Source organism: Achromobacter pulmonis (genome assembly GCF_002885955.2).
Lineage (GTDB): Bacteria > Pseudomonadota > Gammaproteobacteria > Burkholderiales > Burkholderiaceae_B > Achromobacter > Achromobacter pulmonis_A.
Window position 1 is genome coordinate 465299 of sequence record NZ_POQS01000003.1, and the last position, 52275, is coordinate 517573.

A 52275-nucleotide genomic window follows, 5' to 3' on the forward strand; every position below is an offset into this window, starting at 1 on the left:
GCGCTCGCCGTCCAGGCGCTGCGCGGCCTCCAGTTCGATGGGCTGGAAGCGCAGCGTCTGCCCTGGCGCGGCCTGCGCCAGGATGGGCAGGTCCACCGTGGCGATCTGCGCGATCTTGGGATAGCCGCCGGTGGTCTGGCGGTCGGCCATGAGGATGATGGCCTCGCCGCCCGAGGGCACCTGCACGGTGCCGAAGCAGGCGGCCTCCGACAGCATCTGGCGCGGCTCGCTCATGGACAGCGCGGGGCCCAGCAGCCGGTAGCCCATGCGGTCGGATTGCGGGCTGATGCGGAATTCGGCCTCGGCGAAGGCCCGGCGGGACGCTTGCGAGAACTCGTGCCAGTGCATGCCCGGCAAAAAGCGCACGGCGCTGCGGCGCGGCGCGCCCAGCGCGGACGGCAGGTACACGCGCAGCTGCCACAGCGCATCCTGCAACGCGTCCATGTCGCGTCCGCCGTCCAGCGGCTTGCGCAGCGGCAGCTGGTCGCCCCTGGCCAGCGCGCGGCCGTGAAAGCCGCCGAAGCCGCTGCGCAGATAAGTGCTTTCGCTGCCCATGACCGGCTCCAGCGCGAAGCCGCCATGCACCGCCAGATAGCCGCGCACGCCCACGGCCGGGCGGGCGCCGAAGGCCAGCGTGTCGCCGGCCTGCGCGACCAGCGGGCGGTGCACCGGCAGGTCGCGGCCATTGAGCGTGGCGCCCAGGTCGGCGCCGGCCAGCGCGAAGCAGGCCGGCGCGTCGAACCGCAGGGTCGGGCCGGTCAGCGTCATTTCCAGGGTGGCCGGGTCGCCGGCGTTGCCGGCCAGCGCGTTGGCCAGCCGGTGGGCGCGCTCGTCCATGGCGCCGGCGGCCGGAATGCCCTGGTGCTGGTAGCCCTCGCGGCCGCGGTCCTGGAAGCTCGACAGCATGCCGGGCTTGATGACGGTCAGGCTCATCGTCCGGCCTCCCGGATGCGGTCGAACTCGTCGGGGCCGATGGGCACGAAGCGCACGGAATCGCCGGGCTGCAGCAGGGCGGCCGGCTCGCGGGCCGGGTCGAACATGGTCAGCGGCGTGGCGCCGATGATGTTCCAGCCGCCGGGCAGGCGGTTCGGGTAGATCACGGTCTGGCGGTTGGCCACCGCCACCGCGCCCATCGGCACGGCGGTGCGCGGCGAGGGACGGCGGGGAATGTTCAGTTTTTCGTCGTGCACGCCCAGGTAGGCGTGGCCGGGCGCGAACCCCAGCATGAACACCATGCTGCGCGGCTGGCTGTGCAGCGCGATCACGTCTTCGGGCGTGAGGCCGGCGGCGCGCGCCACGTCGTCCAGGTCGGGGCCGTGTTCGCCGCCGTAGCAGACGGGAATGTCGACTTCGCGCCCGCCCGAGGCGTCGACGCTTATGCCGGCCTCCAGCAACTGGCCGATGCGCTCGGCCAGCTGGGCGTACGAGGGGTTGCCCCGGGCGTCAGGCCGGTAATGCACCGCCACCGCGACGAAGGAGGGCACCACGTCGGTCACGCCGGGCAGCCGCGCCTCGCGCAGCCGGACGGCCGCGGCCAGACAGGTGCGGCCGATCGACGCATCGATGCGGTCGCCGAAGGAAACGATCAGGCAGCGGTCGCCCTGGGGCAGGATGCGCCAGGCGGTTTCGGCCGAAGAAGGGGGTTCTGATAGTACGTTCAACGACACGAAACCTGTAGGAACGGATTACTTGGCGAACAACGAATCCATGTTCTTGAACGCCTTGAACTCCAGCGCGTTGCCCGACGGGTCCAGGAAGAACATGGTGGCCTGCTCGCCGACCTCGCCCTTGAAGCGGATGTAGGGCTCGATGACGAATTCGGTGCCCGCGTCGGTCAGGCGCTTGGCCATGGCTTCCCATTGTTCCATGGAAAGCACGGCGCCGAAATGGCGTACCGGCACATTATGCGAGTCTACGGCGCTGGTGGCATGGTGGCCGCATTCGCCGGGCGCGAGGTGGGCCACGATCTGGTGGCCGTAGAAGTTGAAATCGACCCATTCGGGCGAGCTGCGGCCTTCGGGACAGCCCAGTTTTTCGCCATAGAAGGCGCGGGCTTCGGCCAGGTCGCGGACCGGGAAGGCCAGATGGAACGGCGGCAGTTGGGTTTGAGCGGTCATGTGGGGCTCCGGAAGCGGTGAGGAAGAATTGCCAGGGCCTATTTTATTGATTGTTTTTTTGATCCAAAAACGATATTTTTTGTGCCTTAGCATCGAAAAAATCGATTGTGATCAAAGAGTTCAAGACCTTTATCGCGGTGGCCCGGGACGGCACTTTCACCGGCGCGGGGGCGCAGCTGGGCCTGACCCAGTCGGCGGTCAGCGCCCAGATCAAGCGCCTGGAGGAATACCTGGGCGTGACGCTGTTCGATCGCAGCGCGCGGGCGGCGGCGCTCAACGCCCACGGCCGCGAGATGCTGCCGCAGGCCGAGGAGCTCGTGGCCATGGCCGAGCGCATGGTGACCACGGCCGGCGCCGGCCACGTCAGCGGATCGCTGCGCATCGGCGCCATCGCCTCGGTGCAGCAGGACCTGCTGGTGCGCGCGCTGGGACGGTTTCGGGCCGTCTATCCCGACGTGCGCGTGCGGGTGGTGCCGGGCGTGTCGCTGGCGCTGCTGGGCCAGGTGGACGCGGGCGAGGTGGACATGGCCATGCTGATCCGCCCGCCCTTCGCCCTGCCGCCGGAGCTGGGCTGGCAGCCGCTGATGCGCGAGCCGGTCATGCTGGCCGTGCCCGCGGCCCTGCCGGACGCGCCGTGGCGCGAGCTGCTGGCGAGCCAGCCCTTCATCCGCTACGACCGGGCCTCGTTCGGCGGCCGGGCCGTGGACGTGTTCCTGAAGAAGCACCGCATCACGGTGCATGACGCCGTGGAGCTGGACGAAGTCGACGCCATCGCCAACATGGTGCGCCACGGCCTGGGCGTGGCGCTTCTGCCGCGCCTGCGGCGGCTGGACATGACCGGCCTGCGGCTGCTGCCGCTGGGCGAGACGCCGCTATGGCGCGAGATCGGCCTGATCGGCCGCCTGCCGTTCGAAGCCGGCGGGGTGCGCGAGAAGATGGCGGAGTGCCTGGCGAGCGCCGCCAACGAGGCGCCGCCGGCCGACGGATTACGCGCGTTTCACAACCTGTCGCAACGCACCGTGATGGGATGATCGCGCAGCGTCGTCATCACGATGTCGTCGACCTGGCCGTCGACGTCGGTGATGACGTAGCCGATCTGGCCCTTGGTCTGCAGGGTCTGGCTGACGATGTTCAGGCCGTGCTGCGCCATCAGGTTGTCGAGCGTGCCGAGCGCGCCCGGGGCGTTGCGGTGCACATGCAGGATGCGCGTGCCGCCGGCCGGCTCCAGGTAGGGCAGTTCGGGGAAGTTGACCGCGCCCTTGGTGGTGCCCGCCTGCAGGAAGCGCACCAGTTTTTCGGCGACTTCGCGGCCGATGTTTTCCTGGGATTCCTGCGTGCTGCCGCCGATGTGCGGGGTCAGGATGACGTTGGGCATCCCGATCAGCGGGCTGGCCAGCGGTTCGTCCGGACCCTTGGGCTCGGTGGGGAACACGTCCAGCGCCGCGCCGGCCAGGTGGCCGGACTTGAGGGCCTCGTGCAGGGCCTGGATGTCGACCACCGTGCCGCGCGAGGCGTTGATCAGGATTGCGCCGCGCCGCATGCGCGCGATGGTCTGCGCATTCATGATTTTTTCGGTCGACTTGCCGCCCGGCACATGCAGCGTGACGACGTCGGACTGCTCCAGCAGCTCGTCGAGCGAGCCGGCGGGGCGGGCGTTGCCCAGCGGCAGCTTGGCCTCGACGTCGTGGTAGACGACGCGCATGCCCAGGCTTTCGGCCAGCGTGCTGATCTGCGAGCCGATGTTGCCGTAGCCCACGATGCCCAGGGTCTTGCCGCGGGTCTCGAAGGCGCCGGCGGCGCTCTTGTCCCAGTGGCCCAGGTGCACGCGCGCGTTTTTCTCGGGGATGCGGCGCAGCAGCAGGATGGCTTCGCCCAGCACCAGCTCGGCGACCGAGCGGGTGTTGGAGAAGGGCGCGTTGAACACCGGCACCCCGCGCTGCATGGCGGCGTCCAGGTCGACCTGGTTGGTGCCGATGCAGAAGCAGCCCACGACGCGCAGGTCGGGGTTGTCGGACAGCAGGCCGGCGTCCAGGTGCGTGCGAGAACGGATCCCCGCCACCTGCGCGCCGCGCAGGGCGTCGCGCAGTTGCGCCGGCGGCAGTGCCGCGGCATGCGTGACGATGTCGGTGTAGCCGGCGGCCTCGAAGACGGCGCGGGCGCTGGGATGGATGTTCTCGAACAGGACGATTTGTGCCATGACTGCCTGGGGAGTAGGGGTGGAACGAATGCGTTTCACCTATTGTGGCGCATTTTTGCTGCGGTGCAAGGAGTAGCCACAGGCACGTTGTGGCTGCTCCCGTCCCCCCCGGCCAGGACGCTAGCGGTAGGCCTGGAACACCTGGGCGCCGCCGCGCTTGTCGACCAGCAGCACGTCGTGCGGCGTCTTGCGTCCGCCGTACTCGGGGCCGTCCATGCCGGGCGAGCCCAGCGGCATGCCCGGGGCGGCCAGGCCGGCCGCCTCGGGCTTTTCCAGCAGCAGCCGGCGCACGTCGCTGGCGGGCACGTGGCCTTCGATGGCGTAGCCGCCCACGGCGGCCGTGTGGCAGGAGCCGTAGTCGGCCATGCCGGCGTTACGGCGGATGGGGCCGGTGTCCTGCACGTCGTGCGCGATCACCTCGAAGCCGTTGTCGCGCATGTGCTTGACCCAGTCTTCGCAACAGCCGCAGGTGGGGGTCTTCCACACTTCGACCTTGGTGGGGGCCTCGGCGTAGGCGTAGGCGGGCACGCTCAGGACGGCGGCAAGCGCCAGGCGGCGCGCAAGTCGGGAAACGTTCATGATGCTCCGTACGGAAATGTGAACATGGGGCTCAGAACCAGAACCGCACGCCCGCGATGACGGCGGTCTGCGACCGGCTGGCGCCGGCCTCGGACGCGTAGCTGGCGGTCTGGCCGAACTTACGTTCGAAGGATACGCCAATATAGGGCGCGAACTCGCGCGTGATTTCGTAGCGCAGCCGCAGCGACAGCGCGCCTTCGGCCAGGCCCGAGCCGATGCCGCGGTCCGGGTCGTCCTTGCCGTAGAAGCTGGCTTCCAGCTCCGGCGTGAAGATCAGGCGCTGCGTCAGCAGCAGGTCGTATTCGGCCTTGAGCGCCAAAGCGCTGCGGCCGGACGAGCCCACGTAGCCGGTGGCGTCCAGTTCGATGTTGTAGGGCAGCAGGCCCTCGATGCCGATGGCGGCCCAGTTGCGCTTGGGGCCCGTGCCGATGTCGCGGCGCGCGCCCAGCTGCAGGTCCCAGAAGGGCGAGACGGCATGGCTCCAGAAGGCCTCGACCTTGCCGCTCGATCCGCCGCCGTTCTCGGCCTCGCCCTCGCTCTTGATGAGCAGGCGGTCGGTGGCCGAGCCGAACCAGAAGCGTCCGTCCCATTCCCGGGCGTACTCGCCGTCGCGGTTGCGGGACACGCCGAACTTGTCGAACAGGACCTGCCATGTCGCGGTGCTGTCCATCATGTGCGCATGGATGCCGTAGCTGTCGTAGCCGCGCTCGCCGGCGCCGTCGCTGGAAGGCAGGCTGCCGACCGGCGGCGCGGCCGGGGCGTCGCCCATCGAACCGTGGTCCATGCCGGGCATGGAACCGTGGTCCATCGGCGCGGGCGCGGGCGCGCCGCCGTGGTTCATCGAGCCGTGATCCATGCCGGGCATGGAGCCGTGATCCATCGCGGCGGGCTGGGCCCATGCCGCGGGGGCGGCAAGCGCTGCGGCCAGCGCGCAGGCGCGCAGGCCGCGGGTGTGGCGATTCATCGGTTTCATCGTCGTTTACTCCACCACGACCGCTCTGAACATGCCGGCCTCCATGTGATACAGCAGGTGGCAGTGGTAGGCCCAGTTGCCGCGCGCATCGGCGCTGACGCGGTAGCTCAGCCGCTGCGCCGGGTTGAGGGAAATGGTGTGCTTGCGCACCTGGAAAGCGCCGTCGGGCGATTCCAGGTCGCTCCACAGCCCGTGCAGGTGGATGGGGTGCGTCATCATCGTGTCGTTGACCAGCACGAAGCGCACGCGCTCGCCGTAGCGCAGCACGATGGGCTTGGCGTCCGTGTACTTCACGCCGTTGAACGACCACATGTAGCGTTCCATGGTGCCGGTCAGGTGCAGCTCGATCTCGCGCGACGGCGGCCGGTTGTCCGGCGGCTCGCGCATGGAGCGCAGGTCGGCGTAGGTCAGCACGCGCCGGCCGTTGTCGCGCAGGCCCACGCCGGGATCGTCCAGCCGGGTCGAGACCACGTCGGGCAGCATCGAATTGCTCACGCCGCGCTCGGTGGGATAGGGGTGCTTGACCTCGATCATGCCGCCCTGGCCGGCGCCGGAACCGTGGCCGCCGTGGTCCATGCCCGGCATCGCGCCGTGGCCGCCCGCGCCGCTGCCGCCGCCCATGTCGTGGCCGCCGCCGCCCATGTCGTGCGCCATGCCCATGTCCATCATGCCCAGCAGCTGCACCCGGTCCAGCTCCGGAATCTCGGCCTGCATGCCGGCGCGCGGCGCCAGCGTGGCGCGCGCGTAGCCCGAACGGTCCATGGCCTGCGAGAAGATGGTGTAGGCGCGTTCGTCCCGCGGCTCGACGATGACGTCGTAGGTTTCGGCCACGCCGATGCGGAACTCGTCCACGTCCACCGGCCGCACGTCCTGGCCGTCGGCCGCGACCACCGTCATCTTCAGCCCCGGGATGCGGACGTCGAAGTAAGTCATCGCCGAACCGTTGATGAAGCGCAGGCGGATGCGCTCGCCCGGCTTGAACAGGCCGGTCCAGTTGCCGGCCGGCGTCACGCCGTTGGTCAGGAAGGTGTAGGTGGCGCCGGACACGTCGGCCAGGTCCGACGGATTCATGCGCATCTGCTCCCACATCAGCCGCTCCGACAGCGCCGGGCCCCAGCCCTTGTCGCGGGCCTCGGCGCGCAGGCTTTCGACGCTGGGCTGGATGCGGTTGTAGTAGTCCGGCATGATCTTCAGCTTGTTGAACAGCCGCATCGGATCTTCGTCCGTCCAGTCCGACAGCAGCACCGTGTAGTCGCGGTCGGAGGCGATCGGATCGGGCCGGCGCGGATCGATCACGATGGCGCCGTACAGGCCGGTCTGCTCCTGGAAGCCGGAGTGGCTGTGATACCAGTATGTGCCGCTCTGGCGCACCTGGAAGCGGTAGGTGAAGGTCTGGCCGGGGTCGATGCCGGGAAAGCTCAGGCCGGGCACGCCGTCCATTTCGGTGGGCAGCAATATGCCATGCCAGTGGATCGAGGTCTGTTCGCGCAGGCGGTTGGTGACGTGCAGGGTCACCGTGTCGCCTTCGCGCCAGCGCAGCAGCGGCGCCGGCACCTGGCCGTTGACGGTGGTGCCGACGCGCGCCGCGCCGGTGAAGTTGACCGGGGTTTCGCCGATCTCCAGGTGGAACTCGGTGCCGCGCAGCTGCGCGGCCGCCGCCGGGGCGGGGGTGGCCAGCGCCGCGCGCCAGTTGCCCAGCGCGGCCAGCGCGCCGCCGCCGGCCAGGCCCTGGACGAAACGGCGGCGGGAAAAAGGATGCGAATTCGTCATGGCCTACAGCACCGATACCGCGCCCTTCATGCCGGCGCTGTAGTGGCCGGGCTCCAGGCAGCCGAAAGACACCGTGCCGGCCTTGTCGAAGCGCCACACGATCTGGCCGCTCTTGCCGCCTTCCAGCGACACGGCGTTGGCCTCTTCGTGGCGCATGCCGGGGTCTTTCATCATCATGTCGTAGTGCGCCTTCAGGTCGGCGTCGGAGCCCAGCACCAGCTCGTGGCGGATGCGGCCGGAGTTGCGCACGTTCAGGCGCACGGTCTCGCCGGCCTTGACCTCGATGCGGGCCGGCGTGAAGCGCATGGCGTCGGACATGTCCACGTCGATGCTGCGGGTGACCTTGGCCGGATCGCCCGGCTTGCCGATGGGGGCGGAGGCGGCCGGCATGGCATGGCCGCCGTGGCCGCCGGCGGCATATGCGGCGCCCGCGCTGAGGGTCAGGGTCAGGGCCAGGATGGCGGCCCGGTGAGTACGGAGCAGAGTGCCTTTCACGCGTATCCTTGGTAGTGGGGACGGTGATGGCACTGTAGGAAAACGGCGGTGACCCGACTCTGTCGCCTTGATTACATTTTTGTAATGTTGGCCGCGGCATGCCCCACGGGGCCGCGCAGCGTGATGCCGATGACGGTGCCGCGCTCGTCCGAGGCGGCGTCCACTTCGCCGCCGTGCATGCGGGCGATGGCGCGCACGATCGCCAGGCCCAGCCCGTGGCCTTCGCTGCGCGGCGCGCGCGACTGCCCGGAGCGGAAGAAGCGGTCGAAGATGCGCGGCAGGTCGGCGGCGGGGATGGCCGGGCCGGGGTTGCGCACCTCGACCCGCGCGCCGGCCGCCGACACCGAGCACGCCAGCACGATTTCGCCGCCGGCCGGGCAGGCCTTGATGGCGTTGGAGATCAGATTGGCCAGGGCCCGCCGCACCAGCCCCGGGTTGGCGGCGACGATGGCGTCGCCGGCGCAGCGCAGGTGCACGCCGTGCGCTTCCAGCATCGCTTCGTAGTATTCCGCCACGCGCCGCGCTTCGGCGGCCAGCGACACCGGCGCCAGGTCGGCCGCGCGCTCGCCGCGGTCGGCGCGCGCCAGGAACAGCATGTCGTTGACCAGGGTCTTCAGGTCTTCCAGTTCTTCCAGGTTGGATTCCAGCGCGTCGCGCAGCTCGCCCGCCTCGCGCGGCGAGGACAGCATGACCTGCGTGCCGTTGATGAGCGTGGCCAGCGGCGTGCGCAGCTCGTGCGCCACGTCGGCGTTGAAACCTTCCATCTGCTGGTAGGCCTCCTGCAGCCGTTCCAGGGTGCGGTTGAAGGAGCGCACCAGCTCGTGCAGTTCGCGGTCGGTGTCTTTCAGCGGCAGGCGGCGCGACAGATTGTCGGGCTGGATGCGGGCCGCCTGTTCGGACAGCCGGCGCGCCGGCGCCATGCTGCGGCGCACGGCCCAGGCCGCCAGCACCACGGTGGCGCCCACCCACAGCGCGCAGATCAGCACCAGCGCGGTGCCGTAGGCGTACAGGAACTGCGCGCTGGTGCGCGTGCTGACGGCCACGGTCAGCTGCGCGCCGGGCAGGATGCGGTCGTTGATGTCCACGCGCAGGCCGCGCATGCGTCCGCCATCCGGGGCCTGCAGCACCACCTGCCCGTCGGGCCGCGTTTCCAGCGTCTGCGGCGCGGCGCCGCCATAGACCACCTTGCCGCCGGCCTCCATGATCCAGATGCCCAGCTGGCCCTGGCCCGCGCGCATTTCGTCGAAGGCGGCGGCCAGGTCGGACAGGCCGCTGGCGCTGTTCTGCATGTCGATCAGATGGTTGATCAGCTCCAGCTTGCCGCTGACTTCGGTGATCTCCTGGCGTTCGACTTCGCGCTTGAGCGCCCAGAACAGCGTGGCGCCGGCCAGGCTGGAGACCAGTAGCGCGATGGCGCCCAGCAGCAGCGTCAGGCGCGCCTGCATCGAGCGCATGCGCAGCGGCCTCATGCGTGGCGCGATTCCAGCACGTAGCCCATGCCGCGCACCGTGTGCAGCAGTTTGGTGTCGTAGGGATCGTCCAGTTTGCCGCGCAGCCGCCGCACCGCCACGTCGATGACGTTGGTGTCGCTGTCGAAGTTCATGTCCCAGACCTGTTCGGCCAGCGTGGTGCGCGACAGCACCTGGCCCTGGCGGCGCATCAGCAGCGCCAGCAGGCTGAATTCCTTGGCCGTCAGGTCCAGCCGCCGTCCGGCCCGCTGGGCGCGGCGCCGGGCCAGATCCAGTTCCAGGTCGGCCAGGCGCAGCACGGTGGGTTCCTGCGAGCGGCCGCGGCGCAGCAGCGCCTGCACGCGCGCCAGCAGTTCGGAGAAGGCGAAGGGCTTGATCAGGTAGTCGTCGGCGCCGCCTTCGAGGCCGCGGACCCGGTCCTCGACCGCGTCGCGCGCCGTCAGCATCAGGATGGGGGTGTCCTTCTGCGCGCGCACGGCGGCCAGGATGCCGAAGCCGTCCACGCCGGGCAGCATCACGTCCAGCACGATCAGGTCGTAGGCGCCTTCCAGCGCCAGGTGCAGGCCGTTGACGCCGTCGCGGGCCAGGTCTACGACGTGGCTTTGCTCCGACAGCCCCTTCTTGAGGTAGTCGGCCAGTTTGGTTTCGTCTTCGATGACCAGGATGCGCATGGCCCGAAATGTACCACCGGCGAGGCCGGCCAGGCGCAGTTGGCGTAGCGGTCAGGCTTCGACGGCCACGCGGTCCGGCGGGAAGCGCAGCGCGAACACGCTGCCCTTGCCCTGTTCGCTGCTGATCAGCAGTTCGGCGTCGTGGCGCATGGCGATGTGCTTGGTGATCGCCAGGCCCAGGCCGGTGCCGCCGACGGCGCGCGAACGGCCGCGGTCCACGCGGTAGAAGCGCTCGGTCAGGCGCGGCAGATGGCGCGCCGGAATGCCGATGCCGGTGTCCTGCACGCTGTAGCGCGCGCCGCCGTCTTCCTCGCGTTCCCAGCGCACGGTGATGGCGCCGCCGTCCGGCGTGTAGCGCACGGCGTTGGTCAGCAGGTTGGACAGGGCCGAGGCCAGCTCGGTTTCCGCGCCCAGCACGTCCAGCGTTTCGTCCACGTGCCATTGCAGCACGTGGCGTCCGCCGGACAGGGCCTCGATCTGCTGGCGCGCCTTCTGCAGCAGGGTGCCGATGTTGACCGCGCGCGGCTCGGTGCCGGGCGAGGATTCCAGCGTGGACAGGGTCAGCAGGTCTTCGACGATGGCCTGCATGCGCTGGGCCTGCTCGTGCATCATGTCGACGTACTGTTCGCGCTGTTCGGCCGGCAGGGCCTCGGCGGGCAGGTCGCGCAGCGTTTCCAGAAAGCCCGCCAGCACCGTCAGCGGCGTGCGCAGTTCGTGCGAGACGTTGGCCACGAAATCGCGGCGCGTGGTTTCCAGGCGCTCGATCTGGGTGACGTCGCGGGTGATCAGCAGGCGCTGGTTGCTGGCGTAGGCCGTGAGCTGCATCATCATCAGCCGCTCCTGGCCGTTCTGGCCCAGGCGCACCAGGATGGGATCGGGCCACGAGGCGCGGTGCGCGTATTCGACGAATTCGGGCGCGCGCAGCAGGTTCAGCAGATTGTGGCCGCGGTCGGCCGGCAGGCGCAGGCCCAGGTGCTGGCGCGCCATGCGGTTGCACCAGTCGATCTGGAAATCTTCATTGAGCGTGACCGCGCCGTCGGGCAGCGCCTGGGCCGCGGCCAGCATGCCGTGCATGGTGTTGCGGGTTTCGGCCAGCTCGCGGGCGCGGGCCCGGGTGTAGCGGTACAGCGGCGCGAGGATGTCGTCCCACGGGCCGACCGAGGCGGGCGGGGCGGAGTCGGGGTTGTTGGCCCAGCGCGAAACCAGGTGCAGGCGCCAGCTGCGCCAGACCAGCATGGCGCACAGCGCCGCGCTGAACAGAATCCAGCCCGCCGGGTTGCCGATAAGCCATTGGGCGATAAACGCCGCGATCGCCCACAGGGCGATCAGGAAAAGGGTGCGCAGCCAGATCATCGTGCGGGAGTTTTACCGCGTCGGAAGCTGGGCAGTAAACCGGTAGCCGCTGCCGCGCACGGTTTCCACGTGCGCGTCGTGCCCGCTGGGTTCGAGCGCCTTGCGCAGGCGGCGGATGTGCACGTCGACCGTGCGTTCTTCCACGAACACGTGGTCGCCCCAGACCTGGTCCAGCAGTTGCGAGCGCGAGAACACGCGCTCGGGATGGGTCATGAAGAAATGCAGCAGGCGGAATTCGGTGGGGCCGATCTGCAGCGATTGGCTGTTGCCCGAGAGGCGGTGGGTGACCGGGTCGAGCTTGAGGCCGCCCACGTCGATCACGTCGTCGGTGAGCTGGGGCGCGCGGCGGCGCAGCACCGCCTTGATGCGGGCCATCAGCTCCTTGGGCGAGAAGGGCTTGGTGATGTAGTCGTCGGCGCCGGCTTCCAGGCCGTCGACCTTGTCCTGCTCGGAACCCTTGGCCGTCAGCATGATGACCGGCACCGCGCGGGTGCGCTCATCGTTGCGCAGCTTGCGCGCCATGGCCAGGCCCGAGGTGCCGGGCAGCATCCAGTCGAGCAGGATCAGGTCGGGGAGTTCGGCGCGGATCAGCGTCTGGGCCTGGTCGGCGTCGAAGGCACGCAGCACTTTGTGACCGGCGAAGGACAGGTTGACGGCGATCAGTTCCTGGATGGCGGGTTCGTCTTCGACGACGAGGATAGTGCTGGACATGGCGGATTGGGCACACTTCTGAGCGCCGGCGCGGCGCGAACATTGCGATAGTATGGCCGCAATATTTCAGGTATGTGACGAGCGCCGGCTGTCGGACCATTCCGAAGCCATTCCGCCTGCCGATCCGGCCGGCCCGGAAGGCGGAATCGGGGGCCAATAGGCTACCATTGGACGATATATCGGGAATTCACCATGCAAAACCCCTCCGAATCGCAACATTCCGCGGATTCCGCCTCGCCCTCCACCCATTTCGGCTTCCAATCGGTGCCGGAAAGCGAAAAAGCCCGCAAGGTGGCCGAAGTCTTCCATTCGGTCGCCCAGCGCTACGACGTCATGAACGATTTCATGTCGGCGGGCCTGCACCGGGTCTGGAAGGCCTTCACCATCGGCCGCGCCGCCATCCGGCCCGGCATGAAGGTGCTGGACATCGCCGGCGGCACCGGCGACCTGGCCAAGGCCTTCGCCAAGCGCGCCGGCCCCACGGGCGAGGTCTGGCTCACCGACATCAACGATTCCATGCTGCGGGTGGGCCGCGACCGCCTGACCGACGCCGGCCTGCTGGTGCCCGCGGCCGTGTGCGACGCCGAGCGCCTGCCGTTTCCCTCGGGCTATTTCGACCGCGTCAGCGTGGCCTTCGGCCTGCGCAACATGACCCACAAGGACCGCGCCCTGGCCGAAATGACCCGGGTGCTCAAGCCGGGCGGCAAGCTGCTGGTGCTGGAATTCTCCCGCATCGCCAAGCCGCTGGCGCCGGCCTACGACTGGTATTCCTTCAATGTGCTGCCCTGGCTGGGCAAGACCATCGCCAAGGACGAGGCCAGCTACCGCTACCTGGCCGAATCGATCCGCATGCATCCCGACCAGGAAACCCTGGCCGACATGCTGCGCACGGCCGGCCTGGAACGGGTGCAGTACTTCAACCTGACGGCCGGCATCGCCGCCTTGCACGAAGGCGTGCGGCTGGGCTGATCTCCCCCTGCCGCCCAGCGATTTCCGCCCGGTTTGCGGAACTTGTAGGGCGGCGTCTTGTCCGTTATTCTTACGGTATTCAGATTGTTGTAAGAAAAGTCGTGACCCAAGCTCCGCAACCTGCGGAGATTCCTGCTGCTCGGGGCGGCGGGGGGCGCGAGTACGAGGAGCAATGTCCATGTCCAAATTCTGTCTTTCGCGGTTTGTCGCGGCGGCGCTCATCGCCGTTTCAGGCGCGGCGCTGGTGACGGCGTCGTTCGACGCCGAAGCCCGCCGTGCCGGCGGCGGCGGGAGCTTCGGCCGTCAGTCCACCAACGTGACCCAGCAGCGCCAGGCCACCACGCCGCCGACGGCCACCAACAATACGGCCGGCGCCACCTCCGCGCCCAGCGCGGCCACCGCCGGCGCGGCCACGGCCGGCGCCGCGGGCGCGGCCGCCAAGAGCGGCGCGTCGCGCTGGCTCGGCCCCATCGCCGGCATCGCCGCCGGCCTGGGCATCGCCGCGCTGCTCTCCAGCATGGGCCTGTCCGGCGCCTTCGCCGAGTTTCTGTCGTCGGCGCTGCTGATCGCCCTGGTGGTCTTCGCCATCATGTTCATCGTCCGCCGCCTGCGCGGCGCCGCGCCCCGCGCCGCCACGCAGGGCGCGTTTGGCGGCTCCCATAACAACAATGCGGCCAACGGCCAGCAGCAACCGATGTGGCGCGAATCGCTGCAGCCGGCCCCCGCTCCGGCGGCGGCTCCTGCCGCGGCCGCCGCGCCGGCCGTCCTGCCCAAGGCGGGCGACGACAACAACTGGTTCGTGCCGGGCGACTTCGACACGCCCAACTTCCTCAAGCAGGCCAAGGAGCAGTTCGTGCGCATCCAGGCCGTCTGGGACAGCGGCAGCACCGACCGCCTGCGCGAGTTCCTGACCGACGACCTGATCACCGAGCTCAAGCCGCAGCTGGCCGAGCGCGGCGCGGCGCCCAACAAGACCGAAGTCGTGCTGCTCAACGCCGAGCTGCTGGGCATCGAGACCGTGTCCGACGGCCACCTGGCCAGCGTGCGCTTCTCCGGCATGCTGCGCGAGACCCCGGGCGCCGAGGCCTTCCGCTTCGAGGAAGTCTGGAACCTCTTCAAGCCGCAGACTGGCGGCTGGCTGCTGGCCGGCATTCAGCAGATCCCGGTGGACTACGCCAGCTGAGGCGGCGCGCCCGCCCTCCGTTGGGGATGCCGCAAGGCATCCGCTTGAACCGGCCCCTTCAGGGGCCGGTTTTCCATGTGCCTGCGCAAAACACGCTCCCATCTAACCCGTTACACTCCCGATTTACCCATCAAATCCAGCAACCCGCCCGTCGGGCCGTTGCACACCGTCATGCTGCCTTTTTCGTTTCTGCCCACTCCTACGCGGTTGGCCGTCAGCGCGCTCAATACCTTGTTGCGGCGTGAGGACTGGGCGCGCGACCGCCTGGCGCGGCATGCCGGCAAGACGGTGCGCTTCGCGCTGGGCGGCTTCAGCCTGGGCCTGACGATCGCCAGCGACGGGCTGGCCTCGCAGGCCGATCCGGCGGTGGTGCCCGACGTGACGCTGACGGTGGCGCCCGAGAAACTGCCGCTGCCGCGCCTGGGCGCCGGGCGCGACGCGCCGGATTTCGCCGAGGCCACCCATATCTCGGGCGACGCCGCCCTGGCCCAGGTGGTGGCCGACCTGTCCAAGCAGCTGCGCTGGGACCCCGAGGACGCGCTGGCCCGGGTGGTGGGCGACATCGCGGCGCTGCGCATCGTGGGCGGCGCCCGCGCCGTGGCCGAGGGCGCGCGCACGGCCGGCCAGCGCCTGGCCGGCAACGTGTCCGAATACCTGTCCGAGGAAAGCGGCGTGCTGGCGGGCCGGCCGGCGCTGGAGCAATGGCGCCTGGACCTGGCCGAACTCAACGACCGCGCCGAGTCGCTGGCCCGCTCGGCGGCGGCGCTGCAAACCCGCCTGGCCGCGGCCGGCGCAAAGCGGGGCGCCTGATCCATGTTTCCGCTGCTGCGCCTCATCCGCATCATCCTGGTTTCGCTGCGCTACGGCCTGGACGAACTGGTCCTGTCCAGTTTGAACCATCCGCTGGCCACCTGCCTGCTGCGCGTCGTCCGCCTGGGCACCCGCCCGCGCAAGCCGCGCGGCCTGCGGCTGCGGCTGGCGCTGGAGTCGCTGGGCCCCATTTTCGTGAAGTTCGGGCAGGTGCTGTCCACCCGCCGCGACCTGATCCCCGCGGACATCGCCAACGAACTGGCCCTGCTGCAGGACCGCGTGCCGCCGTTCCCGTCGGCGCAGGCGGCCGCCTGCATCGAGGCGGCCCTGGGCGCGCCGCCCGACAAGCTGTTCGCGCAGTTCGACGTGGACCCGGTGGCCTCGGCCTCGATCGCCCAGGTGCACTTCGCCGTGCTGCACGACGGCCGCGAGGTCGCCGTGAAGGTGCTGCGCCCGGGCATGCTGGACATCATCGAGAAAGACCTGTCGCTGCTGAAGGTGGTGGCCCGCATCATCGAGCGCCTGGGCGCCGACGGCCGCCGCCTGAAGCCGCGCGAAGTCGTGGCCGAATTCGACAAGTACCTGCACGACGAACTGGACCTGGTGCGCGAGGCGTCCAACTGCAGCCAGCTGCGGCGCAATTTCGGCCCGGAGTCCGGGCGCGGCGACATGCTGATCGTGCCCGAGGTGATCTGGGAATACACCGCGTCCACGGTGTTCACCATGCAGCGCATGTACGGCATGCCGGTGGGGCAGGTCGACCGCATGCGCGAGGCCGGCATCGACATCCCGACCCTGGCGCGCACCGGCGTCGAGATCTTCTTCACGCAGGTGTTCACCGACGGCTTCTTCCACGCCGACATGCACCCGGGCAACATCTACGTGTCCGACCGTCCCGAGACGCTGGGCAGCTACATCGCGCTGGACTTCGGCATCGTCGGTTCGCTGTCGGAGTTCGACAAGAACTACCTGGCGCAGAACTTCCTGGCCTTCTTCCACCGCGATTACCGCCGCGTGGCGCAGCTGCACATCGAGTCGGGCTGGGTGCCGCCCGATACGCGCGAGGAAGAACTCGAAGGCGCCGTGCGCGCCGTTTGCGAGCCGTATTTCGACCGTCCTCTGTCCGAGATTTCACTGGGACAGGTGCTGTTGAGGCTCTTTCAAACCTCGCGTCGGTTTAACGTAGAGATCCAGCCGCAGCTGGTCCTGTTGCAAAAGACCCTGCTGAACGTCGAAGGCCTGGGGCGGCAGCTGGACCCCAACCTGGATCTCTGGAAAACCGCCAAACCCTACCTCGAACGCTGGATGCGTCAGCGCGTCGGGATCAAGGGCTTGAGGCAAAGCCTGGAAAAAGAGGCGGCGCAGTGGTCGCAAATGCTGCCCGCCTTGCCCAGGCTGCTCCATGACCAGTTGAGCCGTCCCAATGTTTCGCCGGCGTTGCTGGCCGAAATGGCTCAGTTGCGGCGGGCGCAGGAGCAGAACAACCGGCTGGTTGCAGCGCTGGTTGGCGTCGTCGCACTGGCAGTCGGAGTCGCGATATGGGCATTGACCCGGTAGGCGCAGCAATGTTTTAGACGCCTACTGTCATGTTTCATTCATGAAGCGGTCATCATAGCTTCGCGGGAAACGGCGAAAAATAGCACTGCGGCGCAAGACCGCAGTGCGTGCCGCGCGGTGCGTGCCATTCATCAATTTTCATAGCCCCATCAGCGGGATCAATACAAGGGCAGAACATGCTTTATCCTGAACTCTTCAAGACCATGGAAGCCGTGCGCTGGAACATGGCGCATGACATCCCCTGGGGCGACTTCGATCGCAGCAAGCTGTCGGACGAGCAGGCGCACACCATCAAGATGAACGCCATCACGGAATGGGCCGCGCTGCCGGCCACCGAGATGTTCCTGCGCGACAACCGCGGCGACAGCGACTTCTGCGCCTTCATGTCGGTCTGGTTCTTCGAAGAGCAGAAGCACTCCCTGGTGCTGATCGAATACCTGCGCCGCTTCCGTCCCGACCTGGTGCCCACCGAGGAAGAACTGCACAACGTGCGCTTCGAATTCGACCGGGCCCCCGAACTCGAAACCCTGATGCTGCATTTCTGCGGCGAGGTCCGCCTGAACCACTGGTATCGCCGCGCCGCCGAATGGCACACCGAGCCGGTCATCAAGGCCATCTACAAGACCGTGGCCCAGGACGAGGCCCGCCACGCGGGCGCCTACCTGCAATACATGCGCCGCGCGCTGCACGACCGCGGCCAGAGCACCAGCGAACAGGCGCGCCTGGCGTTCTCCAAGATCGGCGTGTTGATGGCCTCGGCCGGCCGCACGCAGCAGGCGCTGCACCCGACCAACCTGCACGTGAACAAGGACCTGTTCCCCAACGACACGGTGCAGTCGCGCCTGCCGGAGCCGGGCTGGCTCGAACACTGGCTGGACTCGCAGATCCGCTTCGACGGCGTGTGGGAACAGAAGGTCGCCACCCGCATCCTGCATATCCTCTCCAAGCTGATGGACCGCAGCTTCGAGACGGTCAAGGACCTGAACCGCTACCGCAAGGAAATGGCGGCCCTGGTCGTGCCCAAGGAAAAGCAGATCATCCAGCCCGTCTGAGGCCGGGGGGCGGCTGTACAATCGCCGCATGCCAGCCGCCCGTTTCGAATCCAAGGTCCTGTCCCGCGACGCCTGCGTCGCCGCCATCGCCGCCGGCCGCTATCCGCGGCCGCTGGTGTTCACCAACGGCGTGTTCGACATTCTGCACCGGGGCCATGCAACCTACCTCGACCAGGCCGCCCAGCTGGGCGCGACGCTGGTGGTGGCGGTCAACACCGACGAGTCGGTGCGCCGCCTGGGCAAGGGCGCCGAGCGCCCGCTCAACCGCATGGAAGACCGCGCCGCGCTGCTGGCCGCGCTGGGCTGCGTGACGCTGGTCACCTCCTTCCACGAAGACACGCCCGAAGCCCTGATCGCGCAGCTCAAGCCCGACCTGATCGTCAAGGGCGGCGACTACGACATGGAAACGCTGCCCGAGACCGCCCTGGTCAAGACCTGGGGCGGCCGCGCCGTGGCGATCCCGTTCGAATTCGAGCGCTCGACGACCGCGCTGGTGCGCAAGATCGCGGCCGAGGTTCAGCGGTAAGCGGCGGGCCCCGGCCCCATTCCTTTCATTGAGCGTCGCGCAGCAACCGGTTGATCGCTTCCAGGTCGGCCTCGCCCAGGATGCCGCTGACGGCTTTCAGGCGCAGGCTGGACAGCACCGTGCTGTAGCGGGCCAGCGCCAGGTCGCGCTGGGTGGCGTAGAGCTGCTGCTGGGCGTTGAGCACGTCCAGGTTGATGCGCACGCCGACCTCGTAGCCGGTGCGGTTGGCCTCGACGGCGGCGCGGCTGGATTTCTCGCCGGCCTCCAGGGCCTCGATGCGCGCCAGGCCGCTGGTGACGCCGGTGTAGTACTGGCGCGCGGCCTGCACGGCCTGGCGGCGCGCCGCCTCGTAGTCGTGGCGCGCCTTCTGTTCCAGCTGCACTTTCTCGGTCACCTGCGAGGAAACCCCGCCGCCCGAGTAAAGCGGAATCGACAGCACCACGCCGACGGTGTTGTCGATGGGCTTGCCGGGCGCGGCGTTGCGCATGACGGCGTCGCTGGCGCTGCCGCTGGTGGCGCGCAGATTCAGGGTGGGATAGTGGCCGCTCTTGGCGATCTGGATCTCGCGTCCGGCGATGCGGGTCAGCAGCTGGGCGCGCAGGACTTCCAGGCTGGAGGCCTCGGCCTGGTTGCTCCACTCGTTCATGCGGGCCGGCTGCGGGGCCGGCAGCTGCACGCCGTAGGGCAGTTCGGCCAGCGCGCCCGGGGCGGTGCCGATGATCTTGGCCAGTTCCTCGCGCCGCACTTCCAGGTCGTTCTGCAGGCGTAGTTCCTGGGCCACGACCAGATCGTAGCGGGCCTGGGCCTCGTAGGTGTCGGTGATGGTGGCGTTGCCCAGCTCGAAATTGCGCTTGGCCGATTCCAGCTGCCCGGCGACGGCGGCTTTTTCGGCCTCGGTGGCCGTCAGCGTGTCCTGGGCGTAGAGCACGTTGAAGTAGGCGTCGGCCACGCGCAGCAGCAGGTCCTGGTAGGCCTGCTGCAACTGCACCTCGACGTCGGCGACGATGAGCTTGGATTGTTCGTAGTTCTGCCAGCGGCCCCAGTCGAACAGGGGCTGGGTCAGGGACAGGTCCCATACGCCGCGCCCGCCGCTATAGGCCACGCCCAGGCCGCGGGTGCTGCGGGTTTCCTGGTAGGCGCCGCCGGCCTCGGCGGAAATCAGGGGCAGCAGCAGGGAGCGCGCCTGCGGCTCTTTCTCCAGGCCGGCGCGGTAGTTGGCGCGCGCCGCGGCGTAGATCGGGTCGTTGCCCAGCGCCGCCTGCCAGACCTGCATCAGGTTCTGGGCGCGCGCCAGCGACGGGCCGACGCTTGCGGCGCAGGTAAATACCAGTAAAGCCGTAAGCAATCGGACGCGCATGATCTTTCAGTGATGAGCAGGGCCGCGCGGAAAGCCGCCCGTCCCGCCGTCGTGGGGGCGCCGGGCGGCGGGGTCGGGATTCAGAACTTGAACTGGGAGACCGTGACGCCGCGCAGCGGCTTGATGACCGTTTCGAACAGGTTCACCGTTTCGAAGCTGGCCGCGGTGGTGCGGGTGATGCGACAGGCGGTCATGATGGGCGCCTGGCCCACCACGACGACCAGGCGGCCGCCGACGCGCAGCTGGTACTTCAGGGCGTCCGGCACGGTCGGCACGGAGCCGGTGACGAGGATGGCGTCGTATTCGGTGGAGCCCCAGCCGTTGCGGGCGTCGCCGGTTTCGACCTTGACGTTGGTGACGTTGTTCATCTGCAGGTTCTGCTGCGCGAAGGTCACCAGGCGGCTGTCGATCTCGACCGAGGTGACCTGCTGCGCCAGGTAGCCCAGCAGGGCGGCCTGGTAGCCGGAGCCGGTGCCGATTTCCAGCACGCAGTCGGACTTGGTCAGCTGCAGCTCCTGGGCCAGGCGCGCTTCCACCTTGGGCGCGAGCATGGTCTGGCGCGTGTTGACCGCGTTGATCTCTAGCGGCAGTTCCAGGTCGGAAAACGCCATCGCGCGCAGGGCCGGCGGAACGAATTGTTCGCGGCGCACGTCGAACAGCGCTTGCAGCACGTTGGCGTCCAGAACGTCCCACGGGCGGATCTGCTGTTCCACCATGTTGAAGCGGGCTTGTTCTACGTCGGGCAGGGTCGAAGCGTTCATGACGGTCAGAAAAAACAGAGGAATCAACAGACCATTGTACCGATTCGTAGCGTACTGTGACGCCCCGGCCCCCCGGGGACGGTTTCAGCCCGCGCCCGCGCCTACCACCAGGCGTGGAAGTGGTGCACCGGCCCGTGGCCGGAACCCACCGACAGGCGCTCCGCGTGGCGGATGGCCTCGGTCAGGTAGGCCTTGGCGCGCCGGGCGGCCTCTGGTACGTCCCCGGTTTGCGGCAGCAGCGCCGCCAGCGCCGCCGACAGCGTGCAGCCGGTGCCGTGGGTGTTGGCCGTGGCGATGCGGTGGCCGGGCAGCTCGATCATGCGGTCGCCGTCATGCAGCAGGTCGATGGTGTCGTCGCCCGGCAGGTGGCCGCCCTTGACGAGCACCCAGCGCTCGCCGGCATACGCCAGCTTGTTGCGCAGCCGTTCGGCCACGCGGCGCATTTCCTTGACCGTCTCGACCGGGCGCTCTTCGAGCAGCACGCCGGCCTCGGGCAGGTTGGGCGTGAGCAGGGTGGCCTGCGGCAGCAGCGCCTCGCGCATGGCGCCCACGGCGTCGCGCTCCAGCAGCAGGTCGCCGCTCTTGGCCACCATGACCGGGTCCAGCACCACGTGCGCCGGCGTCCATTTGGCGAGCTTCTCGGCCACGACCTGGATCACCGGCTGCTGGCCCAGCATGCCGATCTTGACCGCGTCGATGCGCACGTCCTCGAACAGCGTGTCGATCTGCTGGCCCACGAAGGCCGGCGGCACCGCCGAAATGCCGCTGACGCCGCGGGTGTTCTGGGCGGTCAGGGCCGCGATGACCGAGCAGCCATAGGCGCCCAGCGCGCTCATGGCCTTGACGTCGGCCAGGATGCCGGCGCCGCCGGAGGGATCGACCCCGGCGATGGTCAGCGCGTTGGGGATGGGGCGGGTGCTCATTTGGCGCCGCCGGTGATCAGGCCTTCGGTGGGCGAGCTGGGCGCGCCGCTGTACAGCTTCTTGGGCATGCGGCCGGCCAGGAAGGCTTCGCGGCCGGCTTCCACGCCCTTTTTCATGGCGCTGGCCATCAGGATCGGGTCGCGCGCGCCGGCGATGGCGGTGTTCATGAGCACGGCGTCGCAGCCCAGTTCCATGGCGATGGCGGCGTCCGAGGCGGTGCCCACGCCGGCGTCCACCACGATGGGCACGCGGGCCTGTTCGATGATGAGGCGCAGGTTCCAGGGGTTCAGGATGCCCATGCCCGAGCCGATCAGCGAGGCCAGCGGCATCACCGCCACGGCGCCCAGGTCTTCCAGCATGCGGCACTGGATCGGGTCGTCGGTGCAATACACCATGACCTTGAAGCCTTCGTCGACCAGCGTCTTGGTGGCCTTGAGGGTTTCCGGCATGTTGGGGAACAGGGTGTGCGGGTCGCCCAGCACTTCCAGCTTGACCAGGTCGTGGCCGTCGAGCAGCTCGCGCGCCAGGCGCAGCGTGCGCACGGCGTCGTCGGCGCTGTAGCAGCCGGCGGTGTTGGGCAGCAGCGTGAATTTCGAGGGCGGGACGTAGTCCAGCAGGTTCGGTTCGCCGGCGTTCTGGCCGATGTTGGTGCGGCGGATCGCGACCGTGACGATCTCGGTGCCGCTGGCGTCCAGCGCCGCGCGGGTCTGTTCGAAGTCTTTGTATTTGCCGGTGCCGACGAGCAGGCGCGACGAATAGGCGCGGCCGGCGATGGTGAGGGTGTCTTGAGTGGTCATGGCGGAGCTTCAAAGAGCGGGCGCGCACGATGCGGGGCCCGCGGGGACTGGCATATCGTTGCCGAATGATAAAGCACGAAGCGCCCGCCGGCGGCGCGCCGCCGTTCCACTATTTGGCGATCGCGGCGCGGCCCGCTCAGCGGCGCAGCCGGTCCAGGTCGGCGCACAGGGTTTCGGCGGCGTCCAGCAGGCGCGGGCCGGGGCGGTACAGCGCGTCGGCGTCGATGCCGTAGACGTGGCCCTGGCGGGCGGCGGGCAGGCCCAGCGCCTGCCAGGCGGCGAGATTGCGCGCGGTGTCCTGCGGCCCGGCGACGCCGGCCAGCACGGCCTCGGGCCGGGCCGCCAGCACGCTTTCCAGCGTGACCTGCGGGGCCACCACGGGCGCCTGGCCGAAGACGTTGACGCCGCCGCAGGCGCGCAGCGCGTCGCTGACGATGCTGGCGTCGTTCAGGGTGTAGATCGGTTCCAGGCCGGCCTGCACGAACACGCGCACCGGCCGGCGCCCGGCGTAGCGCGCCTTCAGGGCGTCGAGCCGCGCGCGCAGCGCGTCGGCGGCCGGCCGCGCGCGGGCTTCGGTGCCGAACAGCACGCCCATGCGCTCGACCGCGCCGGGGATGGCGTCCAGGCGCTGCGGATCGCTGTAGAAGACCGGCACGCCCAGCTTGTCCATGACCCGCGCCAGCGGCTCGGCGGCGGCCGTCTGCCAGGCGATCAGCAGGTCGGGGCGGGCGGCCGCCACCCGTTCGGGATCGGGTTGGGTGCCGTCGCCGATCACCGGCAGCGCGCGGGCGGCTGGCGGATAGTCGCTGCCGCGGATGGTGGCGGCGATGTAGTCGCCCGCGCCCGCCGCGTACACCAGCTCGGTGGCGTGCGGGGCCAGCGTGACGGCGCGCCGCGCCGGCGCGGACAACGCCACCTCGCGGCCGCGGTCGTCGGTGACCTGGATCGGCGCGCCGCCCCGCGCCAGGACGGGCGCGGCGCCCAGCGCCAGGATCAGCGCCAGGCCTGCGGCGATGCGGACGCGCTTTGCTGTCATGCCAGGGCCTCGGTGGTTGCCGGGAGCCGGCCTCAGTAGCGCAGCGTGAGCGACGCGTAGAAGTTGCGGCCCGGGGCGGGGTACAGGCTGTAGTTGGCGACCGGGCCCAGCATCTCGAACGAGGCGTTGCCGCCGCGGATGCCGTAGGTGGCGTATTCGCGGTCGAAGATGTTGTTCACGCCGATGGCGCCTTCGATGTTGCGGGTGAATTTATACGCCAGCTTGGTATTGAACAGCACGTAGGCGTCGAGCTGCTTGCCGAACTGGTTGGCCTGGTCGTTGTCCATGCGCGACTTGCCCACGTATTGCGCGGTCACGTTCCACAGGAAGGCGTCGGTCGGGCGCCAGGTGACGCCGGCGTTGGCCAGCCACTTCGGGGCCAGCGGCACGGTCTTGCCGGACAGGTCCACGCCGGCGTAGGTGCCGGAGCGGAATTGCGCTTCCATCCAGGTCACGTTGGCGTCCAGCGCCAGGCTGCTGGTCAGCGCCGTATGGCCTTCCAGTTCGACGCCCTGGCGCCGGGTCGGGTCCAGGTTGGTGTTGGCGCCGGTGCCGGGGCCCCAGATGCCGTCGGCCAGCGGGTTGTACTGGATTTCGTTGGTCAGGTCGGAACGGAAGTACGACAGGCGGGCGCTGCTGCGGGCGTCCTGCCAGGTGATGCCGATTTCCTTGTCCGTCGAGGTCTGCGCCGCCAGCGGGCTTTGCACCGACAGCAGTTCGTCGGCGTTGGGCAGGCGGAAGCTGCGGCCGATCTTGCCGTAGACGCCGAAGCCGGCGGCCAGGTCCTGGCGCACGCCCAGCTGCCAGGCGGTGAGGTGGTTGCTGCGGTCGGAGGCCGTGCCGGTGCCGCTGATCACGTCCAGGTCGTCGGACGCATACTGGCGGCGCACGCCGGCGGTCACGTAGGTGCTGTCGGTGGCGCGGATCTGGCCTTCGGCGAACAGGCCGTACTGGTGCTGGCGGGATCGCCACTTCGACGGTTCGAAGTCGTAGTAGGCGTTCTGGTTGGCCGTGGTTTTGGCTTCCTGCGCGTCGGCGCCGAAGACCAGGCTGTGGCCGCCCGAGATCGGCAGCTGGTAGCGCACGCTGGCGATGTTCTCTTCCAGCTTCTGGTCGCGCAGGATGTCGCCGAAGCCGTCGTAGGTCAGGCCGTCGAGCTTCTTTTCGCGGGTCGACAGGTCGGCGTACAGCGTGCCGGCGCCGATCCGCTGCTCGGCCTGCAGGCCGAAGGTGGTGGTCGTGGTGTCGACGTAGTCGACGTCGTTCTTGGCGCCGCGGCGGTCGTCCTGGTATTCGTTGACGCCGGTGGTCGGGTTGATGGTGCGCGGGCCGGGCAGCTCCAGCTTCTGGCTGGTGGTGCGTCCGTACAGGCGCAGCGAACCGCCGTCGTGGCGCAGCGTGATGCCGCCGCCGCCGCCTTCGCGGCGCTCGCCGCTGTGGTCGCGGTAGCCGTCGGTGTGCAGCGACTGCATATAGGCGTCGACGCCGACCTTCTCGTTGTTCAGGGCCACGGCGGCGTCGTACTGGCGCAGGCCGTAGCTGCCGAGGGTGGCGGTGGCGCGGGCCGTCACCGGCTCCGCGGCGAAGTCCTTGCGGGTGATGATGTTGATCACGCCGCCGGTGGTGCCGCCGCCGTACTGGACCGAGCCGCTGCCGCGCACGATCTCGATGCGCTCGACCTGGTCCAGCGGCACCACGCCCAGGCTGGGCGCGGACAGGTCGTTGGTGTTCTGCTTGACCCCGTCGATCAGGATCAGGGTGTTGCTGGCGCCGGTGATGCCGAAGCCGCGCAGGTCCACGATGGCGTTGTCGCTCGATCCCGTGGTGTTGAGCAGATGGATGCCCGCCTGCGTCGACAGCAGGTCCTGCATGGTGCGGGCGCTGCTGGCCTCGATGTCGCGGGCGCTGATGACCGAGATCGACACCGGCAGCGTGCGGCCGTCGGTCGGCACGCGCTGGGCGGTGACGGTGACCGGGTCGAGTTCGGGGGCGGAGGCGTCGGTTTGCTGGGCGGCGGCGATGGCCGGAGCGGAACAGAGCAGGGCGCCGGCGTAACGCCGGATGGAGCGGGCTTTCATCTACGTAACCTCGATACGGCCCGCGACCCCGCAGGCCATGCACGATGGGAGGACGGAAACGTCCTGACTGGCGAACAGGCCGGTATCGGGCTGCCATGGCGCGGCGCGCGCATGGGGACCGTTGCGGGGGCAGCACAGGCTGGAGCCGGGGGCGGGCCTGGGCCTGCCGTCCTGCGGACATCTTCCTGTTTCCCGTTTACCTTTCGCACGCGGCCTGCAAGTGTTGCGTTCCTGCAGGCGCATTGCGCCGAAAGCACCGGTTCGGGGCGGAAACTGTATCACCGGCGGGCGCGGGCCAGCCCATTTTGTTACGATCAAGACTTGTTTTTTCGGCGTTTTTCGCTTTTTAGCCACACCGCGCCGTCGTCGCCACCCACTCCATCCGGACCTGCCCGTGTCGTATCCCCGCCTGCCATACCCGCCCGAAGCCTATACCCAGGGCGGCGATTTCGCCCGCCTGCTGGGCCAGCGCATCCTGATCCTGGATGGCGCCATGGGCACCATGATCCAGCGCTACAAGCTGGGCGAAGCGGATTTCCGCGGCGAGCGCTTCAAGGACCACGGCAAGGACCTCAAGGGCGACAACGAACTGCTGTCGCTGGTGCGCCCCGACGTGATCGCCGAGATCCACCGCCAGTACCTGGAGGCCGGGGCCGACGTCATCGAGACCAACACATTCGGCGCCACCTCCATCGCCCAGGGCGACTACGACCTGCCGGGCCTGGCCTATGAGCTGAACCTGGAATCGGCAAAACTGGCGCGCGCGGCCTGTGACGCCTACAGCACGCCGGACAAGCCGCGTTTCGTGGCCGGCGCGCTGGGTCCGCAGCCCAAGACCGCCTCGATCTCGCCCGACGTGAACGATCCGGGCGCGCGCAACGTCACCTTCGACGAGCTGCGCACCGCCTATGTCGAACAGCTCAACGGGCTGCTCGACGGCGGCATCGACATCGTCCTGATCGAAACCATTTTCGACACCCTCAACGCCAAGGCGGCCATCTACGCCACCGAGCAGGTGTTCGAGGAGCGCGGCATCCGCCTGCCCGTGATGATCTCCGGCACGGTGACCGACGCCTCCGGGCGCATTCTGTCGGGCCAGACCGTGGAGGCCTTCTGGAACTCGGTGCGCCACGCGCGGCCCATCACCATCGGCCTGAACTGCGCGCTGGGCGCGGCGCTGATGCGGCCCTACGTGGCCGAGCTGTCCAAGATCTGCGACACCTACGTCTGCGTCTATCCCAACGCCGGCCTGCCCAACCCCATGGCCGAGACCGGCTTCGACGAAACCCCGGCCGACACCTCGGCGCTGCTGGAGGAGTTCGCGCGCGCCGGGCTGGTGAACATGTCCGGCGGCTGTTGCGGCACCACGCCCGACCACATCCGCGCCATCGCCGGGAAGGTCGCCGCGCTGACGCCGCGCGCCGTGCCCGACATTCCGGTCAAGACGCGCCTGTCGGGCCTGGAACCCTTGAACATCGACGAAGAGACGCTGTTCGTCAACGTCGGCGAGCGCACCAACGTCACCGGCAGCAAGATGTTCGCCCGCCTGATCCGCGAAGAGAAATACGACGAGGCGCTGGCGGTGGCCCGCCAGCAGGTCGAGAACGGCGCGCAGATCATCGACATCAACATGGACGAGGCCATGCTGGATTCGGTGGCCTGCATGCACCGCTTCCTGAACCTGATCGCCTCCGAGCCGGACATCGCGCGCGTGCCGATCATGATCGACAGCTCCAAGTGGGAAGTCATCGAGGCCGGCCTGAAGTGCGTGCAGGGCAAGCCGGTGGTGAACTCGATTTCCATGAAGGAAGGCCTGGACAGCTTCCGCGAGCACGCGCGCCTGTGCCGGCGCTACGGCGCCGCGGTGGTGGTGATGGCCTTCGACGAGCAGGGCCAGGCTGACACGCTGGAACGGCGCAAGGAAATCTGCGGCCGCGCCTACAAGATCCTGGTCGAGGAAGAGGGCTTCCCGCCCGAGGACATCATTTTCGATCCGAACGTGTTCGCCGTCGCCACCGGCATCGACGAGCATAACCATTACGCGATGGACTTCATCGAAGGCACGCGCTGGATCCGCGAGAACCTGCCGCACGCCCGCATTTCGGGCGGCGTGTCCAACGTGAGCTTCTCGTTCCGCGGCAACGAGCCCATGCGCGAGGCCATCCACACCGTGTTCCTGTACTACGCGGTGCGCGAAGGCATGACCATGGGCATCGTCAACGCCGGCCAGCTCGGCGTGTACGCGGACCTGGAGCCCAAGCTGCGCGACCTGGTCGAGGACGTGATCCTGGACCGGCCCGAGCCCGTGGGCAAGACCGAGGCCGACGACGAGCGCACGCCCACCGAGCGCCTGGTGCAGTTCGCCGACAGCGTCAAGGGCGCCGGGGCCAAGAAGGAAGAGGACCTGAGCTGGCGCAATGCGGAGGTCGAGCAGCGCCTGTCGCACGCGCTGGTGCACGGCATCACGGCCTTCATCGTGGAAGACACGGAAGAAGTGCGCCAGAAGATCGCCGCGCGCGGCGGCCGTCCGATCGAAGTGATCGAGGGGCCGCTGATGGACGGCATGAACGTCGTGGGCGACCTGTTCGGCGCGGGCAAGATGTTCCTGCCGCAGGTGGTCAAGTCGGCCCGCGTCATGAAGCAGGCCGTGGCGCACCTGATTCCCTTCATCGAGGAAGAAAAGCGCCAGATCGCGGCGGCCGGCGGCGACGTGCGCGCCAAGGGCAAGATCGTCATCGCCACCGTCAAGGGCGACGTGCACGACATCGGCAAGAACATCGTGTCGGTGGTCCTGCAATGCAATAACTTCGAGGTCGTGAACATGGGCGTGATGGTGCCCTGCGCGCAGATCCTGGAGAAGGCCAAGGAAGAAAACGCCGACATCGTCGGCCTGTCCGGCCTGATCACGCCCAGCCTCGAGGAAATGGCCTACGTCGCCTCGGAAATGCAGCGCGACGAATACTTCCGCAGCCGCAAGATCCCGCTGATGATAGGCGGGGCCACCACCAGCCGCGTGCATACCGCCGTGAAGATCGCGCCCAACTACGAAGGCCCGGTCATCTACGTGCCGGACGCCAGCCGCTCGGTCGGCGTGGCCACCAGCCTGATGTCCGACCAGTCGGAAGCCTACCTGGCCGAGCTGGCCCAGGAATACGAAGACGTGCGCCGCCGCCACGCCAACCGCAAGGCCACGCCCATCCTGCCGCTGGCCGAGGCGCGCGCCTCGCGCCCGCAGATCGACTGGGACGCCTACACGCCGCCGCGTCCGAAATTCATCGGCCGGCGCAGCTTCAAGAGCTACGACCTGGCCGAGATCGCGAAGTACGTGGACTGGGGCCCGTTCTTCCAGACCTGGAGCCTGTTCGGCCCGTTCCCGGCGATCCTGGACGACAAGGTCGTGGGCGAGCAGGCGCGCAAGGTCTACGCCGACGGCCAGGCCATGATGAAGCGCATCGTCGAAGGCCGCTGGCTGACCGCCAACGGCGTGGTCGGCTTCTACCCGGCCAACAGCGTCAACGACGAGGACATCGAGGTCTACAAGGACGAAACCCGCAGCGAAGTGCTGTTCACCTACCGCAACCTGCGCCAGCAGGGCGCCAAGCGCGAGGGCGTGAGCAACAAGTCGCTGTCGGACTTCATCGCGCCCAGGTCCAGCGGCAAGCTCGACTACATCGGCATGTTCGCCGTGACCGCCGGCCTGGGCATCGAGAAGAAGGAAGCCGAATTCGAGAAGGCGCTGGACGACTACTCCAGCATCATGCTGAAGTCCCTGGCCGACCGCCTGGCCGAAGCCTTCGCCGAATGCCTGCACGCCCGCGTGCGCCAGGACCTGTGGGGCTACGCGCCCGACGAGGCCCTGACCAACGAGGACATGATCGCCGAGAAATACGTGGGCATCCGACCCGCGCCCGGCTACCCCGCCTGCCCGGAGCACGTGGTCAAGACCGACCTGTTCCGCGTGCTCGACGGCGCCGACATCGGCATGACGCTGACCGACAGCTACGCCATGTATCCGGCCTCCAGCGTGTCCGGCTTCTACTTCAGCCACCCGCAGTCGCAGTACTTCAACGTGGGCGTGATCGGCGAGGACCAGTTGCAGGATTACGCGGCGCGCAGCGGGCGCAGCATCGAAGACCTGAAACGGACGCTGGCGCCGAATCTGGGGTGAGGGTTTGGGGGCGGCGCGGTCAGCGCGCAGGCCCCGCCAGCCTTTCCAACACCGCCTCCAGCGTCATCCCGATCGCCAATATCTTGCGATCCTCGCCCGGCAGCCCATCGATCTCCAGCCCCACCGGCAGGCCCTGCGCCGACAGGCCCGCCGGCACGCTCAGCCCGGGCAGGCCGGCGTTGCTGCCGGGGTCCACGTTGCGCGCCAGCCGGCTGAAGTTCTCCAGGCTGCTGGCCTCGGGCGTGGCGGCCATGGGCAGCACGGGCGAAGTCGGAAACAGCAGCGCGTCCAGCGCGTGCTGCCGGAACGCGCGGCGGTAGACCTCGATGAGTTCGCCGCGGTGCACGGCCATGGCGCGTTCGTACAGCGGCTGCAGCGGCAGCATCTCGCCGGCGGGCGTGGGCAGCACGCCGGGCATGACCAGGCCGTCGAAGATGGCCTTGACGTCGGGGCTGGCGATCTGCGCCACCACCTGCTCCATGCTCAGGCCCGTGCCATAGCGCCGCAGGTAGTCCGCCAGGTCCGTTTTCTGTTCGTACAGGCACACCGGCATGCCGACCGCGGCGTTGCTTTCCTGCAGGCCCGGCATGTCCAGCTCCACCAGCTGCACGCCGGCGGCGCGCAGCCGGGCCAGGGCGGCGTCCATGACCGCCTGCACCGGCGGCTCCAGGTCTTTCCAGAAATACGCGCACAGGCCCAGCCGCAGCCCGGAGGCGGGCGGCGCGGCCAGCGGCCGGTCGTCGCCGGCCAGCACCGCGTCCAGCAGCGCCACGTCTTCCATGCTGTTGGCGATAGGCCCCGGCGTGTCGCGGGTGTGCGAGATCGGCGTGATGCCGGCGCCGTCGTAGCGTCCCACCGTGGGCCGGAACCCGACGGCGCCGTTGAGCGCGGCCGGCAGCCGTACCGAGGCCCCGGTGTCGGTGCCCAGGGCCGCCGGCGCCAGGCGCGCGCCGACCGCCGCGCCGCTGCCCGAGGACGAACCGCCGGCGATGCGGCCGGCGTCGTAGGCGTTGCGCGTGCCTGCGCCGTGCGCGCCGGGAAACGCGGGGTTGTAGCCCGAGACCCCGAACGCCAGCTCGTGCATGTGCGTCTTGCCGACGATCACCGCGCCGGCCTCGCGCAGCCGGCGCACCACCGGCGCGTCCTCGGCCGGGCGGAAATCCTTGAGCGCGGGCGTGCCCGCCGTATTGGGCAGGCCGGCGACGTGGATGTTGTCCTTGATGGCGATGGGCACCCCGTCCAGCGGGCCGGCGCTCCGGCCAGCCCGGGCGCGCGCCGCGTCGCGGGTCGCGGCCTGGGCCAGCGCGCCTTCGCGGTCCACGGTGATGAAAGCGTTCAGGTCCTGGCGGGCGGCGATGCGGTCCAGGCAGGACTGGGTCAGCGCCACGCTGGTCAGGGCGCCCTGGCGGATCAGCGCCGCGGCCTGCGCAACGGTCAGGTCGGGCGAGGGCTGTCTGGAGGAGTCGGTCATGGGGCTTCCTTGCGGCACGGATTGAAAGGTCATCCGTATCTATACAAGGTCGGCGCGGCGGCTGTCGAGTCCGCCGCGCGCCCGGCCCCGCTTCAGCCCGGTTTTTTCACCACGATGGTGGCGGTGTCGCTGGTGAAAGACCCGTCTTCCTGCACCTCGTAGTGCGCGCGCACCACGTCCGGCGCGATGCCGAACATGTGGCGCAGCGCCGCCACCAGCGTGTCCGGCGTGCGCATGCGCGCCACCCAGGACTGGAATTCCAGCGGCAGGCGGCGCGGCGTCAGGCCCTGCAGCGTGAAGCCGGCTTCGGTCAGCATGCGGGTCCACTCGGCCACCGAGTAATCGCGCACGTGCGAGGTGTCGCGCAGCACCTCGATGGTCTGCAGCCAGGTGTCGAGCAGCGGCTCGCCCGGCGAGACCACGTCGGCGAACACGGCGGTGCCGCCGGGCTTGAGCACGCGCAGCGCCTCGCGCAGGCCGCGTCCGGCGTCCTGCCAGTGGTGGGTGGAATAGCGCGACATCACCAGATCGAACTCGCCGTCGCCGAAGGGCAGATGCTCGGCCTTGCCCTGACAGGTGGCGAGATTGGCCAGCCCGCGTTTGGCGGCTTCGCCGGCGACCACGTCCAGCATCTGCTGCGACAGGTCGTAGGCGGTGACGTGGGCGACCCGCGGCGCGACGTGAAAGCTCACGTGGCCGCCGCCGCAGCCCAGGTCCAGCAGCCGGGCGCCGGGGTGGCGGGCGGCGATCTCGGCCATCTGCAGCAGGTCCTCGCCCTGGGCGTGAACGGCGCTGGTGAGGTAGGCGGCGGCGCGGGGGCTGAACTGGCGGTCGACGGCGGCGTCGTGCGTGCTGGCGGTCATGGGCGTCCTTGGTGGGAAATGGGGTGCAGGCGCTAAGATAGGCGCGCTCCCATACACGTACAAGTCCATTGCTGATCCTGGTATGACTACTTCCCCCCAGGCCGGAACCGCCGGCCATGAAGGTTCCCGCGTGCGCCGCCAGGCGCTGGGCGAGTTCGTGCGCAGCGCCCGCTCGCGCATTACGCCGCAGATGGCCGGCCTGCCCGAAGGCATGCGCCGCCGCACGCCCGGCCTGCGGCGCGAAGAGGTCGCCCAGCTGTGCGGCATCAGCGTGACCTGGTACACCTGGATCGAGCAGGGCCGGGAGGTCTCGGTATCGCCCTCGGTCTGGTCGCGCATCGCCGGCGTGCTGCAGCTGGCGCGCGCCGAGCGCGCCTACCTGTTCGACCTGGCCGACTGCGCCGACCCCCAGCACGCGCGCGACGACGGCGGCGTGCCCGGGCCTTTGCAGGAATGCGTCAACGCCATCAACGCGCCGGCCTATGTGCTGGACCGCGCCTGGAACGTGCTGGCCTACAACGAGCCGCTGCGCGACCTGTTCGACGACTGGCCGCGGCGCGACGCCGAACCCAATCTGCTGCGCTACATCTTCCTGGACCCGGCCGCGCGCGAACTGGTGGTGGACTGGGACCAGCGCGCCCGGCGCGTGGTGGCCGAATTCCGCGCCGACGCGGGCGCGCACCTGGACGAGCCGGTGGTGCTGGGGCTGCTGGACGAACTGGGCCGGCAAAGCCCGGTGTTCGCGCACTGGTGGACGCGCCACGCGGTGGTCGAGCGCGAAGGGGGGCTGCGCGAATTCCAGCACCCGCGGCGCGGCAAGCTGGCCTACCAGCAGATCACGTTCCGCCTGGCCACGCACCCGGACCTGAAGCTGGTGATGTTGCTGGGGGGAGGGGCGGCTGATGTTGCCTGATGGGTTTCGCGCGCTTGATATTCGGATTCTTGTCTCGGGAGTCTCGCGCTGCACCCATCCTACGCATGGGGACCCTGGCACGTAGGATGGGTGCAGCGCGAGATTTTTTGCACAAGAACCCAGACATCAAGCGCGCGTAACCCATCTGGACCGCGCTACCCATCCCTGAACAACCCCTCCTGCATCCCCGCCTCCACCAGCCCCAGCAACAGCTTCTTCACCGGCGCCGGCAAGGCCACCGTGGCCAGCTGATCCGCGGGCACCCAGCGTTGCGGGACGGCGTCTTCGCGGATGCCGGCCGCGCGCACCGGCACCAGCCACGGCTTGATATGCAGGCGGTAGTGCGTGAACGTATGGGCGAACGCCGCCAGCTCGAAGCGTTCTTCCGGCTCCAGGCCCAGCGCGCGCGAGGCGCTGTCGGGGTCTTGCGCGGCGTCGAATTCGGGCAGGCTCCACAGCCCGCCCCAGATGCCCGGCTCGGGCCGCTGCTGCAGCAGGAATGCGCCCTGGTGGCGCAGCACCAGCATACAGGTCTCGCGTTCGGGAATGGCCTTGCGCGCCTTGGGCGTGGGCAGTTCGGCCTGGCGGCCTTCGCGCCGGGCCACGCAGCTGTCGGCCACCGGACACTTGTCGCAGGCCGGCTTGCCGCGGGTGCAGAGCGTGGCGCCCAGGTCCATCAGTCCTTGCGTGTAGGCGGCCATGTCCAGGTCGGGCGCGGCCTCGACCTGGGCCTCGGCCAGCGCCCACAGGCGCTGCTCGATTTCGCGCCGCGCCGGATCGCCGGCGATGCCGAAGTGGCGGGTGAATACGCGCTTGACGTTGCCGTCCAGGATGGGCGAGCGCTCGCCGTAGGCGAACGCCGCGATCGCCGCGGCGGTGGAGCGGCCGATGCCCGGCAGCGTGGCGATGCCTTCGGCGGTGGGCGGAAAGCGGCCGTTCCAGTCGCGCACGATTTCCTGCGCGCAGCGATGCAGATTGCGGGCGCGGGCGTAATAACCCAGCCCGGCCCAGTAAGGCATCACGTCTTCCTGGGCGGCCGCGGCCAGCGCCGCCACGTCCGGAAAGCGCTGCAGGAAGCGGTCGTAATACGGGATCACGGTGGCGACCTGGGTCTGCTGCAGCATGATCTCTGACAGCCAGATGCGATAAGGGTCGCGCGTGTTCTGCCAGGGCAGATCGTGGCGGCCATGCCGGCGTTGCCAGGCGACGATACGTGAGGCGAAGTCCATGGCGGCAATTATCGCATCGCCCTATTGCCGGGGGTGGGGGGAGCGGTTACAACCGGGAAGGGAATGCCGGACTTCACTGCTCACGGAGTGGACATGAATGCCCCTGTTTCGCCTGACCTGCGCGCGGCGCTTGAATCGGTCCAGTTGGACGACAAGTACATCCTGGAGTCCGGGCGTGCCTGGATGAGCGGTATCCATGCCCTGGTGCGCCTGCCCATGATGCAGCGCATGCGCGACCAGCAGGCGGGGCTGAACACGGCGGGCTTCGTGTCCGGCTACCGCGGCTCGCCGCTGGGCGGGGTGGACCAGAACATGTGGAAGGCGGCTGCGCACCTGAAGGCCCGCCACATCGAATTCCAGCCCGGCGTCAACGAAGACCTGGCGGCCACCGCCGTATGGGGCTCGCAGCAGGTCAACCTGTTTCCCGGCGCCAAATACGACGGCATCTTCGGCATGTGGTACGGCAAGGGCCCCGGCGTGGATCGCTGCGGCGACGTGTTCAAGCACGCCAACGCGGCCGGCACCGCGCGCCACGGCGGCGTGCTGGTGGTGGCGGGCGACGACCACCCGGCCAAGTCCTCGACGCTGCCGCACCAGAGCGACCACATCCTCAAGGCCTGCATGATTCCGGTGCTGTTTCCGGCCAGCGTCCAGGAGGTGCTGGACTACGGCCTGCACGGCTGGGCGATGAGCCGCTACGCCGGCGTGTGGGTGGGCATGAAATGCATCACCGACATCGTCGAGGTCTCGGCCTCGGTGGACGTCGATCCGCAGCGCGTGCGGATCAGGCTGCCCGAGGATTTCCGGCTGCCGGCCGACGGCCTGAACATCCGGCTGGGCGACACGCCGCTGCAGCAGGAGGCGCGCCTGCTGGACTACAAGCTCTATGCCGCGCTGGCCTATGCGCGCGCCAACGGCCTGAACCGCGAACTCTGGGAGGTGCCGCAGCGCGACGCGCGCTTCGGCATCATGACCTCGGGCAAGGCCTACCTGGACACGCGCCAGGCGCTGTCCGACCTGGGCCTGACCGAAGACGCGTGCCGGCGTATCGGCCTGCGGCTCTTCAAGGTGGGCATGGTGTGGCCGCTGGAATCCACCGGCACGCAGCGTTTCGCCGAAGGCCTGGACGAGATCCTGGTGATCGAGGAAAAGCGCCAGGTGCTGGAATACCAGCTGAAGGAAGAGCTGTTCAGCTGGCTCGGCAGCGGCAAGAAGATTCCGCGCGTGGTGGGCAAGTTCGACGACAAGGACGGCGGCGAATGGTCGGTGCCGCAGGGCAACTGGCTGCTGCCGGCGCATTACGAGTTTTCGCCCGCCATGGTCGCGCGCGCCATCGCCTCGCGCCTGCTGCGCTTCGACCTGCCGGCGGACGTGCGCGCCGGCATCGAGGCGCGCCTGGCCTTCATCGCCGAGCGCGAGCAGGCGCTGGCGCGCCCGCGCGTGGTCGAGGAGCGCAAGCCCTGGTTCTGTTCGGGCTGTCCGCACAACACCTCGACCCGCCTGCCGGAAGGCTCGCGCGGGATGGCGGGCATAGGCTGCCACTACATGGTCAGATGGATGGGCCGCAGCACCGATGTGTTCACGCAGATGGGCGGCGAGGGCGTGCCCTGGGTGGGCCAGGCGCCGTTCACCGAAGAAAAGCACGTGTTCGCCAACCTGGGCGACGGCACGTATTTCCATTCCGGCCTGCTGGCGATACGCGCGGCGGTGGCGGCCAAGGCGCCCATCACCTACAAGATCCTGTTCAACGACGCCGTGGCCATGACCGGCGGGCAGCCTGTCGACGGCCCGCTCAGCGTGCCCATGATCAGCCGCCAGGTGGCGGCCGAGGGCATCGAGAAAATCGTGATCGTCACGGACGACACGGACAAGTACCGCGGCATGCAGGGCCTGGCGCCGGGCGCGCCGGTGCGCCACCGCGACGAGCTGGACGCCGTGATGCGCGAGCTGCGCGAGTATCCCGGCGTGTCGGTGCTGATCTACGACCAGACCTGCGCCACCGAGAAGCGCCGCCGCCGCAAGCGCAACGCCTATCCCGACCCGGCGCGCCGCGTCGTCATCAACGAGCGCGTGTGCGAAGGCTGCGGCGACTGTTCGCAGCAGTCGCACTGCCTGTCGGTGGAGCCGCTGGAAACCGAGTTCGGCCGCAAGCGCCGGATCAACCAGTCCAGCTGCAACAAGGATTTTTCCTGTCTGAAGGGCTTTTGTCCCAGCTTCGTGACGGTGGAGGGCGGCCGGCTGAAGCGGCCGCAGGCGCTGGCGCAGGACGGCGATATCGACGCCGGCATCGCGCCGCCCGCCGCGCATGCGCTCGATCGGCCATACGGCGTGTTCATCGCCGGCGTGGGCGGCACCGGCGTGGTCACCATCGGCCAGCTGCTGGGCATGGCGGCCCATATCGAGGGCAAGGGCTGTTCGGTGCTGGACATGGCCGGCCTGGCGCAAAAGGGCGGCGCGGTGTATTCGCACGTGGTGCTGGCGCGCACGCCGGACGATCTGCTCAACACGCGGGTCGCGATGGGCGAGGCCGACCTGCTGCTGGCCGGCGACCTGGTGGTGGCCACCAGCATGGAATCCATGGCGCGGCTGGCGCCGGGGCGCACGCGGGTGCTGCTCAACGGCGACACCGCGCCCACCGCGGCCTTCGTCGCCAATCCCGACTGGACGCTGCCGGGCGCCAACCTCACCGCCGACCTGCAGGCCGCCTGCGGCAAGGACAACCTCGACCGCGTGGACGCCGCCGCGCTGGCCGTGGGCCTGCTGGGCGACGCCATCTACGCCAATCCGCTGATGATGGGCTACGCCTACCAGAAGGGCTGGATACCGCTGTCGCGGGAAGCGCTGCTGCGGGCCATCGAACTCAACGGCCAGCAGGTGCCGAACAATATCGCGGCCTTCGCCTGGGGCCGGCGCGCGGCGCGCGATCCGGCGGGCGTGAACCGCCTGCTGGCCGAAGGCGGCGCGCGCCCGGCGCTGCCCGAAGGCATCATCGAACTGAAGCGCCCGCGCAAGGCCAGCCCCGTGGTGGAACTGAAAAAACCCGCCGACGAACTGGAGCGGCTGGTGGCGGTGCGCAAGGCCTTCCTGACCGACTACCAGCACGCGGCCTACGCCCGGCAGTACACGGACCTGGTGGACAAGGTGGCGCACGCCGAGCGCGAGGCCACCGGCACCAACCGGCTGGCGCTGGCGGTGGCGCGCGGCTATTTCAAGCTCATGGCCTACAAAGACGAGTACGAAGTGGCGCGGCTGTACACGGACGGCGAATTCCTCAAGCGCGTGGGCGAGCAGTTCGAAGGGGACTGGAAGCTGCGCTTTCACCTGGCGCCGCCGCTGTTCGCGCGGCGCGACGCGGCGGGGCATCTGATCAAGCGCAGCTACGGCCCCGGCATGTTGCGGGTGTTCCGCCTGCTGGCCGCGATGCGCCGGCTGCGCGGGACCCGGTTCGATCCGTTCGGCTACACCGCCGAGCGCCGCGCCGAACGCGAGCTGATCCGCGAATACCGCGAGACGCTGACCGCCATCCTGGGCAAGCTCAATCGCGGCAACCTGGATCGCGCCGTGGCGCTGGCCAGCCTGCCGCTGGAGATCCGCGGCTACGGCCACGTGAAAGAGGCCGCGGCCGAGAAAGCCGCGGCCCGCAGGGAGGCCTTGCTGAAGGAGTTCAGCGCCACCGTGGTGCCCATCGGCGGCACGCGGGTGGCCTGAGCCCGTGCGCCTTAACCCGAGTTGCGCAGCCCGGCGGCGATGCCGTTGATGGTCAGGTGGATGGCGCGCTGCACCCGGATGTCGACCTCGGCGTCCGGGTGCTTCTGCGCGGCGCGGTGGCGGCGGATCACCTCGATCTGCAGGTAGTTCAGCGGGTCGATGTAGGCGAAGCGCTCGCGCAGCGAAGCCTGCAGCGTGGGGTTGTCGGCCAGCAGCTCGCGCCGGGTCAGCAGCTTGAGCATGGCCAGCGTGCGGCCATGCTCGGCGCTGATGGCGCCGAAGATGCGTTCGCGCCGGCCGCGCTGCGGCACCAGCTGCGCGTAGCGGGCCGCGATCGCCAGGTCGGACTTGGCCAGCACCATTTCCATGTTCGACAGCATGGTGCGAAACGCCGGCCAGTCCTGCGCCATTTCGCGCAGCTGCGCCAGGCGGCTGCGGCGCGAGCGCGGCGCGCCGGGGGCGCCGGTTTCCAGATAGGCCTCGATGGCCGAGCCCATGCCGTACCAGCCGGTGAGCATCAGGCGGCATTGCGCCCACGAGAAGCCCCAGGGGATGGCGCGCAGGTCGTCGATACGCTGGCCCTTCTTGCGCGAGGCCGGGCGCGAGCCGATGTTCAGGCCCGCGATCTCGCTGACCGGCGTGGCGGCGAAGAAGTAATCGGCGAAACCCGGCGTTTCGTAGACCAGGCCGCGGTAGGTGCGCTGCGCGGTGTCCGACATGAACGACATGGCCGGGCCGTAGTGCGCCATGTGCGCGTCCTCGGCGCTGGTGGCCTCGGCGCGCGGCGCCAGGCTGGATTCCAGCGTGGCGGCGACCAGCAGTTCCAGGTGCCAGCGGCCGACTTCGGCGTCCTTGTACTTGCTCTGGATGACCTCGCCCTGTTCGGTCAGGCGGATCTGGCCGGCGACGGTGCCCGGCGGCTGCGCCAGGATGGCGTCGAAGCTGGAGCCGCCGCCGCGTCCCACCGAGCCGCCGCGGCCGTGGAACAGGCGCAGGCGCACGTTGCGCGCCGAGAACACCTCGACCAGCTCGCGCTCGGCCTGGTAGAGCGACCAGTTCGACGTCAGGAAGCCGCCGTCCTTGTTGCTGTCCGAGTAGCCCAGCATGACTTCCTGCGCGCCGTTCTGCGCCAGTTTCACGCGCTGGCGGATCTCGGGCAGGTCGAGCCAGGCCGCCATGATGGCCGCGCCGCGCTGCAGGTCGGGTATGGTCTCGAAGAGCGGCACCACCATCAGGCCGTCCTCGGGTTCGATGTCCTGGCCGGCCGGCGCGATCAGGCCGGCTTCCTTCTGCAGCACCATCACTTCGAGCAGGTCGCTCAGCGTTTCGGTGTGCGAAACAATGGTCTGGCGCACGGCCTGCTTGCCGTAGCGCGCCCGGCCCGCGGCGGCGGCGCGCAGCACGGCCAGCTCGCGCGTGGAGTCTTCGCTGTAGGCGATCCAGGGCGAGGCCAGCGGGCGCGCCTGCGCCAGTTCGGCGCGCAGCAGCGCCACGCGTTCGTCCTCGTCCAGCTTCAGGTAGTCCAGCGGCTTGCCGTCGCGCTGCGTGCCGGCGCGCGCGAACAGCTCGGCCAGCACGCGTTCGTGCACGTCGGAGCTCTGGCGCAGGTCCACCGTGGCCAGGTGGAAGCCGAAGACTTCCACGGCCTGCTGCAGGCCGGCCAGGCGCAGCTTGCCGATGGGCGCGCCGTGGTGGGCGGCCAGCGAGGCGGCGATCACGGCGAGGTCGGCGGACAGTTCCTGCGGCGTTTCATAGGCGGGCGCGGCCACGGTGCTGCGCCGCGCCAGGTCCTGGCCCGTCAGGCGCTGCGCGGTGGCGGCCAGCCGCGCGTACACGCCGATCAGCGCGCGGCGGTAGGGTTCGTCGCGGCGGTGCGGCGAGTCGTCGCCGCTGGCCTCGGCCAGCGCCAGCAGCTCGGCGTCGGCCGCGATCAGCAGCGTGGTGGCCGACAGTTCCGCGCCCAGCGCGTGCACTTCCTGCAGGTAATGCTCGAACAGCACGGTGGCCTGGCGCAGCAGCGCGCGCTCCAGCGTGCCGGCGTCCACGTTCGGATTGCCGTCGCGGTCGCCGCCGATCCAGCTGCCCATGCGCAGGAACGGCTCCAGCGGCGCGGGCGGGGCGGCGAAGGGCTTGGCCGGTTCGCGGTTCAGCAGCTTGGACAGGTCCGCGTACAGGCGCGGGATGACCTGCAGGAAGGTGCTGCGGTAGTACGACAGCGCGTTCTCGATTTCGTCGGCGACCGTCAGCCGCGTATAGCGCAGCATGCGGGTCTGCCACAGCGTGGCCACGCGGCCCAGCAGCGCCGCGTCCAGGTCGGCGCGCTCTTCGGGGGTGAGCGTGCCGTCGCGCTGCGCCAGCGCGGCGGCGATTTCGCGATGCACGTCCAGCGTGCTCTTGCGCTGCACCTCGGTGGGGTGCGCCGTCAGCACCGGCATCACGCAGGCTTCGGCCAGCAGGCGGCGGATGCGCGCCGGGCTCACGCCCTGGCCGGCCAGCACCTGCACCGCTTCGCGCAGGCTGCCGCGCGCCGGCGCGTCGTCGGCGATGGCGCGGGCGCGCTGGCGGCGGTTCTGGTCGCGGTCTTCGGCGATGTTGTACAGGTGCAGGAAATAACTGAAGGCGCGCGCGACCGAGTTCGGGTCGCTGCCTTGCAGGCGCTTGACGCGCTGCTCCAGCAGCTTGCCGTCGGCGTCGTTGCCTTCGCGGCGGAACTTCACGGCCGTGCGGCGCAGGGTTTCGATCGTGTCGAAGACGCGCTTGCCTTCGCACTCCTCGATGACGGCTCCCAGTAATCGGCCTAACAGCCGGATGTCGTGACGCAAGGGTTCTGCTGAATCGGACTGCTGGCGGATGGCATTCATCGGGTAGGGATCCGTCGGGCTGCTGGAGGGAAAGGAGGGGGGAAAGCGGCGTTGCGGGTGAAACCAGAAAATGAAACCTCATCGATTTTACGCAGGCTTTGCTTACGGCAAGCGCCCGCAGCTGCGTTAAAGTTCGCTAAGCGGAATCGATTTGCGGCAAAAGCCGCTGCGGTTCGTTAGTCATTCCCAAAGCCCCATTTCGTTTATGCAAAACCATCAACGTCGCGCGCTCGTCCTGTTTTCGGGCGGCCAGGATTCCACCACCTGCCTGGCCTGGGCGCTGGACCGCTATGCCCATGTGGAAACCGTGGCGTTCGATTACGGGCAGCGCCATCACATCGAGCTGTCGGCGCGCCTGAACGTGCTGCGCGAGATCCGCGAGAACTTTCCCGACTGGGCGCCGCGGCTGGGCGAGGACCATCTGCTGGACCTGAAGGTGCTGGGCCAGGTGGGCGACACGGCCATGACCAGCGACCGCGCCATCGAGATGCAGGCCAACGGCCTGCCCAACACCTTCGTGCCGGGGCGCAACCTGCTGTTCCTGACCCTGGCCGCCGCGCTGGGCTACCGGCGCCAGCTCGACGTGCTGGTCGGCGGCATGTGCGAAACGGATTTCTCCGGCTATCCCGATTGCCGCGACGACACCATCAAGGCGCAGCAGGTGGCGCTGGGCCTGGGCCTGGGTTCGCGGGTCACGATCGAGACGCCGCTGATGTGGATCGACAAGTCCGAGACCTGGGCGCTGGCGCACCAGCTGGGCGGCGACGCGCTGGTGGAGATCGTCGTCGAGCAAAGCCACACCTGCTACCTGGGCGAGCGCGGCGCGCGCCACGACTGGGGCTACGGCTGCGGCGACTGCCCGGCCTGCAAGCTGCGCAAGATCGGCTGGGAGAAATGGGTGGTGGCGTCCGCCGCCGAAGGCTGAACCCGGCGGCGCCCGGTCACGCGGCGGCCGCGCGCACCCGCCCGATGAACTTCCAGCGCAAGGCCAGCGCCGCCGCGCAGATGGCCGCGGCCAGACCGACCGACATCGCCATCGCGCCGCGCGCGCCGTAGCCGGCGACCAGATAGGCGTAGGCCACCGGCGCGGTGGCCGTCAGCAGGAAGCTGGGAATGAGCAGCGCGCCCACCAAGCTGCCGTAGCTGCGGAAGTCGAACAGCGCCAGCGGCAGCGTGCCGCGCGTGATGGTCATCAGGCCGTTGCAGGCGCCATACAGCAGGGCGTAGGCCGCGCTGGCGTAGAGATTGCCGCCGGACAGCAGCGCCAGCAGAAAACACAGGGGCAGCATCGCGCCCACCGCCAGGGTCAGGGTCAGCGGATGCAGGCGCGAGCCCAGCGCCACGTCGGCCAGGCGCGCGGCGAACTGGCCCACGCCCCACAAGGCGGCCACGCTGACGGCCGCGGCCGCGGCCAGGCCCAGGCCGGACAGCAGCGCGATCAGATGCGCGGCGTTGCCGGCCGCCAGGAAGTTGGTCAGCATGGCGATGGTGGCGTACAGCACGCCCGCCATGCGGCGCTCGGCCGGGCTGCGCGTCAGGCCGGCGGCGGCGCGGTCTTTGGCGCCCGCGGGCGCGGCATAGCGCGTGCGCGGCAGCGCCAGGTACAGCGGCAGCGTGGCCAGGGCCAGCGCGCCGTAGGCCAGCACCGCGCCGCGCCAGCCCAGCCAGCCCGACAGCGCATGGCCCGCCGGCCACATCACGGTGGAGGCCAGGCCGCCGAACAGCGTGATCTGCGACATGGGCCGGCGCGCCGTGGGGCCGGCCGCCCGCGCCAGCGACGCGAACGCCGCGTCGTACAGGCACAGCCGCATGCCGACGCCCAGCACGATCCAGGCCAGGTAGTACAGCGCCAGGCCGTGCGCGGCCGCCAGCGCCGCGCAGCCCAGCGCGGCGATCACGGCGCCGGCAGGCATGACGCGGTGCCCGCCCCAGCGGTCGACGGCCATGCCGGCCAGCGGCGACAGCATCGCCATGGTCACGATGGCGGCCGAGAAGCCGCCGTAGACGACGGCGGCGCTCCAGCCCAGGTCGGCCTGCATGGCCGGGCCCAGGGCGCCTATCAGGTAATACGTCACGCCCCAGCCGACCAGTTGCGTCAGGCCCAGGCAGACGATGGCGCGCGGCGCGATCACGGCCGCTGCGGCGGCGTCGCGTCGCCCTCGCCCAGCGCGCGCTGCATCAGCACGGTGTCGCGCCATTGCCAGTGCTTGTGGCCCACGGCGCGCAGCGTGCCGACCGGGTGGAAGCCCTGGCTGGCGTGCAGCGCGAGCGAGGCGGCGTTGCGGCTGTCGCCCACCACGGCCAGCATCTGGCGCCAGCCGCCGGCGGTGCAGCGGGCGATCAGTTCGGCCAGCAGCTTGCCGCCGATGCCCAGGCCGGCGCGGCCTGCTTTCACGTAGACGGAATCCTCCACCGTGTGGCGGTAGGCCGGGCGCGGGCGGTAGGGCGTGGCGTAGGCGTAGCCCACGATCTCGCCGGCGATCTCGGCCACCAGGTGGGGCATGCCCTGTTCCAGCACCGCGGCGCGGCGCTGGCGCATTTCCTCGATGGACGGCGGCTCCAGCTCGAACGAGGCCGTGCCGTGCTGCACGTGATGGGCGTAGATGGCCTTGATGGCCGGCAGGTCGGCGGGCGCGCTGTCGCGGATGAGGACGGTGGCGGAGGTGGGCGGCATGGAGAGGGAAGGCTGGGGGTTCGAGCCGCCAGTGTCGCGCAAGCCTGAGCATTAATAAAGCTTTGGTCTATTATGATTTTTATAAGTAAAACTTTGGATGGCGGCGTATGCGAGGCCTCAACCTGGACCAGTTGCGCACCTTCGCGCTGGTGATCGAAACCGGCAGTTTTTCCGCCGCCGCCGAACGCAGCGGCGTGACCCAGCCCGCCGTCAGCCTGCAGATCCGCCAGCTGGAACGGCGCTTCGGCCTGAAGCTGGTCGAGCGCGTCGGCCGGCGCGCCGGGCCGACCGCGGCCGGCATGGAGCTGCTGGCGCACGTGCGCACCATCGACGCGGCGCTGGCCCAGGCCGAACTCGCCATGACGGCGCACGCCTCCCAGGTCGCCGGCCGCATCCGGCTGGGCACCGGGGCCACGGCCTGCACCTATCTGCTGCCGCCGCTGCTGGCCGATCTGCGGCGGCGCTTTCCGGCGCTGGACATCGTGGTCAGCACCGGCAACACGGCCGACATGCTGCGCGGCCTGGAGACCAACACGCTGGACATCGGGTTGGTGACGCTGCCGGCGCCGGGGCGCATGTTCCAGGTGACGCCGGTGCTGGAGGACGAGTTCGTGGCGATTTTTCCCGCCGGCGATCCGGCCATGATCCCGGCCGCCGCCACGCCACAGGCGCTGGCGCGGCTGCCGCTGGTGCTATTCGAGCCGGGCGCGCGCACCCGGCGGCTGGTGGACGACTGGTTCGAGGCCGCAGGCGTGGCCGCCAAGCCCGTGATGGAGCTGGGCAGCACCGAGGCCATGAAGGAGATCGTCGGCGCCGGCCTGGGCTGCGCCATCCTGCCCGGGCTGGCGGTGTCCGGCGCGGGCAGGCGCGCGGCGCTCGAAGTCCGGCCGCTGGCGCCGCGCCTGGCGCGCGGCCTGGCTATCGTGCTGCGCCGGGACAAGCCGCTGGGCCGGGGCCTGCGGCATCTGCAGGAGTCGCTGCTGGCGTTGCGTGGGTGAACGCGTAGGGGTGGAACACGTCCACCGGCAGCTGGTTGCAGGCCTCGACGCAGGCGCGCACCCCGGCCATGTCGGAGAAGTCCAGCCCGCTGCGGATGCCGTGCAGGTCCAGGTTCATGGCCAGCGTCACCAGGTCCACGTTGCCGGTGCGTTCGCCGTTGCCGAACAGGCAGCCCTCGACCCGTTGCGCGCCGGCCAGCACCGCCAGTTCGGCCGAGGCCACGGCGGTGCCGCGGTCGTTGTGCGGGTGCACGCTGAGCACGATGCTGTCGCGGCGCGCCAGGTGGCGGTGCATCCATTCGATCTGGTCGGCGTAGACGTTGGCCGTGGTGCATTCCACCGTGGACGGCAGGTTGACGATCATCTTGTGTTCGGGCGTGGGGCCCCACTCGGCGCTGACCGCATCGCAGATCTCCAGCGCGAAATCCAGCTCGGCCAGACTGAAGGTCTCGGGCGAATATTCGTAGATCCAATGGGTTTCGGGCCGGGCGTCGGCCAGCGCGCGGATCTGGCGAGTGCCGGCCAGTGCGATCTCCTTGATCTCGGCGCGGCTCATGCCGAACACGATGCGGCGCCATTGCGGCGCGATGGGCGCGTACAGGTGCACGATGGCGCGCCTGGCGCCGCGCAGCGAATCGAAGGTGCGCTCGATCAGGTCGGGGCGCGACTGGGTCAGCACCTCGATGGTGACGTCGTCGGGGATGCGGCGTTCCTCGATCAGCTGGCGCACGAAGTTGAAGTCGGTGTCCGAGGCCGACGGAAACGCCACTTCGATTTCCTTCAGGCCCACGGCCACCAGCTGTTCGAAGCAGCGCAGCTTGCGCGCCGCGTCCATCGGTTCGATCAGGGCCTGGTTGCCGTCGCGCATGTCGGTGCTCATCCAGACCGGCGGCGCCGTCAGGCGGCGCGACGGCCAGCGGCGTTCGGCGTAGTCGCGGGTGAAGGGCTGGACGGGGCGGTACTTGTGTTGGGGCTGTTCGAGCATGGAATCCTCCGGCCGCGGGCGCGGCGCATGTCGCGTGTAGGGATGCGAGGATGGTAGGTACACTGGGAAAGACCGTCTAACGCCACTCTGGCCATAACCATCGCAAAATGGACATGCCCCCGACCGCCCGCAAGCCCGCAGATCTGGACCTGTTTCCCTACGAAGCCTCGTCCCGCCCCGTGGCCGGCCTGGCCGTGGACTACGAGGACGGCCACCGCATCCGCCGCCATCGCCACCGCCGCGCGCAGCTGGTGTACGCGATTTCGGGCGTGATGGTGGTGGATACGCCGGCCGGGATCTGGGTGGTGCCGCCCACGCGCGGGGTCTGGGTGCCGGCCTGGATGCCGCACGGCATCCGCATGAGCGGCGAGCCGCGCATGCGCACCGTGTTCGTCGAGCCGGGCGCGGCCGCGCACCTGCCGCAGGCGTGCTGCGTGCTGTCGATCTCGCCGCTGCTGCGCGAACTGATGGCGGCCGCGGCCGAGGTGCCGCTGGACTGGAAGCCGGACACGCGCGACGGCCGCCTGATGATGCTGCTGCTCGACGAGCTGCGCCAGGAGCCGGTGCTGCCCCTGCACCTGCCGCAGCCGTCCGAGCCGCGGCTGGCGCGCATCTGCCGCGCCATCGTGCGCCACCCGGAGCGCCAGGACGGCGCGGCCGACTGGGCGCGCGAGTTGGGGGTGGACCCCAAGACCGTGCACCGCCTGTTCCTGCGGCACACGGGCATGACCTTCGGGCGCTGGCGCCAGCAGGCGCGCCTGCTGGCGGCGATGGAGCGGCTGGCCCGCGGCGAGCGCGTGCTGGAAGTGGCGCTGGACCTGGGCTATGAAAGCCCCAGCGCGTTCGCGGCCATGTTCCGCAAGGCCGTGGGCGAGCCGCCCAGCGCTTTCGCGGCGCGCAGAAAGCCGTCCGCCTGACGGCCGCGCGGGCCGCGCGGCGGCCCCGGCCGAGCGGGCGGGCCGGGAACCAGCGTATTATTTAACGTTTTGCCGCCTACGCTAACAGAACCCGCCAGAGACAAATCATGCCGCACTACCGTTCCCGCACCTCGACCCACGGCCGCAACATGGCCGGCGCCCGCGCCCTGTGGCGCGCCACCGGCATGAAGGACGGCGACTTCGGCAAGCCCATCATCGCCGTGGTGAACTCGTTCACCCAGTTCGTGCCGGGCCACGTGCACCTGCGCGACCTGGGCGCGCTGGTCGCCAAGGAAATCGAGGCCGCGGGCGGCGTCGCCAAGGAATTCAACACCATCGCCGTGGACGACGGCATCGCCATGGGCCACGGCGGCATGCTGTATTCGCTGCCCTCGCGCGAACTGATCGCCGACTCGGTCGAATACATGGTCAACGCGCATTGCGCCGACGCCATGGTCTGCATCTCCAACTGCGACAAGATCACCCCGGGAATGCTGATGGCCGCGATGCGCCTGAACATCCCGGTCGTGTTCGTGTCCGGCGGCCCGATGGAAGCGGGCAAGGTCAAGTCGCCCAACGACGGCAAGGTCGTCGCCAAGATCGACCTGATCGACGCCATGATCAAGGCGGCCGACCCCAACGTGTCGGACGCCGACGTGGCCGAAGTGGAACGCAGCGCCTGCCCGACCTGCGGCTCCTGTTCCGGCATGTTCACGGCCAACTCCATGAACTGCCTGACCGAGGCCATCGGCCTGGCGCTGCCGGGCAACGGCACCATTGTGGCCACGCACGCCTGGCGCCGCGGCCTGTTCGAGCAAGCCGGCCGCCTGATCGTGGACCTGTGCCACCGCTATTACCAGGAAGAGGACGCCTCGGTCCTGCCGCGCAGCATCGCCACCAAGAGCGCGTTCCAGAACGCGATGGCGCTGGACGTGGCGATGGGCGGCTCCACCAATACGGTGCTGCACCTGCTGGCCGCGGCGCAGGAAGCCGGCGTGGACTTCACCATGGCCGACATCGACCGCATTTCGCGCAAGGTGCCGTGCCTGTGCAAGGCCGCGCCCGCGACCGACAAGTACCACATCGAGGACGTGCACCGCGCCGGCGGCATCCTGGGCATCCTGGGCGAACTGGCGCGCGCCGACCTGCTGGACCTGTCCTGCGGCAACGTGCACAGCGGCACGCTGGGCGCAGCCATCGCCAAGTGGGACGTGAACGGCGGCGCGGGCGAAGAGGCGCAGAAGTTCTACCGCGCGGCGCCCGGCGGCATCCCGACCACGGTGGCGTTCAGCCAGGACGCGACGTTCCTGACGCTGGACCTCGACCGCAAGACGGGCTGCATCCGCAGCAAGGAAGACGCGTATTCCAAGGACGGCGGCCTGGCGGTGCTGTACGGCAATCTGGCCGAGAAGGGCTGCATCGTGAAGACGGCCGGCGTGGACGAGTCGCAATGGGTCTTCACCGGCCGGGCGCGCGTGTTCGAAAGCCAGGACGCGGCGGTCGAGGGCATTCTGGGCGACCAGGTGGTTCCGGGCGACGTGGTGGTGATCCGCTACGAAGGTCCGAAGGGCGGGCCGGGGATGCAGGAGATGCTGTATCCGACCTCGTATCTGAAGTCCAAGGGGCTGGGCAAGAGTTGCGCGCTGTTCACGGACGGGCGTTTCTCGGGCGGCTCTTCGGGGCTGGTGATCGGGCATGCTTCGCCGGAGGCGGCGGAAGGCGGCACGATCGGGCTGGTGGAAGAAGGCGACGTGATCGAGATCGATATTCCGAATCGCCGGATTCATCTGGCGGTGTCCGATGAAGTGCTGGCGCGCCGGCGGGCGGAGATGGACGCGCGGGTCGACGGGTGGGAGCCTGTGGGGCGGGAGCGCGTGGTTTCGCAGGCTTTGCAGGCTTATGCGGCGTTGGCGACTTCGGCGGATCGCGGGGCGGTTCGTGATCTGTCCCAGTTGAAGCAGAAAAAGTGATCTTCTGATCGTTGCTCTGGTTTCTTGATCTCGGCGCCATTTTTTGGCGCCGTTTTTTTATTTGGCGGGTGGTTCTTTATAGGTCGCCCGACGGCGTGGGTGGCGTGGCTGCTCGCGCCCACGATTGCGGTCCGGAGCGTTCGCTCCGGACTGCCCCTTCGTCATCCTCGTCCGCCTTCGGCTCCCTACGGATTCCCTCGGGCGCATCGAGGTTGCTCGCAGCCACGCCACCCACGCCGCCGGGCTGCCGCCGTCTTGGCTTGCCGCGCTGTTGGAGCTGGGTTCAGTGGCGATTCTTGCAATGCCCGCCGAGTTTGGCCGCCCGGGCGGCCAAACTCGGCATACAGGGTTTCCTGCATCGTGACGGTGTGCGCTGGCGCGCCTGCGTAGGCTCACCGGCTTGTGTGGGGTGGTGATGGATGGCGCGCGGCAGGCGGTATTTTTCTTGGGGACGGTGTCTCGCGCGCGCCATCCATCCGGCGGCGGGGTTAAATTGGCGATTGTTCGATGGCGCGCAGCGCGATCGCCGGACGCAAGATACCGCGTATGCCCGAAGAGGCCGCCGTGCCGGGCGCGTAAGAATTCAACTACAAGCCTCCTTCAATGCCCACTCTCGAAAACCAAGGAGCCATCCTATGTCTCTGAATTCTGATGCTTTGCGGTTGTTTCTGGGCGTGGTGGATGCGGGTTCGCTGAGCGCGGCCGCGGAGGTGCTGGGGCATACGGCTTCGGGGGTCAGCCGCGGGTTGTCGCGGCTGGAAGAGGACCTGGGCGTCATGCTGCTGAACCGGACCACGCGGCGGATGGATCTGACCGAGGAGGGCAAGCATTTTCTTCCCAAGGCGCGGCAGATCGTGGCTTCGCTGGAAGAGGCCGAGGAATGCATGCGCAAGGTGCATCAGCGGCCTGCGGGGCGCTTGCGGGTGGATGCTTCGGTGCCGGTGATGCTGCATTGCGTGGTGCCGCATGTGGGGGATTTTCGGCGGGAATATCCGGGGATTTCGCTGGAGCTGACCAGCAATGACCGCATCGTGGATCTGATGGAGCATCGCACGGATGTGGCGTTGCGCATGGGGCCGTTGACCGATTCCTCGCTGCATGCGCGCACGCTGCGGCCGTCGCCGCGCTGGGTGATGGCCAGTCCGGATTACGTGGCGCGGCGCGGCGCGCCGGAGCGGGTGGAGGATCTGGCGGGGCATGAGGTGCTGGGGTTCACGCAGCCCGAGAGCCTGAACGTGTGGCCCTTGCGGCATGCGGGAGGCAACAGCTTTCTGGCGGTGCCCACGCTGGCGACTTCCAGCGGCGAGACGCAGCGGCAGCTGGCGTTGCGCGGCGTGGGCATCGCCTGTCTGTCGGACTTCGTCGTGCGCGACGACATCAAGGCCGGCAGGCTGCTGCGGTTGATGGAGTCGGAGTACTCCGACTATCTGCAGCCCATGCACGCGGTGTATCACCGCAACACGCAGCTGTCGCGGCGTATCGCGTGCTTTCTGGATTTCATCGCGGCGCGCCTGTGAGGCGCGCCGCCAGGGCCGTTCAGGCGTGCAGGGCGCGGCCGAAGGCCGCGAGCACCGATTCGTGCAGGGTTTCCGACAGGGTCGGGTGCGCGAACACGGCGTGCATCAGGTCTTCCTCGGTGGCCTCCAGCGCGGACGCCACGCCGTAGCCGGTGATCAGCTCCGACGCTTCGGGGTGGATGATGTGCGCGCCCAGCAGTTCGCCGGTGGCGGCGTCGAACACGGTCTTCACCAAACCCTGGTCTTCGCCCATGGCGATGGCCTTGCCGTTGCCGGCGAAGCTGAATCGGCCGACGCGGATGTCGCCGCCGTGCTGTCTGGCGTGTTCGCGGGCGCGCGCTTCGGTCATGCCGACGCTGGCCACCTGCGGGTAGGAATAGGTGCAGGCGGGAATGCGCAGCGCATCGAGGGGATGCGCGGGCTTGCCGGCGATGGCGTCCACGCACAGCACGGCTTCGTGGCTGGCCTTGTGGGCCAGCCACGGCGCGCCGGCCACGTCGCCGATGGCGTAGACGCCCGGCTCGTCGGTGCGGCACAGGGCGTCGGTGACGATGTGGGTTTTTTCCACCTTGACGCGGGTCTGCTCCAGGCCGAGGTTTTCCACGTTGCCCACGATGCCGGCGGCGACGATGACGCGCTCGGCCTCCAGTTCGCTTTGCCTGCCCTGTTGGTCCAGCGCCACCTTCACGCCAGAGGCCGTCGGCGAGGCGCTTTGCACGGCGCATTGCGTCAGCACGCGGATGCCCTGTTTTTCGAAGGCCTTGCGGGCCAGCTGCGAGATTTCGGCGTCTTCCTGCGGCAGGATTTCGGCCGTCATGTCGATCAGCGTGACCTCGGCGCCGACGGCGCGGTAGAAGCTGGCGAATTCCGCGCCGATGGCGCCCGCGCCCACCACCAATAGCGATTTCGGAATCTCGGCCGGCGTCAGGGCCTGGCGGTAGGCCCAGATGCGCTCGCCCAGGGGCAGCGCCGGCAGTTCGCGGGCGCGCGCGCCGGTGGCCAGGATGATGTGCGGGGCCGACAGCGTGGCGCCGTTGTCCAGCGCCAGCCTGCCGGCGCCGGCCAGCCTGGCGCTGGCGGCGAACACGGTCACGCCGTTTTTCTTCATCAGGTGGGCCACGCCCTGGCCCAGCCGGTCCGCCACCTTGCGCGAGCGCGCCACCATGGCGGCGAGGTCCGGGCGGGCCTGGCCGGCGTCCGCCACGCCGTAGCGGGCGGCTTCGCGGCAGGCGCGCAGCACGGCGGCGCTGTGCAGCAGGGCCTTGGTGGGGATGCAGCCCCAGTTCAGGCAGATGCCGCCCAGTTCCGAACGCTCCACCAGGGCCACCGACATGCCCAGCTGAGCGCCGCGGATGGCGGCGACGTAGCCGCCGGGGCCGCCGCCCACCACGATGAGATCGAATGCAGTCTTGGTCATGGCGGGGCTCACAGCAGGATGCGCACGGGGTTTTCGAGCAGCTTGCGCAAGGCCGCCAGCCAGCGTGCGCCCACGGCGCCGTCCACCACCCGGTGGTCGGCCGACAGGGTCACGGTCATGACGGAGGCGACGGCCAGCGCGCCGTTCTCGTCCACCACCGGGCGGCGCTCGGCCGCGCCCACCGCCAGGATGGCGGCCTGCGGCGGGTTGATGATGGCCGCGAACTGGCCGATGCCGTACATGCCCAGGTTGCTCACCGTCAGCGAGCCGCCGGTGAATTCCTCGGGCTTCAGGCGGTTGACCTTGGCGCGGGCGGCCAGCTCGACGATTTCTCCGGCGATGGCCGACAGCGGCTTCACGTCGGCGTCGCGCACGATGGGCGTGACCAGTCCGCCGTCGGTGGCCACCGCCACCGAGATGTCGGCGCCGGCGTGGTATTCGACGGCATCCTCGTGCCAGCTGGCGTTGACCTCGGGCACTTCGCGCAGGGCCAGCGCGGCGGCGCGCNTCGGCGGCAGGCGCGGGCGCCGGCGCCGCGGTGGGGGCGGGCGCGGCGCTGGGGGTCGCCGCCGCACCGGCTTCGGCCAGGACGCGGTCTATGCCCGATGCGTCCTCGCCCTGCGCTAGCAGCACGCCGATCACGGTATTGACCGGCACCGAGGCCGCGCCGGCCTGCACCACGATGCGGCCGAGCACGCCGGCATGCTCGGCGTTGATCTCGACGATGGCCTTCTCGGTTTCGATTTCCGCCAGCGCATCGCCCACGGCGACCGTGTCGCCTTCCTGCTTGAGCCACTGGTGCAGCGTGCCGCCCGAGGTGTCGGCCGCGACGGAGGGGAGTTTGATGAGGTGTGCCACGTTGTTCGTCCCGTTGTTCGTTCTATCGTTCGGCGCCGGCCAGATCGGGCCGGTAGGCGGCCGGATCGTCGTACTCCACCAGCTCCAGCACATTGCCTTCGGGATCGCGGAAGAACGCCAGCCAGGTGCCGGGGCGCACTTCCATCGGCGCCGGCGCGCTGTCGAAGGCCACGCCCCTGGCCTGCAGGTCGCGCACCACGCCGGGCAGGTCGCGCACGATGAAGGTCAGGTAGGTCGCGCCCTGGCGGTCCAGGATGGCGCCGCCGCGCGCGGCGGCTTGCGGCGCGGCGGCCGGCTGCAGCAGCTTGATGCGTTCGCCGTAGGAAGTCTGCAGGCGCGCCA

The 52275-nt window shown here is 69.4% G+C and carries 42 protein-coding genes and 1 pseudogene (1 of these 43 running past the window's edge); 15 read left to right on the plus strand and 28 right to left on the minus strand.

All coding sequences use genetic code 11. The features are described 5' to 3' along the window. The 3 genes in view from C1I89_RS13480 to C1I89_RS13490 are tightly spaced (at most 24 nt apart) and all read right to left on the minus strand, a layout consistent with a single transcriptional unit that may run on beyond the window. Positions 1-933, minus strand: partial view of a biotin-dependent carboxyltransferase family protein gene (locus tag C1I89_RS13480; RefSeq protein ID WP_102773277.1) — the 5' portion only. It extends 60 nt beyond the left edge of the window; only the first 933 of its 993 coding nucleotides appear in the window; it begins with the start codon at positions 931-933; the stop codon falls past the left edge of the window. After that, a complete protein-coding gene (pxpB, locus tag C1I89_RS13485) occupies positions 930-1661 on the minus strand; it encodes a 5-oxoprolinase subunit PxpB (RefSeq protein WP_102773278.1) in 732 nt (243 codons plus the stop codon). The genes C1I89_RS13480 and pxpB overlap by 4 nt, the downstream gene beginning before the upstream one ends. A 24-nt stretch (positions 1662-1685) precedes the next feature. Continuing rightward, positions 1686-2117, minus strand: coding sequence for a VOC family protein (locus C1I89_RS13490; protein WP_102773279.1), 432 nt, complete (start codon positions 2115-2117; stop codon positions 1686-1688). 107 nt (positions 2118-2224) lie between these two features. On the opposite strand from C1I89_RS13490, the gene C1I89_RS13495 reads away from it, so the two are divergent. Then, on the plus strand, positions 2225-3148 hold the full coding sequence (locus tag C1I89_RS13495) for a LysR substrate-binding domain-containing protein (protein ID WP_102773280.1): 924 nt from the start codon (positions 2225-2227) through the stop codon (positions 3146-3148). Here the strand turns inward: C1I89_RS13495 and serA are convergent. The 9 genes from serA to phoB all read right to left on the minus strand — a co-directional run bounded on the left by serA (position 3115) and on the right by phoB (position 12335). After that, positions 3115-4314 carry a phosphoglycerate dehydrogenase gene (gene serA / locus C1I89_RS13500; RefSeq protein WP_102773281.1) on the minus strand — a complete coding sequence of 400 codons (1200 nt, stop codon included), beginning with the start codon at positions 4312-4314 and terminating at the stop codon, positions 3115-3117. The two genes, C1I89_RS13495 and serA, sit on opposite strands and share 34 nt — an antisense overlap. 120 nt (positions 4315-4434) lie before the next feature. Next, positions 4435-4893 (minus strand): DUF411 domain-containing protein, encoded by a 459-nt coding sequence (locus C1I89_RS13505; protein WP_102773282.1) that lies wholly within the window; start codon positions 4891-4893, stop codon positions 4435-4437. Positions 4894-4924: 31 nt separating this feature from the next. Continuing rightward, a complete protein-coding gene (locus C1I89_RS13510; RefSeq protein WP_181390944.1) occupies positions 4925-5866 on the minus strand; it encodes a copper resistance protein B in 942 nt (313 codons plus the stop codon). 6 nt (positions 5867-5872) lie between these two features. After that, the gene (locus C1I89_RS13515) at positions 5873-7636 is read right to left on the minus strand and encodes a copper resistance system multicopper oxidase (protein ID WP_102773284.1); all 1764 of its coding nucleotides are present in this window, start codon (positions 7634-7636) and stop codon (positions 5873-5875) included. Between the two features lie 3 nt (positions 7637-7639). Beyond that, positions 7640-8131 (minus strand): cupredoxin domain-containing protein, encoded by a 492-nt coding sequence (locus C1I89_RS13520; RefSeq protein WP_102773285.1) that lies wholly within the window; start codon positions 8129-8131, stop codon positions 7640-7642. A 71-nt stretch (positions 8132-8202) separates the two neighbouring features. Further along, positions 8203-9600 (minus strand): heavy metal sensor histidine kinase, encoded by a 1398-nt coding sequence (locus C1I89_RS13525; protein WP_102773286.1) that lies wholly within the window; start codon positions 9598-9600, stop codon positions 8203-8205. Further along, positions 9597-10271 (minus strand): heavy metal response regulator transcription factor, encoded by a 675-nt coding sequence (locus C1I89_RS13530; protein ID WP_102773287.1) that lies wholly within the window; start codon positions 10269-10271, stop codon positions 9597-9599. Before C1I89_RS13530 ends, C1I89_RS13525 begins: the two co-directional genes overlap by 4 nt. Before the next feature lie 51 nt (positions 10272-10322). Next, on the minus strand, positions 10323-11624 hold the full coding sequence (phoR, locus tag C1I89_RS13535) for a phosphate regulon sensor histidine kinase PhoR (RefSeq protein WP_102773288.1): 1302 nt from the start codon (positions 11622-11624) through the stop codon (positions 10323-10325). Between the two features lie 12 nt (positions 11625-11636). Continuing rightward, complete coding sequence (phoB, locus tag C1I89_RS13540; RefSeq protein WP_006227196.1) at positions 11637-12335, minus strand: phosphate regulon transcriptional regulator PhoB; 699 nt, start codon at positions 12333-12335, stop codon at positions 11637-11639. 192 nt (positions 12336-12527) lie between these two features. Here phoB and ubiE point away from each other — a divergent pair, with 192 nt between their 5' ends. The 6 genes from ubiE to rfaE2 all read left to right on the plus strand — a co-directional run bounded on the left by ubiE (position 12528) and on the right by rfaE2 (position 18432). Then, positions 12528-13304 carry a bifunctional demethylmenaquinone methyltransferase/2-methoxy-6-polyprenyl-1,4-benzoquinol methylase UbiE gene (gene ubiE, locus C1I89_RS13545; RefSeq protein ID WP_102773289.1) on the plus strand — a complete coding sequence of 259 codons (777 nt, stop codon included), beginning with the start codon at positions 12528-12530 and terminating at the stop codon, positions 13302-13304. A gap of 178 nt (positions 13305-13482) precedes the next feature. After that, complete coding sequence (locus C1I89_RS13550; RefSeq protein WP_440130634.1) at positions 13483-14487, plus strand: Tim44 domain-containing protein; 1005 nt, start codon at positions 13483-13485, stop codon at positions 14485-14487. A gap of 171 nt (positions 14488-14658) precedes the next feature. Continuing rightward, positions 14659-15297 carry a ubiquinone biosynthesis accessory factor UbiJ gene (locus C1I89_RS13555; RefSeq protein ID WP_102773533.1) on the plus strand — a complete coding sequence of 213 codons (639 nt, stop codon included), beginning with the start codon at positions 14659-14661 and terminating at the stop codon, positions 15295-15297. Positions 15298-15300: 3 nt separating this feature from the next. Next, positions 15301-16854 (plus strand): ubiquinone biosynthesis regulatory protein kinase UbiB, encoded by a 1554-nt coding sequence (gene ubiB, locus C1I89_RS13560; RefSeq protein WP_102773291.1) that lies wholly within the window; start codon positions 15301-15303, stop codon positions 16852-16854. 176 nt (positions 16855-17030) lie between these two features. Further along, positions 17031-17906, plus strand: a complete 876-nt coding sequence (locus tag C1I89_RS13565; protein ID WP_102773292.1) for a ferritin — start codon at positions 17031-17033, stop codon at positions 17904-17906. Positions 17907-17934: 28 nt separating this feature from the next. After that, on the plus strand, positions 17935-18432 hold the full coding sequence (gene rfaE2 / locus C1I89_RS13570; RefSeq protein WP_102773293.1) for a D-glycero-beta-D-manno-heptose 1-phosphate adenylyltransferase: 498 nt from the start codon (positions 17935-17937) through the stop codon (positions 18430-18432). Positions 18433-18457: 25 nt separating this feature from the next. Here the strand turns inward: rfaE2 and C1I89_RS13575 are convergent, their stop codons facing one another. From C1I89_RS13575 to C1I89_RS13600, 6 genes are all read right to left on the minus strand, one after another. Then, complete coding sequence (locus tag C1I89_RS13575; protein ID WP_102773294.1) at positions 18458-19789, minus strand: TolC family outer membrane protein; 1332 nt, start codon at positions 19787-19789, stop codon at positions 18458-18460. Between the two features lie 80 nt (positions 19790-19869). Continuing rightward, the gene (locus tag C1I89_RS13580; protein ID WP_102773534.1) at positions 19870-20550 is read right to left on the minus strand and encodes a protein-L-isoaspartate O-methyltransferase family protein; all 681 of its coding nucleotides are present in this window, start codon (positions 20548-20550) and stop codon (positions 19870-19872) included. 101 nt (positions 20551-20651) lie between these two features. After that, positions 20652-21473, minus strand: a complete 822-nt coding sequence (gene thiD / locus C1I89_RS13585; RefSeq protein WP_102773295.1) for a bifunctional hydroxymethylpyrimidine kinase/phosphomethylpyrimidine kinase — start codon at positions 21471-21473, stop codon at positions 20652-20654. Next, the gene (locus tag C1I89_RS13590) at positions 21470-22270 is read right to left on the minus strand and encodes a thiazole synthase (protein ID WP_102773296.1); all 801 of its coding nucleotides are present in this window, start codon (positions 22268-22270) and stop codon (positions 21470-21472) included. Before C1I89_RS13590 ends, thiD begins: the two co-directional genes overlap by 4 nt. A 136-nt stretch (positions 22271-22406) precedes the next feature. Next, positions 22407-23306, minus strand: coding sequence for a cobalamin-binding protein (locus tag C1I89_RS13595; protein ID WP_102773297.1), 900 nt, complete (start codon positions 23304-23306; stop codon positions 22407-22409). Between the two features lie 32 nt (positions 23307-23338). Beyond that, on the minus strand, positions 23339-25384 hold the full coding sequence (locus C1I89_RS13600; protein ID WP_102773298.1) for a TonB-dependent receptor: 2046 nt from the start codon (positions 25382-25384) through the stop codon (positions 23339-23341). 394 nt (positions 25385-25778) lie between these two features. On the opposite strand from C1I89_RS13600, the gene metH reads away from it, so the two are divergent. Continuing rightward, on the plus strand, positions 25779-29552 hold the full coding sequence (gene metH, locus C1I89_RS13605) for a methionine synthase (protein ID WP_102773299.1): 3774 nt from the start codon (positions 25779-25781) through the stop codon (positions 29550-29552). 19 nt (positions 29553-29571) lie between these two features. On the opposite strand, the gene iaaH is transcribed toward metH, so the two are convergent. Next, positions 29572-31023: an indoleacetamide hydrolase gene (iaaH, locus tag C1I89_RS13610; protein ID WP_102773300.1), complete on the minus strand. Its 1452-nt coding sequence runs from the start codon at positions 31021-31023 to the stop codon at positions 29572-29574. Positions 31024-31115: 92 nt separating this feature from the next. Continuing rightward, positions 31116-31886, minus strand: coding sequence for a class I SAM-dependent methyltransferase (locus tag C1I89_RS13615; RefSeq protein ID WP_102773301.1), 771 nt, complete (start codon positions 31884-31886; stop codon positions 31116-31118). 82 nt (positions 31887-31968) lie between these two features. On the opposite strand from C1I89_RS13615, the gene C1I89_RS13620 reads away from it, so the two are divergent. Then, on the plus strand, positions 31969-32799 hold the full coding sequence (locus C1I89_RS13620) for a helix-turn-helix transcriptional regulator (RefSeq protein WP_102773302.1): 831 nt from the start codon (positions 31969-31971) through the stop codon (positions 32797-32799). A gap of 155 nt (positions 32800-32954) precedes the next feature. Here the strand turns inward: C1I89_RS13620 and mutY are convergent, their stop codons facing one another. After that, positions 32955-34028: an A/G-specific adenine glycosylase gene (gene mutY, locus C1I89_RS13625; protein WP_181390945.1), complete on the minus strand. Its 1074-nt coding sequence runs from the start codon at positions 34026-34028 to the stop codon at positions 32955-32957. Positions 34029-34121: 93 nt separating this feature from the next. Between mutY and C1I89_RS13630 the strand changes: the two genes are divergently transcribed. Beyond that, a complete protein-coding gene (locus tag C1I89_RS13630) occupies positions 34122-37736 on the plus strand; it encodes an indolepyruvate ferredoxin oxidoreductase family protein (RefSeq protein ID WP_102773304.1) in 3615 nt (1204 codons plus the stop codon). 11 nt (positions 37737-37747) lie between these two features. Here the strand turns inward: C1I89_RS13630 and ppc are convergent, their stop codons facing one another. Next, positions 37748-40597, minus strand: coding sequence for a phosphoenolpyruvate carboxylase (ppc, locus tag C1I89_RS13635; protein ID WP_102773305.1), 2850 nt, complete (start codon positions 40595-40597; stop codon positions 37748-37750). Positions 40598-40802: 205 nt separating this feature from the next. Here ppc and queC point away from each other — a divergent pair, with 205 nt between their 5' ends. Continuing rightward, positions 40803-41522, plus strand: a complete 720-nt coding sequence (queC, locus tag C1I89_RS13640; protein WP_102773306.1) for a 7-cyano-7-deazaguanine synthase QueC — start codon at positions 40803-40805, stop codon at positions 41520-41522. A 16-nt stretch (positions 41523-41538) separates the two neighbouring features. Here the strand turns inward: queC and C1I89_RS13645 are convergent, their stop codons facing one another. Continuing rightward, positions 41539-42729 carry an MFS transporter gene (locus tag C1I89_RS13645; protein WP_102773307.1) on the minus strand — a complete coding sequence of 397 codons (1191 nt, stop codon included), beginning with the start codon at positions 42727-42729 and terminating at the stop codon, positions 41539-41541. Beyond that, positions 42726-43271, minus strand: a complete 546-nt coding sequence (locus tag C1I89_RS13650; RefSeq protein WP_102773308.1) for a GNAT family N-acetyltransferase — start codon at positions 43269-43271, stop codon at positions 42726-42728. Before C1I89_RS13650 ends, C1I89_RS13645 begins: the two co-directional genes overlap by 4 nt. Positions 43272-43378: 107 nt before the next feature. On the opposite strand from C1I89_RS13650, the gene C1I89_RS13655 reads away from it, so the two are divergent. Continuing rightward, on the plus strand, positions 43379-44269 hold the full coding sequence (locus C1I89_RS13655) for a LysR family transcriptional regulator (protein ID WP_102773309.1): 891 nt from the start codon (positions 43379-43381) through the stop codon (positions 44267-44269). On the opposite strand, the gene C1I89_RS13660 is transcribed toward C1I89_RS13655, so the two are convergent. Next, entirely contained in the window at positions 44190-45254 is a 1065-nt protein-coding gene (locus C1I89_RS13660) for a 2-isopropylmalate synthase (RefSeq protein WP_102773310.1), read from the minus strand. The two genes, C1I89_RS13655 and C1I89_RS13660, sit on opposite strands and share 80 nt — an antisense overlap. A gap of 113 nt (positions 45255-45367) precedes the next feature. Between C1I89_RS13660 and C1I89_RS13665 the strand changes: the two genes are divergently transcribed. The 3 genes from C1I89_RS13665 to C1I89_RS13675 all read left to right on the plus strand — a co-directional run bounded on the left by C1I89_RS13665 (position 45368) and on the right by C1I89_RS13675 (position 49658). Then, positions 45368-46171 carry an AraC family transcriptional regulator gene (locus tag C1I89_RS13665; protein ID WP_440130635.1) on the plus strand — a complete coding sequence of 268 codons (804 nt, stop codon included), beginning with the start codon at positions 45368-45370 and terminating at the stop codon, positions 46169-46171. A 107-nt stretch (positions 46172-46278) separates the two neighbouring features. Further along, on the plus strand, positions 46279-48141 hold the full coding sequence (gene ilvD / locus C1I89_RS13670; protein ID WP_102773312.1) for a dihydroxy-acid dehydratase: 1863 nt from the start codon (positions 46279-46281) through the stop codon (positions 48139-48141). A gap of 635 nt (positions 48142-48776) precedes the next feature. After that, positions 48777-49658: a LysR family transcriptional regulator gene (locus tag C1I89_RS13675; protein WP_102773313.1), complete on the plus strand. Its 882-nt coding sequence runs from the start codon at positions 48777-48779 to the stop codon at positions 49656-49658. 19 nt (positions 49659-49677) lie between these two features. Here C1I89_RS13675 and lpdA read toward each other — a convergent pair whose 3' ends face one another. From lpdA to C1I89_RS13690, 3 genes and pseudogenes are all read right to left on the minus strand, one after another. After that, complete coding sequence (gene lpdA / locus C1I89_RS13680) at positions 49678-51075, minus strand: dihydrolipoyl dehydrogenase (protein ID WP_102773314.1); 1398 nt, start codon at positions 51073-51075, stop codon at positions 49678-49680. An 8-nt stretch (positions 51076-51083) separates the two neighbouring features. Next, positions 51084-51933 (minus strand): annotated as a pseudogene (locus C1I89_RS13685) (2-oxo acid dehydrogenase subunit E2). A 22-nt stretch (positions 51934-51955) separates the two neighbouring features. Beyond that, positions 51956-52275, minus strand: a 320-nt coding sequence (locus C1I89_RS13690) for a VOC family protein (RefSeq protein ID WP_369008016.1), incomplete at its 5' end; no start/stop codon positions are given.

Bases quoted from the DNA above. Each gene is read 5' to 3' on its own strand.
- mutY (WP_181390945.1), bottom strand. From the start codon at position 34,028: ATGGACTTCGCCTCACGTATCGTCGCCTGGCAACGCCGGCATGGCCGC.
- C1I89_RS13620 (WP_102773302.1), top strand. From the start codon at position 31,969: ATGACTACTTCCCCCCAGGCCGGAACCGCCGGCCATGAAGGTTCCCGC.
- C1I89_RS13510 (WP_181390944.1), bottom strand. From the start codon at position 5,866: ATGAAACCGATGAATCGCCACACCCGCGGCCTGCGCGCCTGCGCGCTG.
- C1I89_RS13580 (WP_102773534.1), bottom strand. From the start codon at position 20,550: ATGAACGCTTCGACCCTGCCCGACGTAGAACAAGCCCGCTTCAACATG.
- C1I89_RS13590 (WP_102773296.1), bottom strand. From the start codon at position 22,270: ATGACCACTCAAGACACCCTCACCATCGCCGGCCGCGCCTATTCGTCG.
- C1I89_RS13515 (WP_102773284.1), bottom strand. From the start codon at position 7,636: ATGACGAATTCGCATCCTTTTTCCCGCCGCCGTTTCGTCCAGGGCCTG.
- C1I89_RS13650 (WP_102773308.1), bottom strand. From the start codon at position 43,271: ATGCCGCCCACCTCCGCCACCGTCCTCATCCGCGACAGCGCGCCCGCC.
- ubiB (WP_102773291.1), top strand. From the start codon at position 15,301: ATGTTTCCGCTGCTGCGCCTCATCCGCATCATCCTGGTTTCGCTGCGC.
- phoR (WP_102773288.1), bottom strand. From the start codon at position 11,624: ATGATCTGGCTGCGCACCCTTTTCCTGATCGCCCTGTGGGCGATCGCG.
- C1I89_RS13595 (WP_102773297.1), bottom strand. From the start codon at position 23,306: ATGACAGCAAAGCGCGTCCGCATCGCCGCAGGCCTGGCGCTGATCCTG.
- C1I89_RS13505 (WP_102773282.1), bottom strand. From the start codon at position 4,893: ATGAACGTTTCCCGACTTGCGCGCCGCCTGGCGCTTGCCGCCGTCCTG.
- C1I89_RS13655 (WP_102773309.1), top strand. From the start codon at position 43,379: ATGCGAGGCCTCAACCTGGACCAGTTGCGCACCTTCGCGCTGGTGATC.
- iaaH (WP_102773300.1), bottom strand. From the start codon at position 31,023: ATGACCGACTCCTCCAGACAGCCCTCGCCCGACCTGACCGTTGCGCAG.
- C1I89_RS13665 (WP_440130635.1), top strand. From the start codon at position 45,368: ATGCCCCCGACCGCCCGCAAGCCCGCAGATCTGGACCTGTTTCCCTAC.
- C1I89_RS13575 (WP_102773294.1), bottom strand. From the start codon at position 19,789: ATGCGCGTCCGATTGCTTACGGCTTTACTGGTATTTACCTGCGCCGCA.
- C1I89_RS13550 (WP_440130634.1), top strand. From the start codon at position 13,483: ATGTCCAAATTCTGTCTTTCGCGGTTTGTCGCGGCGGCGCTCATCGCC.
- C1I89_RS13615 (WP_102773301.1), bottom strand. From the start codon at position 31,886: ATGACCGCCAGCACGCACGACGCCGCCGTCGACCGCCAGTTCAGCCCC.
- queC (WP_102773306.1), top strand. From the start codon at position 40,803: ATGCAAAACCATCAACGTCGCGCGCTCGTCCTGTTTTCGGGCGGCCAG.
- C1I89_RS13525 (WP_102773286.1), bottom strand. From the start codon at position 9,600: ATGAGGCCGCTGCGCATGCGCTCGATGCAGGCGCGCCTGACGCTGCTG.
- thiD (WP_102773295.1), bottom strand. From the start codon at position 21,473: ATGAGCACCCGCCCCATCCCCAACGCGCTGACCATCGCCGGGGTCGAT.
- C1I89_RS13660 (WP_102773310.1), bottom strand. From the start codon at position 45,254: ATGCTCGAACAGCCCCAACACAAGTACCGCCCCGTCCAGCCCTTCACC.
- C1I89_RS13530 (WP_102773287.1), bottom strand. From the start codon at position 10,271: ATGCGCATCCTGGTCATCGAAGACGAAACCAAACTGGCCGACTACCTC.
- C1I89_RS13630 (WP_102773304.1), top strand. From the start codon at position 34,122: ATGAATGCCCCTGTTTCGCCTGACCTGCGCGCGGCGCTTGAATCGGTC.
- C1I89_RS13490 (WP_102773279.1), bottom strand. From the start codon at position 2,117: ATGACCGCTCAAACCCAACTGCCGCCGTTCCATCTGGCCTTCCCGGTC.
- C1I89_RS13600 (WP_102773298.1), bottom strand. From the start codon at position 25,384: ATGAAAGCCCGCTCCATCCGGCGTTACGCCGGCGCCCTGCTCTGTTCC.
- C1I89_RS13675 (WP_102773313.1), top strand. From the start codon at position 48,777: ATGTCTCTGAATTCTGATGCTTTGCGGTTGTTTCTGGGCGTGGTGGAT.
- lpdA (WP_102773314.1), bottom strand. From the start codon at position 51,075: ATGACCAAGACTGCATTCGATCTCATCGTGGTGGGCGGCGGCCCCGGC.
- rfaE2 (WP_102773293.1), top strand. From the start codon at position 17,935: ATGCCAGCCGCCCGTTTCGAATCCAAGGTCCTGTCCCGCGACGCCTGC.
- ilvD (WP_102773312.1), top strand. From the start codon at position 46,279: ATGCCGCACTACCGTTCCCGCACCTCGACCCACGGCCGCAACATGGCC.
- ppc (WP_102773305.1), bottom strand. From the start codon at position 40,597: ATGAATGCCATCCGCCAGCAGTCCGATTCAGCAGAACCCTTGCGTCAC.
- phoB (WP_006227196.1), bottom strand. From the start codon at position 12,335: ATGTCCAGCACTATCCTCGTCGTCGAAGACGAACCCGCCATCCAGGAA.
- ubiE (WP_102773289.1), top strand. From the start codon at position 12,528: ATGCAAAACCCCTCCGAATCGCAACATTCCGCGGATTCCGCCTCGCCC.
- serA (WP_102773281.1), bottom strand. From the start codon at position 4,314: ATGGCACAAATCGTCCTGTTCGAGAACATCCATCCCAGCGCCCGCGCC.
- C1I89_RS13565 (WP_102773292.1), top strand. From the start codon at position 17,031: ATGCTTTATCCTGAACTCTTCAAGACCATGGAAGCCGTGCGCTGGAAC.
- C1I89_RS13555 (WP_102773533.1), top strand. From the start codon at position 14,659: ATGCTGCCTTTTTCGTTTCTGCCCACTCCTACGCGGTTGGCCGTCAGC.